The 57,671-nt window shown below is 39.8% G+C and carries 37 protein-coding genes and 1 pseudogene; 3 read left to right on the top strand and 35 right to left on the bottom strand.

Annotated features, from left to right (window positions below; genetic code table 11):
- Positions 1-261: 261 nt before the first annotated feature.
- From J7E67_RS08060 to J7E67_RS08030, 7 genes are all read right to left on the bottom strand, one after another.
- Complete coding sequence (locus J7E67_RS08060; RefSeq protein WP_214715170.1) at positions 262-1,932, bottom strand: glycoside hydrolase family 13 protein; 1,671 nt, start codon at positions 1,930-1,932, stop codon at positions 262-264.
- 33 nt (positions 1,933-1,965) lie between these two features.
- A complete protein-coding gene (locus tag J7E67_RS08055) occupies positions 1,966-2,934 on the bottom strand; it encodes a sugar phosphate isomerase/epimerase family protein (protein ID WP_214715169.1) in 969 nt (322 codons plus the stop codon).
- Between the two features lie 124 nt (positions 2,935-3,058).
- Positions 3,059-4,096, bottom strand: a complete 1,038-nt coding sequence (locus J7E67_RS08050; RefSeq protein ID WP_214715168.1) for a Gfo/Idh/MocA family protein — start codon at positions 4,094-4,096, stop codon at positions 3,059-3,061.
- Positions 4,096-4,824, bottom strand: coding sequence for a ThuA domain-containing protein (locus J7E67_RS08045; RefSeq protein ID WP_214715167.1), 729 nt, complete (start codon positions 4,822-4,824; stop codon positions 4,096-4,098). Before J7E67_RS08045 ends, J7E67_RS08050 begins: the two co-directional genes overlap by 1 nt.
- Before the next feature lie 225 nt (positions 4,825-5,049).
- Positions 5,050-5,247 carry a hypothetical protein gene (locus J7E67_RS08040; RefSeq protein ID WP_214715166.1) on the bottom strand — a complete coding sequence of 66 codons (198 nt, stop codon included), beginning with the start codon at positions 5,245-5,247 and terminating at the stop codon, positions 5,050-5,052.
- Positions 5,248-5,286: 39 nt separating this feature from the next.
- Positions 5,287-6,270, bottom strand: a complete 984-nt coding sequence (locus J7E67_RS08035; protein WP_214715165.1) for an ROK family glucokinase — start codon at positions 6,268-6,270, stop codon at positions 5,287-5,289.
- A 161-nt stretch (positions 6,271-6,431) separates the two neighbouring features.
- Positions 6,432-7,193 carry a sugar phosphate isomerase/epimerase family protein gene (locus tag J7E67_RS08030; RefSeq protein WP_214715163.1) on the bottom strand — a complete coding sequence of 254 codons (762 nt, stop codon included), beginning with the start codon at positions 7,191-7,193 and terminating at the stop codon, positions 6,432-6,434.
- Positions 7,194-7,329: 136 nt separating this feature from the next.
- On the opposite strand from J7E67_RS08030, the gene J7E67_RS08025 reads away from it, so the two are divergent.
- Positions 7,330-8,106, top strand: a complete 777-nt coding sequence (locus J7E67_RS08025; protein WP_214715162.1) for an AraC family transcriptional regulator — start codon at positions 7,330-7,332, stop codon at positions 8,104-8,106.
- 150 nt (positions 8,107-8,256) lie between these two features.
- Here the strand turns inward: J7E67_RS08025 and J7E67_RS08020 are convergent, their stop codons facing one another.
- The gene (locus tag J7E67_RS08020; RefSeq protein ID WP_214715161.1) at positions 8,257-9,333 is read right to left on the bottom strand and encodes a Gfo/Idh/MocA family protein; all 1,077 of its coding nucleotides are present in this window, start codon (positions 9,331-9,333) and stop codon (positions 8,257-8,259) included.
- Positions 9,334-9,816: 483 nt separating this feature from the next.
- Entirely contained in the window at positions 9,817-10,884 is a 1,068-nt protein-coding gene (locus J7E67_RS08015; RefSeq protein ID WP_214715160.1) for a LacI family DNA-binding transcriptional regulator, read from the bottom strand.
- Between the two features lie 391 nt (positions 10,885-11,275).
- Here J7E67_RS08015 and J7E67_RS08010 point away from each other — a divergent pair, with 391 nt between their 5' ends.
- Positions 11,276-15,706: a pullulanase X25 domain-containing protein gene (locus J7E67_RS08010; protein ID WP_214731331.1), complete on the top strand. Its 4,431-nt coding sequence runs from the start codon at positions 11,276-11,278 to the stop codon at positions 15,704-15,706.
- An 85-nt stretch (positions 15,707-15,791) separates the two neighbouring features.
- Here the strand turns inward: J7E67_RS08010 and J7E67_RS08005 are convergent, their stop codons facing one another.
- The 24 genes and pseudogenes from J7E67_RS08005 to J7E67_RS07890 form a co-directional block, all read right to left on the bottom strand.
- The gene (locus tag J7E67_RS08005; RefSeq protein ID WP_214715158.1) at positions 15,792-16,646 is read right to left on the bottom strand and encodes a PRD domain-containing protein; all 855 of its coding nucleotides are present in this window, start codon (positions 16,644-16,646) and stop codon (positions 15,792-15,794) included.
- Between the two features lie 59 nt (positions 16,647-16,705).
- The gene (locus J7E67_RS08000) at positions 16,706-18,103 is read right to left on the bottom strand and encodes a sucrose-specific PTS transporter subunit IIBC (protein ID WP_285291919.1); all 1,398 of its coding nucleotides are present in this window, start codon (positions 18,101-18,103) and stop codon (positions 16,706-16,708) included.
- 127 nt (positions 18,104-18,230) lie between these two features.
- Positions 18,231-19,577, bottom strand: coding sequence for a glycoside hydrolase family 68 protein (locus J7E67_RS07995; RefSeq protein ID WP_214715156.1), 1,347 nt, complete (start codon positions 19,575-19,577; stop codon positions 18,231-18,233).
- Positions 19,578-19,592: 15 nt separating this feature from the next.
- Entirely contained in the window at positions 19,593-20,960 is a 1,368-nt protein-coding gene (locus tag J7E67_RS07990; RefSeq protein WP_251026627.1) for a glycoside hydrolase family 68 protein, read from the bottom strand.
- Positions 20,960-22,285 (bottom strand): glycoside hydrolase family 68 protein, encoded by a 1,326-nt coding sequence (locus tag J7E67_RS07985; protein ID WP_214731329.1) that lies wholly within the window; start codon positions 22,283-22,285, stop codon positions 20,960-20,962. Before J7E67_RS07985 ends, J7E67_RS07990 begins: the two co-directional genes overlap by 1 nt.
- Before the next feature lie 340 nt (positions 22,286-22,625).
- The gene (locus tag J7E67_RS07980) at positions 22,626-25,022 is read right to left on the bottom strand and encodes a glycoside hydrolase family 32 protein (protein WP_214715150.1); all 2,397 of its coding nucleotides are present in this window, start codon (positions 25,020-25,022) and stop codon (positions 22,626-22,628) included.
- A 197-nt stretch (positions 25,023-25,219) separates the two neighbouring features.
- Positions 25,220-30,586 carry a GH32 C-terminal domain-containing protein gene (locus tag J7E67_RS07975; protein ID WP_214731327.1) on the bottom strand — a complete coding sequence of 1,789 codons (5,367 nt, stop codon included), beginning with the start codon at positions 30,584-30,586 and terminating at the stop codon, positions 25,220-25,222.
- A 126-nt stretch (positions 30,587-30,712) separates the two neighbouring features.
- On the bottom strand, positions 30,713-31,321 hold the full coding sequence (locus J7E67_RS07970; protein ID WP_214715147.1) for a YesL family protein: 609 nt from the start codon (positions 31,319-31,321) through the stop codon (positions 30,713-30,715).
- 33 nt (positions 31,322-31,354) lie between these two features.
- A complete protein-coding gene (locus J7E67_RS07965) occupies positions 31,355-32,851 on the bottom strand; it encodes a glycoside hydrolase family 32 protein (RefSeq protein ID WP_214731325.1) in 1,497 nt (498 codons plus the stop codon).
- A gap of 77 nt (positions 32,852-32,928) precedes the next feature.
- Positions 32,929-33,171 carry an aspartyl-phosphate phosphatase Spo0E family protein gene (locus tag J7E67_RS07960; RefSeq protein WP_214715145.1) on the bottom strand — a complete coding sequence of 81 codons (243 nt, stop codon included), beginning with the start codon at positions 33,169-33,171 and terminating at the stop codon, positions 32,929-32,931.
- A gap of 105 nt (positions 33,172-33,276) precedes the next feature.
- Positions 33,277-34,248, bottom strand: a complete 972-nt coding sequence (locus J7E67_RS07955) for a PfkB family carbohydrate kinase (RefSeq protein ID WP_214715144.1) — start codon at positions 34,246-34,248, stop codon at positions 33,277-33,279.
- A gap of 72 nt (positions 34,249-34,320) precedes the next feature.
- Positions 34,321-35,961 carry an ABC transporter substrate-binding protein gene (locus J7E67_RS07950; RefSeq protein ID WP_251026626.1) on the bottom strand — a complete coding sequence of 547 codons (1,641 nt, stop codon included), beginning with the start codon at positions 35,959-35,961 and terminating at the stop codon, positions 34,321-34,323.
- 85 nt (positions 35,962-36,046) lie between these two features.
- Positions 36,047-36,961 carry a carbohydrate ABC transporter permease gene (locus tag J7E67_RS07945; protein ID WP_251026625.1) on the bottom strand — a complete coding sequence of 305 codons (915 nt, stop codon included), beginning with the start codon at positions 36,959-36,961 and terminating at the stop codon, positions 36,047-36,049.
- A 17-nt stretch (positions 36,962-36,978) separates the two neighbouring features.
- Positions 36,979-37,935, bottom strand: a complete 957-nt coding sequence (locus tag J7E67_RS07940; protein ID WP_214715143.1) for an ABC transporter permease — start codon at positions 37,933-37,935, stop codon at positions 36,979-36,981.
- 299 nt (positions 37,936-38,234) lie between these two features.
- Positions 38,235-39,209 carry a LacI family DNA-binding transcriptional regulator gene (locus tag J7E67_RS07935; RefSeq protein WP_214715142.1) on the bottom strand — a complete coding sequence of 325 codons (975 nt, stop codon included), beginning with the start codon at positions 39,207-39,209 and terminating at the stop codon, positions 38,235-38,237.
- 144 nt (positions 39,210-39,353) lie between these two features.
- Positions 39,354-40,166: a Cof-type HAD-IIB family hydrolase gene (locus J7E67_RS07930; RefSeq protein WP_214715140.1), complete on the bottom strand. Its 813-nt coding sequence runs from the start codon at positions 40,164-40,166 to the stop codon at positions 39,354-39,356.
- Positions 40,167-40,334: 168 nt separating this feature from the next.
- The gene (locus tag J7E67_RS07925; RefSeq protein WP_214715138.1) at positions 40,335-42,122 is read right to left on the bottom strand and encodes an ABC transporter ATP-binding protein; all 1,788 of its coding nucleotides are present in this window, start codon (positions 42,120-42,122) and stop codon (positions 40,335-40,337) included.
- Entirely contained in the window at positions 42,109-43,878 is a 1,770-nt protein-coding gene (locus tag J7E67_RS07920) for an ABC transporter ATP-binding protein (RefSeq protein WP_214715136.1), read from the bottom strand. Before J7E67_RS07920 ends, J7E67_RS07925 begins: the two co-directional genes overlap by 14 nt.
- A gap of 109 nt (positions 43,879-43,987) precedes the next feature.
- Positions 43,988-44,989: a carbohydrate kinase family protein gene (locus tag J7E67_RS07915; protein WP_214715134.1), complete on the bottom strand. Its 1,002-nt coding sequence runs from the start codon at positions 44,987-44,989 to the stop codon at positions 43,988-43,990.
- A gap of 150 nt (positions 44,990-45,139) precedes the next feature.
- Positions 45,140-48,872: pseudogene (locus tag J7E67_RS07910) on the bottom strand (GH32 C-terminal domain-containing protein).
- A gap of 134 nt (positions 48,873-49,006) precedes the next feature.
- Positions 49,007-50,473 (bottom strand): glycoside hydrolase family 32 protein, encoded by a 1,467-nt coding sequence (locus J7E67_RS07905; RefSeq protein WP_214715132.1) that lies wholly within the window; start codon positions 50,471-50,473, stop codon positions 49,007-49,009.
- 390 nt (positions 50,474-50,863) lie between these two features.
- Entirely contained in the window at positions 50,864-52,480 is a 1,617-nt protein-coding gene (locus J7E67_RS07900) for an ABC transporter substrate-binding protein (protein WP_214715130.1), read from the bottom strand.
- Between the two features lie 61 nt (positions 52,481-52,541).
- Complete coding sequence (locus J7E67_RS07895; protein ID WP_214715128.1) at positions 52,542-53,423, bottom strand: carbohydrate ABC transporter permease; 882 nt, start codon at positions 53,421-53,423, stop codon at positions 52,542-52,544.
- An 18-nt stretch (positions 53,424-53,441) separates the two neighbouring features.
- Positions 53,442-54,377: an ABC transporter permease gene (locus J7E67_RS07890; RefSeq protein ID WP_246869768.1), complete on the bottom strand. Its 936-nt coding sequence runs from the start codon at positions 54,375-54,377 to the stop codon at positions 53,442-53,444.
- Between the two features lie 268 nt (positions 54,378-54,645).
- Here J7E67_RS07890 and J7E67_RS07885 point away from each other — a divergent pair, with 268 nt between their 5' ends.
- Complete coding sequence (locus J7E67_RS07885) at positions 54,646-55,551, top strand: nuclease-related domain-containing protein (protein ID WP_214731323.1); 906 nt, start codon at positions 54,646-54,648, stop codon at positions 55,549-55,551.
- Between the two features lie 381 nt (positions 55,552-55,932).
- Here the strand turns inward: J7E67_RS07885 and J7E67_RS07880 are convergent, their stop codons facing one another.
- Positions 55,933-56,319, bottom strand: a complete 387-nt coding sequence (locus J7E67_RS07880) for a glyoxalase superfamily protein (RefSeq protein ID WP_214731321.1) — start codon at positions 56,317-56,319, stop codon at positions 55,933-55,935.
- An 18-nt stretch (positions 56,320-56,337) separates the two neighbouring features.
- Positions 56,338-57,663, bottom strand: coding sequence for an ABC transporter substrate-binding protein (locus J7E67_RS07875; RefSeq protein ID WP_214715121.1), 1,326 nt, complete (start codon positions 57,661-57,663; stop codon positions 56,338-56,340).
- Positions 57,664-57,671 lie beyond the last annotated feature (8 nt).

Here is a 57,671-nt window from a genome sequence, read left to right as displayed (position 1 = left end):
CTTTCTTTCCATTGATTGAGGACAGTTGCCTCCGTTTCATGAGGCGTATTGTCCTCAAGAGCCGTGATTGTGGACAGTTCCCACCGACTCTCGGGAGTTTTGTCCTCAAGATCCGTAATTGTGGACAGTCCCTCCGTCGCCATGAACATTCAAAGGCAGCCTTAATCACTTTCCATCGCCAATTGGAATATATAAAATCAACAAAAGGTTACTAATAGAGCTAAAAAAAAAAATAAAAAAGGGGCAAATGCCCCTTTTTAATTACTTCAATAAATATACCCTTGTTTCATAAGGCTTTAGCGTGGAATCTTTCCGTAGTTTCTTATCCGCAACATCATAATTGTGAAGGACAAGCTTAGAATTAGAATAGGATAAGCCGCCTGGAACACGAAACCTTGTTGATTTTTCACTAAAATTGTTAATCACAACCGCCTTATGCTTACCTAATCGGCGAGTGTAAACAAATAGCTTCGGATGATTGGCTAATAACAATTCGTAAGTGCCGTAAACAAATAGTGGATTGTCTTTTCTTAGGCGAATCAATTTTTTATAAAAAGATAAAATAGAGTCAGGGTCATTTACCTGTGCTTCTATGTTAATCTCTGTGTAATTAGGATTTACACCGAGCCAGGTTTGGTCCGCCGTTGTAAACCCACCCTTGTTTGTTGCATCCCATTGCATCGGAGTCCGGGCATTGTCACGGCATTGCTTCCAAATGATGTCCATAATTTCATCGTGAGAACGGCCTTTGGCTGTTTCAATCTTGTAGTAATTAACCATTCCAACATCATTGTAATCTTCAATAGAAGGGAATTGGACGTTGGTCATCCCAATTTCCTGGCCTTGGTAAATAAACGGAGTACCCTTCATGAGGAAGTACATGGCGCCAAGCATTTTCGCACTTTCTTTCCAATATTCCTGTTCATTTCCCCAGCTTGAAACTCGGCGCGGCTGGTCATGGTTTTCGATAAACAAGGCATTCCAACCCTTACCCTCAAGACCCATTTGCCATTTGGTTAAATTCTTTTTCAACGCACGTACGTTGACACGGCCCTCTGAATCTTTATCCCACAGGCCTAAAAACTCAAATTGAAAAATCATATTGAAATAACCGTTTTCTTCGCCAACCCAGCGATCGGCGTCATCAAGCCCGACACCGTTTGCTTCTCCGACCGTCATCACATCATAGTTTTTGATCGTTTTTTGCGAGAGCTCCGTTAACCAGTCATCAATACCTTCCACATTCATCATATATGGAAAGCAGGATACATAATCTTGATTTTCTGGATTTGGCATATCTGGGAATCCCGATTCCTTTTTGATATGAGAAATCGCATCGACCCGGAAGCCGTCGATTCCTTTATCCAGCCACCAATTGACCATATCGTGCAAGGCATTTCTTACCTCAGGGTTTTCCCAATTCAAATCAGGCTGGCGGGCGGAGAAGATGTGCATGAAATATTGCGCTGTTTCTTCATCATATTTCCATGCAGAACCACTGAAGATAGATTCCCAGTTGTTCGGTTCCTTGCCATCCTTACCTTCTCTCCAAATGTACCAATCACGCTTCGGGTTGTCTTTAGAGGAGCGGGACTCAATAAACCAAGGGTGTTCGTCGCTCGTATGATTGATGACCAAATCAAGGATCAATTTCATGCCGCGCTTATGCACTTCTTCAAGCAGCTCATCAAAATCAGCCATCGTTCCGAATTCATCCATAATATCTTGATAATCGGAAATATCATACCCATTATCGTCGTTCGGTGATTTGTACATCGGAGAAAGCCAAATAACATCGATGCCTAACTCTTTTAGGTAGTCTAATTTTGACGTAACTCCTTTTAAATCCCCAATTCCGTCCCCATTGCTATCCATGAAGCTTCGGGGATAGACTTGATAAGCGACACTTTCTTTCCACCATTTTTTATTCATTCTCGCACCTCTATTTTTAAAAAGTAAGACCCCTTACACCCACCACATTTGTGAAACGGGCTCTTCAATTAAGACAGACTTCAAATTAACGACTGCACGTTTGAATCCTTCTTCAATCGACATAATCGGATCCTCGTGTTCAATGCTGACAACATAATCATAACCATAAGTACGGAGCGCACTCATCATGTCAGACCATTCTTTTAAACTATGTCCGCAGCCAACCGAACGGAAGGACCAAGCACGTGTACGTACTTCCCCATACGGTTGCATATCAGTTAATCCATACATATTCACATTTTCCTGATCAATGTATGTGTCTTTTGCATGGAAATGGTGAATGGCATTTTCTTTGGCTAAAATTTTAATAGCAGCAACTGGATCAATTCCCTGCCACCATAGGTGACTTGGGTCTAAGTTAGCGCCAATGGCATCACAGGTTTCCTCACGCAGCTTCAAGAGTGTATATGGTGTGTGGACTAAAAAACCTCCGTGTAGTTCAAGGCCTATTTTCACGTTGTGCTCCTTAGCAAATTGGCCAACTTCCTTCCAATAAGGAATCAGTTTTTCTTCCCATTGCCACTTTAACACGTCGCCATATTCATTAGGCCAAGGTGTTACAGGCCAATTTGGATATTTCGCCCCTTCATGATCTCCTGCTGTTCCTGAAAAACAGTTAACAACCGGCACTTCGAGAAGCGAAGCAAGTTTAATCGTTTTTAAGAGTGTTTCATGCGAGTTGTTAGCAAATTCTTTTTCAGGAGAAATCGGGTTTCCATGACAGCTGAATGCACTGATTACCAGTCCGCGTTCCTCTACCTTTTGGATATACTCACGTCTATCCTCTTCACTTTCCAATAACCCATCTAAATCACAGTGGTTGTTTCCAGGATAGCATCCCGTTCCTATTTCAACTGCATGTAGTCCGGCTTCTTTAACTGTATCAAGCATTTCCTCGAATGATTTTTCAGCAAATAATACGGTAAAAACTCCAAGTCTCATAATGAATTCCCCTCTCTATAACTGCTCGCTCTTTATACGATTGATCCGTGATAGGTAACTTGTAGACATCAATAGAGAGATGGCGGCCCAGTATGGTCCACCACCCTTCTTATCTAACGCAAAATTATGATAGCTCGCTCACTTTAACAATTTGTTTTGTTTCACTTGATTGAAGGGCTGCTAAAATCACCTCTAGTGATTTTTTTCCTTCCTCACCAGGAACAGGTGGCTCTTGGTTATGAATAACAGCATCTACAAAATGGTTGATTACATGTGTCGTACGTTGGCCGCCCGCAGCATTCGACTGAATTTTTCCAAGCTGATAATTTACGACTTCACCGTTGACATATTGAACGACAAGTGAATTAGTTGGATCATCCTCTAACCGTAGAATGGCTTTTTCACCATAAATAATCGTTGAATTATCTTCCTTACTGACATAAGCCCAACTTGCCGCAAGTGTTCCGATAATCCCGCTTTCTGTTTTTAATACACAAACCGCATTGTCATCAACATCAGCAAATTCTTTGGCACTTGTTTCAACGAAAGAACCCACCTCGGTAATTTCTTCACCTAGTACATACCTCAGTAAATCGGTCTTATGGACACCTAAATCGCCCATTGCACCAACGAAGGCTTTTTCTTTTTCAAAAAACCAGCTTTCTTTCCCATCTACACTCCATCCCTCTGGACCGCCATGCCCGAATGCTGTGCGGAAACTATAAATTTTGCCGATTTCCCCGCTTGCAATCAGCTGACGTGCTCTTTGATGGGAAGGGACAAAACGCTGATTATGAGCAATCATTAACTTCTTGCCACTTTCTTTGGCCGCGGCAATCATTGCTTCGGCTTCTTGTTTAGAAGTTGCCATTGGTTTTTCACAAAGAACATGAAGGCCGGCATTTAAGGCAGCAATCGAAATTGGGGCATGAAGATAGTTTGGTGTACAAACGCTGACTGCATCAACCGTTCCGCTGCTTAATAACTCTTCATAGTTTGTGTAAGCAGTGACTTCATATTTCTCTGCTATTTCCTTAACCCGGCTTTCATTGATATCACAAACAGCCACTAGCTCTACATTTTGGTTCGCTTTATATTCAGGTAAATGACGATGCTGGGCAATACTGCCACATCCGATTACTCCAACTTTTAACTTTTTCATTATTTTTGTCCCCCTTTGATTGGTTCTAATGGTTTCGCATTTCCGTAGACAGGACGTTCCCTTTTGACAGGCGCGGCCCATTTTACTGCATTGATAATCACGCGTTGAATTTGCTCGTTATGGTAGGTTGGATAGGTTTCGTGGCCCGGTCTGAAATAAAATACTTTCCCATTTCCACGTTTGTATGTACAGCCACTGCGGAATACTTCGCCGCCTTCAAACCAGCTTGTAAAAATAAGCTCATCCGGCTGTGGGATATCAAAATGCTCCCCATACATTTCTTCTTTTTCTAATTCAATATATTCATTGATTTCTTCTGTTATCGGATGGCTTGGACTCACCACCCAAAGTCGTTCTTTTTCATCAGCTTCCCGCCACTTTAAATCACAGCTGGTCCCCATTAATGTTTTAAAGATTTTTGAAAAATGGCCAGAATGGAGAACAATCAGTCCCATTCCATCTAGAACACGCTGTTGTACTTTCTGTACTACTTCATCTTTCACTTCTCCATGTGCTAGATGTCCCCACCAAACTAATACATCGGTAGCAGCTAGTACATCATCGGTTAAGCCATGTTCCGGCTCATCAAGAGTAGCCGTTCTTGTTACAATTCCTTCAGACTGAAGGAATTGGGCAATCGTACCATGGATCCCGGTTGGATAAATATCTCTTACGACTGGATTTTTTTGCTCATGACGATTTTCATTCCATACAGTTACCTTTACCATAATCTACCTACTCCTTCTTTATCGTTCACTTTAACTATTATTTTAGAGAAAGAAAAAATTTATGAAACGGCTTACATTGACACGAAGGGTGGAAAATATTGAACCTAATAATCCTTTGACGTTAAATTAAAAACAATTTAGGTGAGAAAAACCCAGAATAATTAATAGTCCATTTATAATTGGTTTGTAATAGATTCCAAAAGAGCTCAAACTCTATCACAAATATTAACAACTATCTCGCTTATATATCTTTATATCAGCCTTTGCAACAACATCAGGCCAACTTAGTTTCAATCGTCGGCAAATTGTCGTACTTAAAACTTGCCCCTTTCTCTTAAACAAATCATATTCTGTTTGTTTCGTTGATCCGATTCGAAGCAATTCTTTTTTTAAATCCTCAAGGGTTTCTTCGTTTGATTTCAATAAAACTACCCCCATTTATTGCAGCCGAAACCTGGCATATCATTTAACTTTGGATTTATTTATTAGTCTCTCTTTTGCCAGCCATGCTCCTCCAATTACGCCTGCATTATTACCTAATGTAGCAATAACAATCTCTGCACCTTGTGCCACTCTTGGAAAAGTATATAAAACAAATTCCTCTTTCAAAGGTCCTAACAAAGTGTCGCCCGCTTTTGAAACGCCGCCTCCAATGACAATTTTTTCGGGATTTAATCCATTAGCTAAATTCGCCAGAGCCAATCCTAAATGGTATACAACCTGTTGAATGACTCGCTTGGCGAGTTCATCCCCTTCGTTTGCAGCATCAAAAACCAGCTTGGCCGATATAGTTTGATGTTTCTCGTAATAGTCTCTTAATTTACTAATATCATTGGTAGAAGCTAATTTCTCTAGTACTAATCGGGTAATTCCTGTTGCGGATGCTACAGTTTCTAAACATCCTGATTTCCCACAATTACAAGGTGAGCCGTTTCTAGGAACAGATGTAATATGACCAATTTCACCACCAGCTCCATTTACACCATGCACAATCTCACCATTGACGATAATCCCGCCTCCGACACCAGTTCCTAATGTTACACAGATTAAGTTTTTAGCTCCTTTGCCAGCACCCTTCCACATTTCACCGATTGCCGCAATATTAGCATCATTTTCTACAGCAACCGGCAAGGAAGTTTCCCGCTCGAGAATAGCTTGTAAAGGGAATTTCCTCCATCCCAAGTTAACAGCCACCTCAATGGAACCATCCACATTAACAGGACCCGGCGCTCCGATTCCGATACCGATTAGCCTATTTTTTGTTTGATTTAATTCGTTTAACTTTTGGTCAATCGTGCTTGCAATCGTTGTAGGAATATATCGGCCGCTTTCCCTTTTGTCAGTATCTATTTCCCAGCTATAAATGATATCGCCATTCAGACTGATAAATGCCAGTTTAATCGTGGTGCCGCCTAAATCCACACCAACTAACCATTTCGCATCCATATCCATTCACTCTTTTTCATCTTTAAATTTGTGATTTTTTCACATAATTAGCATTTGACTTGAATCTTCTATCATAAATAAAAAAAATTCCAAATTGTTTCCTGCAGCGTCCCCAAAAAATACACTAACTCCACTAAGGGTTTTCCATATTCCTATTATTTCTACAGATTTCGGTGTTTTTCTTTCAAATAATTTATGCTGATTTCAATGCTTTCAAATGGTGTACGGCGGCTTAAATCCTGCTCGACGACCCACCACTGAACACCGGCTTCTTCTCCCATATGCAAAATTGCATCAAGGTCAACGCCGCCTGTACCAAGCTCCGCAAAAAATTGTTCTCCATCTGTCGTCATGTCTTTTAAATGAATGAGCGGGGTTCTCTTTTGATAACGATTGATCCACTCCACCGGCTTTTCGCCTGCTTTTGTCAGCCAATACACATCCAGCTCTGTATACACATTGTCTGCCTTAGTATCATCAAAAATAGCTTCGAGCGCCGTTCTGCCATCAGACATACGATTAAGTTCAAAATCGTGATTGTGATAACAAAGGGTGATGCCCTCCTGACGGCATGTTTCACCAACTTTATCTAATAAAGAGATAAGGGCTTTGTAATCATCCTCGCTGCGACGATCTGGCATTATGTAAGGGCAGACAACATACTTACTTCCTAGTATTTTCTGATCTTCTATAACCCCGGCTAAATTATTTTCCAATAGTTCAAGTGGCACATGGCTCGCTGCTGCCTGAAGGCCAAGCTCATCCAATAACACTTTTACTTCTTTTGCAGGCAATCCACCATACCCGGCAAATTCAACACCATCGAAGCCAAGCTCTGCCACCTTTTTTAAAGTGCCAGCAAAATCTTGCGCGCTTTCTTCCCGCAATGTATACATTTGTACAGCTACTGGAATTTTGATCATCCTTATCCCCCACTTTCTTGGAACATTACTTATTTGATTACATCTTATATTGTATATCTAAAAATAAACATAGATGATATAATTAAAACATCTACTATTTTGCTATTTTTCTATTTTGTTAGAATAGAGGGAGCTTATGACGACAAACATATTTTTTTGCGGCTATTCCTTTCACACAAATGGATATCATTCTCAACATAAATCCGGATACCCTTCGTATCTTTTCAGACTGCAAACAGAAGGTCTCTGCGAAGTAGTCGTGAAGGGGAGAAAAATGGAACTCGCGAAAGGAGACCTACTGCTCATTAAACCTGGGGATCACTACGAACTGCTTGTCAAAGAGGGGCAAAACAGCGGGGATTATCACTTAGTTTGTGAAGGCGCGTGGATGGACGAATGGTGGAGCCGTTCTGAAAAGCCGGATGTTTCCCGAATCGATTTGGATGAAAAGCTGTTGACCTTATGGCGCCAGATCATGATTGAAAAACGCCGTCCATCATCCAGCCAAAACGAAGAGCTCTCCGGCTATTTGCTGCGAGCGCTCTGTTTATCTCTGGAACGGGCTATCAGCGAAACCGGCCGATCCTTCAGTCACCCGTATACGGTGACACGGATGATGCGTTACATTGAGGAGCATGCCACGATCGCCTTTAAAGTGGAGGATGTGGCGCAGCATGCTGGGCTCAGCGTCTCAAGGTCCGTTCATCTATTCAAAAGCAGCGTTGGGAAAACGATGATGGAATACGCGCAGGCAATCCGCTTATCCTCGGCCATTGAGCGGATGAAATACACTACACTGACACTTGAACAGATTGCTGAAGACTGCGGCTTCGGAACCTATCCTTACTTTCATAAGGTATTTAAAAAGAAATACGGCGTTGCTCCTGGTGCATACAGGCGGATAGAATACTAGATTACATGTTTGCCTTATACATGTAATGTTTTAATAAAATTAGAAAAGCTAGAAATCACTGAGTTTCCCACTTCACATCAGTATTTCTAGCTTTTCTATTAATTTTATAAAATCCACATTTATATATCTAAAATAGGATTTTCCCGTCCATTAGGTATGACTTCTTACCCTATCAAAGTCTTTGATGACTTCGTTTGTCTCTGCTGATTTAAAAATCGTTTCCATCAATTGTAAGACACGCAAAACTTCCTCATTTTTGATGATTGGTTCTGCTTTTCCTTCAACTACAGAAATCACATTGTCATAAAAGCTTTCCATCGTCTTATCTACTTTCGGTAAATCCGATGTACTGACAGCTTTTTCAGACGGAGGTGCCATCGTTTTCGTCAACCCTTGCCCGGCTTTAATCGGTTTCGGAGCTTCTACCTCCACTCCCCGATTTTGCGTCACGATTTTACCGTTAATATCCCAATCATGGATGACTGCCGTTCCTGTTGTTCCTTTTGCGTACCACCGCGGCAGTTGAATGAAGTTTGTTGTTCCCACTTCCACTAAAGAGGTGATGCCGTTTTCAAACGTGATAAACACTTGAAAACCATCGTCTACTTCGTTCCCTAAAATATAACTTAAATTGGCATAGACACTCGTAATCTTACTGTCGATCATAAATAGCAGTTGATCTAGTAAATGGACACCCCAGTCCAGCAGCATCCCCCCGCCATATGCCTTCTGATGGCGCCAGTCTCCCGGAATGCCGTTTGCTCCTTGTACCCGTGATTCAATATGAAAGACATCTCCGATAATCAGTTCATCGTATACTTTTTTTATCGTTAGAAAGTCTTCATCCCATCTGCGGTTTTGGTGCACAATAAACGCTCTGTCATTCATTTTTGCAGCCTGCATAATTTCGATTAACTCTTCACTGTAAATAGTGACCGGCTTTTCACAAATTACATGCTTTTTGGCGTTTAAGGCTGCGACAGCGATTTCTTTATGCACATCGTTAGGAGTGGCGATAAGAACAAAATCAACAGAATCGTCGGCTAAAACAGCAGCTAAACTTTCATATACCTTGTATCCATCAGCCAAGGAAGCGGCTCTTCTTTCCCCCAGAATATCATAGGTTCCAACGACATTTATGTTTTGGTTTTCTTTGAGCAGCTTTCCATGATAGCTTCCCATACCACCGTAACCAACTATAACTAAATGATAGTTTCTATTCGTCATTTTTATATCTCCTTTTTTTGCCATCATTTTCTCGATAGGTTTTCTTTAATTCTCACTTCTGCTTTTTCAAAACATTACTTATTTGATTACATCTTATATCTTGGATATGCAAATAAACATAGATAATATAATTGAAATATCTATTATTTTGCTATTTTTCATTCTTCCTTCAAAGTTCAATTAACGTGTTAAATGACCTTTCGCCCATTTTTCGCAAGAATAAAGAAAAGCACTCGGTGCAAATCACATCGAATGCTTCGAATCATCTACTCCCTGCTTATAGTTTGGAAATTTATAAGCACCTAAATGACAGCCATAATGGCATGTTTATTCATTAAAATAAATCGCTTCTCCCGTTTGAGCTGACTTATAGATTACTTCTAGAATTTCAGTAACGTGTGGATTATCGAAAAATAACCAATGTAAAATCGAAGGAAGATATATAACTTAATAGATGAAAAGCAGACGGTATAGCGGGAATCTTTATAGATTCTCGTTACCATCTGCCTTTTGTTCATCTATGGTTAAAGGAATTTGGTGACTGCATGATTGACGTTCAACCAATTTATGAGGAATGATAATGCGCTTGGTTGGTTCTGTTCTGTTTTCTATTTTTTGAATTAAACTCCAGGATGCCTGGTATCCAAGATCAAAAATATTAATATCCATTGAAGTTAAGGGTGGTTTGGACATTTCTGCTAAGAGGACGTTATTAAAACTAACGACTGAGATTTCTTCCGGAACCCTGATTCCCAGCTCATCTAATGTACTAAGTACACCTAGTGCCATTAAGTCATCAACCACTACGAGTGAAGTTGGGCGTTGCTCAAGTGCCATTAACTCACTCACCGCCTCTTGACCGCCTTCCCTTAGGAATTCCTCATGAAGGATATATTCATTTTTTATAGGAATGTTTGCCTTTTTTAAAGCCTGCCTATACCCATTCAACCGGTCAACCGTAACCATTAGTTCTGGGTTCCCTCCAATAAAAGCAATTTTCCGATGGCCATGGTCTATTAAGTATTCAGTAGCTTCTCTCATGGCACGAACATTATCATTATCAACATGTGTGATTTCTTCTGCATCTTTAGAAGGTTTTCCAATAACAACAAAAGGAAAATCCCTTTCTCTTAAGTACGAAATGACTTTATCCTCCACCTTGGAGTTAAGAAGAATCATGCCATCTACTCTTTTCCCTTGTACCATATTAATAACTGCTTCAAGTGTTTCCTTTTCTAATTTCCCTGTTGTCATTTGCAAAGCATATTTTTTTTCACGGGCCCCCTCACTTATTCCCTGTAAAATAGAAGGGAAAAACGGATTCTGAAAAACGACATCTCCAGAACTCGGCATGACAAGCCCTATTGTTTGGGTTGATTGACTGGCAAGACTTCTGGCATTTTGGTTAGGATGATACCCTAGCTGTTCCATTGCTTTTTTAACTTTTCGTTTCGTTGCTTCACTAATTCGTGAATTATTGGCAATTACTCTTGAAACAGTTGATGGTGCGACATCTGCAAGCTTTGCCACATCCTTGATGGTAACAGCCATTTCTTCTCCCCTCTCATTCGAAGTTAATTGATTCTACTACTAATTTTAATATAATAGAAACGGTCATTTTTGCATATTCCATCGTCTTTACAGCACTTACATTTACGAAATCGGTTGCACAATCCACCCTTTATTATAAAGTGTTTACAACCAGTTATACAGCTAAAAAATAATGACTTCCCGATTTTGGTAATGATGTATCAGAAAATTTAGATTTTTTTCTGGTTTTCTATTGAATTGTGCTGAGAAAAAGATATAATAAATTTTGAAAGTGATTGCGCAAACGTTTGCACACTAACCCAGTCCTCTAAGGATCTTACATACGGCTTTTTTGTGCAACTACATGCAAACGCTTTCCTATATTAATAGAGTTAGGGAAAGGAGATTTTTCATGAAGAGAAATCAGAGAACACTACTGTCGCTTGTTACCGTAGTTGGACTAATTCTTCAGTTATTTTCTGGACTTGTGACAAGTCAAACAGCCAAAGCGGCAGAAACAACACCAAAGCAGGTTGTACTTGTTGGCAGTCTGCAGGCAGTTTTAGGAAATTCAGGAGATTGGGATCCATCTTCTGTTAAAACGCAAATGGATTACCAAGGAAATGGTTTGTATAGCCTTACTGGCACACTGCCGTCAGGGACATATGAATACAAAATCGCCATTGGAGGAGGCTGGTCCGAAAATTACGGAGACGGCGGCGCGCCTGGTGGAAACAACATTAAACTAACTCTGACCGAACAAAAAAAAGTCACCTTCTACTACAATGACAATACCCATGCCATTGCTGATAGTACCCGTTACACACTTTTAAATGAGGACAAAAAGCCCCGCTTAGTAGGAACCATTCAACCTGCCATTCACGCAGGGACTGCATGGAGTCCGGCAGACTCAACAGCATTAATGGAGGACACCCATTTTGATAACGTCTATTCCTTTACTGCAAAGGTACCTAGAGGCAGCTACGAATACAAGATTGTATTGGGCAAGGACTGGACGGAATCCTATCCTGGTTCAAATGAGAAGCTGAATGTACTCTCTGATACGACAATCACATTTTTCTATAACAACCAAACAAAAGAAGTTTATTCAGATTATAAACCTATTGGATCTGATGGCATGATAGATAAGGATGCTCTTTATCATGATTCATGGGACCAAGTATACCGGACGCCGTTTGGGGCAGTTCCAGCAGGCAAACCTGTCACCTTCCGAGTATCGGCTAAAAAGGGTGACCTGACCAGAGCCAGCCTGTATGTGAAAAACTATAATACAGGCACAACAAAGGTTCTTTCAATGAAGAATACAGGCTGGTCAGACACAAAAGACAAAGGTGCCATTGAGTTCTGGGAAGCCACCTTTACACCGTCTGACAAAGGAGTTCACGGCTATAAATTCATTGCCGGGGATCAGGATACAACAGTGGAATACGGAGAAGACACACAGGAAGGTCATACCGGTAAAGCGGAGGATAAAAATGCAGGACTCTTCCAATTGACCGTTTTCGACCCGGGCTATCAAACACCGGATTGGATGAAGGAAGCTGTTGTTTATCAAATATATCCGGACCGTTTTTATAACGGCAACAAAGCAAATGACCATGTAAAGGATCAGATTGGAGCCCGAGGCAGCCAGCCAATAGAACATCCCGACTCCTGGTCATCCTTGCCGGATAATCCATATGAACAAGGCACTGGCTCCTACACAGGGGACGGAGAATTTACAAACGACTTCTTTGGCGGTGACATTGCTGGTATTAAGGCGAAGCTTGATTACCTTCAATCACTTGGCGTCAATACCCTATATTTAAACCCAATTGCACTTGCACCGTCCAACCATAAATATGATGCAACAGACTATAAACAGGTGGATCCGATGTTTGGCTCGGAAAAAGAATTCGAGGATTTCGCCAAGGAATTGTCTAAACGGAACATGCACCTGATTTTGGACGGGGTATTTAATCATGTGGCTGATGATTCCATCTATTTTGACCGCTACCACAAATATAAAACAGTGGGTGCCTATGAATACTGGTCTCGTATTTACGATTTAATGAATAACGAAAAATTGTCTGAAACTGCAGCTAAGGATAAGGCCAAACAGCAACTCCTGGCTGAAGGACAAACCTTTAGCCCATACGGCTTTGAAAACTGGTTCCATATTGAAAATGTTAAAGTTCCAAATGAAAAAGTCAACGGTGTTTCGACGGGTGAGCATTATAAGTATGAAGGCTGGTGGGGATACGACAGTCTTCCTGTATTCGAATCCGTTAACGGCACAAAGGTTGACCATCCAAGTGAACTTAACAACACAGCATTGGCAAATTATATTTTTTATGACAAGGACTCAGTAGGAAAAACATGGATTGATCGAGGTTCATCTGGCTGGCGCCTGGATGTAGCTAATGAAGTGGACAGTTCCTTCTGGCAGGAATTCCGCAAGCAAATGAAGTCCAAGACTATGATAGGAGCCGGAAAAACACTTCAAAAAGAAGAAGAGCCACTTATTCTAGGTGAAATATGGGATGATGCATCCAAGTACTTCTTAGGGGATCAATATGACTCAGTCATGAACTATCGTTTCCGCGGAGCCATTTTGGATTACTTAAAGAACGGTAATGCCGCTAATGCACAAAACACCCTTCTCGCTATACAGGAGGACTATCCAAAGGAAGCTTTTTATGCCCTCATGAACCTGATGGGGTCCCATGATACGGCACGGGCAGTATTCCTGCTGGGCAACGGCACTGATACGTATAACAGAGCAGAACAAGATCCGTACTACAATTTCAATGAAGGTGTGAAGCGATTGAAGCTGGCTTCTATCCTGCAAATGGGTTACCCTGGAGCACCAACCATTTATTACGGTGATGAAGCGGGTCAAACAGGATCCAAAGACCCTGATGACCGACGCACATATCCGTGGGGGAACGAAAACAAAGACCTGATTGCACACTATCAAAAGATTGGTCAAATTCGCAAGGAAAATGCTGACCTATTCGCTCATGGCGATCTGCACCACTTATACGCAAAGGGTGATGTGTTAGCCTATGTCCGGACAAAAGAAACAAAATCTGGCCTTGTCATTATTAACAGAGGGAAAACCACACAAACGGTTGATATCGATACAAAAGTGCTGCTCGCGAATGGTCTTCGTTTTGTGGATCAATTGGACCCTAAATATCTGACTACAACGAAGGATGGCAAGCTGTCATTAACAGTTCCAGCAGAGTCCGGAAGAATGTTAATAACGGTTAATGATGTTAAACAACCACAGCCTGTTAAAGAAGTTACCGGCACAGCTGGTTCTAAGGAGGTTACTTTAAGCTGGACAGGAACAGGAACAGGTACAAAATACAATGTCTATCAATCTACAGTTTCAGGTGGATTATGGACAAAAGTGAAGGAAACTACAGGTACATCTGTGAACATTTCCGATTTAAATAATGGTCGTACCTACTATTTTACTGTGACGGCCTTGAATGAAAGTGGTAATGAATCTGTACCTGCTGCCTCATCCGGCCTTGTGCCTCATTACGATGCTGCAAAGGCTAGTATTAAGGACCTGACTACTTTAGACAACGGAGAACTGAATCTGGCACAGTCCTCCAATGTTAAAGCAGCTTTTTACCTGCCAGGTGCGTCAGAAACTGGTGCAGCAGAAGGAATCACGGCCGATCTCCAAGTAAGAATGAAAGGCCAAACCGCTTGGACATCTTACCAAGCCTTGTATAATGGCCAGACTCAGGGAGACCAGGCAAATGAGTTTCAGGGAAGCTTTACAGCGTATGAGGCGGGCACATATGAATACCGAATGGCCTTTACGCCGGATTTAGGGAATACATGGGTTTACTCAATTACTGGTGAAGTGACCTTTTCACACAGCACGTCTGATACTACCCCGCCTGCTAATGATGTTACTTTGGACACTCCGATCAAGGAATCCGGTCAGGTCAACTTGAACTGGAAACTCACGCAGCCGGATCAGCCATTTAAAACAGTCATATACCGTGACGGCCAAATTCTTTCAACATTGGACGGCAGCGCCGCCACCTTCCGTGATTATCAGGTGGCAAATGGAACTGCCTACCAATATCAAGTGCGTGTCTATGACCAGGCTGGAAACCATGTAGAATCCAACAAGGTAAGTGTAACCCCTGAAATTGTTATGGTACAAGTAACCTTAAAGGTTCATGCACCGGATTATACACCTTTAGCAGCGCAGGTCAATATACCAGGCAGCTTGAATGGTTGGAATACTAGTGCCTGGACTATGAGCCGTAATGGCGCTGTCACGCCTGATTGGGAATACACAGTGGAGCTTGAAGAAGGAACTGAGCTTACGTATAAATATACGAGGGATAATACTTGGGATCATGAAGGGTTAGCAGATCATACGCCATCCGATCATTCGGATGACGATATTAGTAACTACGGCTATGGTGCCGCAGGAACCGATATGAAAATTGTGGTCACCAACCAAGGGAACAACAAAATGGTTGTACAGGATACCATTCTGCGCTGGATTGATATGCCGCTGGCAGTCAGCCAAATCGATGTCAATGGATCAACTATGACTATAAAGGGGAATGCAATTAAGGGAGCTGACCTCACTATCAATGGGGAAAAAGTGACAGTCGGAAATGATATGAATTTCACTCAATCCTTTACCGTTCAAGCAGGTCAGACACAAGTACCTGTTCACATTGCACCAAATGATACAACCAAGTCCACCATCTTTAAAGGGGACGGCGGTTCCATCAACAAGAATACAAAGAATTATGTAATCGATGTCATTACAAAAACGATTAGCGAGACCAAATAAGTGGTCATCGAAAAGGTCTGCCGGAATCATGGCAGACCTTTTTTGCCGAAAGTTAAGAAAAGCGACTTGGTATTGACATCAGCTTTCACATCTGTTGTTTCCGCATAACAGCTCGATTATAGAATCTTTGAATATGCATGGAAATATACATTAACTCTGCATCAGGATATTTTACACGGTATTTCCCTTCAACAAATTGGCCAACTTCTTTTGCACAGGAAAATGCTTCTTTAAAATTTTCCTTGATCATCGAAGCCATTTTTTGGTCATAATCATGGTTCGTCTCATTTGATAATAAACTTTTGAGCGAAAATCGCAAATGGGTAATTAATCGTTCATATGACATCGTATCTTCCACAATATTTATATTTAAACAACTTTCAATTATTCTTGTAATTTCTTGAATAGTCGTAGTGGTATCAATCGTTTCCTGCATATCTCCTGCATTCATCCTAGCAGTATGGATATGCAATGCAATATTACCTACTTCGTCTTCAGGAATTTCTACTCCTAACTTTTCTTTGATTAACGCCTTTGCCCAAAGTCCTATTTGAAACTCCTTTACATAAAGAATTTTAATTTGATCAAGTAGCGCATTTTTAATGGAAATGCCATTTGTTAATCGTTCAATGGCAAATGATAAGTGATCACAAAAAGCGACATGGATATGCTCGTTTATCATGACACCCAATTCCTTTTCTGCATAAGTGATGATTTCTTCTGCGATTTTTATATGCTCTTCCGGTAATAATTGTAATATTTCTTCGAATTTTTTATGCTCATTTGAATCCTTTATGACAAAAACTTTATCAATTTTAGCTTGATTCACCAGATCATTCTTTCTTTTCTGGAATCCTATTCCTTCTCCCATCACGATCTTTTCTCCGTCTATGTCTTTCACTACAACCGCACTATTATTTAAGATTTTATTAATTCTCATATCTTTCACCTTCCTCTTTTGCTCTTGCATTACCTGTGATTTTAATCTTGACTACAATATTAGGTTTCTTCCTTCTCCCAAAGAATCAAAGTAGCTATGAATGCGGTAATTACAGAGATACCAAGACCAATAAGGTAATGCATTAAATTTGAAATCCCTAATGGAGCTACAATAGCAATCATTGGAATTCCTGTTAAGCCATAAGAGTTTGCAACTACATGAGTAAGAACCACGTACGCTCCTCCAAAAGCACCTCCTATTGCTGCGCCTATAAATGGTTTGAAAAGTTTTATATTAATCCCAAAAATAACCGGTTCAATAATACCTAAAAATGCTGAAAAAGCTGAAGGGATTGCAATTTTTTTCAGTCTCTCATTCTTGGTTTTAAAAAATACGGCTAACCCCGCTCCTCCTTGAGCCATATTGGCCATAGACCAAATTGGCAATAAAAAGTTAACACCTATCTTTGGATTTGCAAGCAATTCCATTTCAACTGCATGTAAAGTATGATGCAGCCCCGTTACCACAATGAGAGAATATAAGCCGCCAAATAAAAATCCGGCTATTGCACCTCCAGATTGATAGATAAGCTGAAACGTATTTGTCATCATGTCACCGATGAATAATGAGATCGGGCCTATTACTAAAAGTGAGATAGAACCAATACATATGATGACTAAAAATGGGATAAAAAATAGATCTAATGCACTTGGTACAATTTTTCTCAAGCGCAATTCGAGCTTACTCATAAAAAAGACAGAAATTAATATCGGTATTACGGTTCCCTGATACCCTATTAAAGGGATATCAACCCCTAGAAACTCCATATATTCCGGTACTTTATATCCAAGCTTGGAAGGATTTAATAGGGAAGGGTGAGTTAAAATCCCACCTATCACTGCACACAGGATTGGATTGCCTCCAAATTCCTTAGCAGCACAAAAGCCAATTAATATTGGCAAAATTATAAATGCCGCACTTGAAAAGATATCCAACATTTTCATTAATGAACTGTCAGGCGGTGCCCACTGAAACACCTTGATCATTCCTATAAGTCCCATTAGTAAACCACTTGCAACAATAGCTGGAATAATAGGAACAAAAATATTCGACAATGTCCTGGCAAATTGAATAAATGGATTCATTCTCACCTTTGGCGGCTCTGTATTGGAGATGACAGAAACTGGAGTTGGCTTTGTTTCAAGAATTGCCCTGTATACCTTATTGACAATACCGGGACCTAATATAATTTGGAAAAGTCCCATTCGGGAAAAAGTCCCATGTACACCAATCATTTCATCTATTGCAACTTTATTAATCTTACTTTCATCTTGAAGCTCAAAACGTAATCGAGTCGTGCAATGGGTCATATTAATAATATTTTCTTTGCCGCCTAATAACGGTATTAAACTTTGAGCCATAGCTATAGGTTCTTTCCGTTCGTCTTGTATGTTCATCTTCCACCTTGAATTCATGAATTGTCTGTTTCACATCATGTTGTATATTGATTTTAGGTAAATAATGACAAATGCTTTAATAATGCACAGTGGCGCTCAGTAGAAAACTGAACGCCACAACTGTGTCTTATTTAAAAACCCCTTGCTGCTTTTCATGAAGAATCTTTGTTTCATCCCGTGTGATAGATATTTTTAAGGAAGGCGCCAGCATTCCACCGAAATGCTCCATTTGATACTCCGGTGATTGCTCGCCAACTTCATACATATCTTTACCGTCTACATTAACATAATTCACAAAACTCGTGACAGTGCCATTCGTCATAACCATCCAGGAATATGCTTGATACGGATTATCCGTAGGATTTGCAATGACAAGCCCACTATCATTTAACGGTTGATAGCCTCCAAAAAGAGAGTCTGAAGTAAATCCATATAATCCTTCCGGTGCGTCAAGACCGGATGCGAATTTCTCCGTGTGTGTTTTTGCAAAAAGATAGTAGCTGTTTCCTTTTACGATGACACTAGGCCGCTCCAGTTCGTCATTCACATAATTTGCTTCTAATAGAGGCGGCAGCAATTCAAATTTGGATAAATCTTTATTGGTTGCTTTGGCAATACCAATGCTGCCATTAAAAGCTTTTGAACTTTCAGGGGTTACATGGTTCAGGCGAAATTCTTCCGAACCAATATATCCATTTTTATAGGGACGGTCTTCAAGCTTTCCTGCAGTGTTTGCTTCAAATAAAAGATATTCTTCGCCAGTTTTTGGATCCTGGAAAAAATACGGATCGCGGAACGCATAAGAAGATTCTTCCTGCCCTATTTGTTCCTTTGATTGATAGTATTTACCATCTGCCTCAAGAATTATTTCATGTTTGGACCAATTCTTAAAGGTCACACTAGTGTTTGTTGTACGAACATCAGCCGTTGCAGTTGCCAGCCGCTGATCATAGCTTAGTTGAGCTTCATTTTTTTGCCCCGTTGCTGTGTAAAAGATTTGCAATTTCCCATCCTTATTCACAATGGAACAGCCGGCCCATTGTCTGGACCCCAATGCTTCTCCATCTTTAAAAACCGGCCCCCCTGACTCCCAGCTCTTTCCATCCTTGGAATAAAAATAATGAATTTCAGCTGTATCATGGCGTTTTCCAGGAAGTACATCCTTCGGAACCGATAAAGCGAAAATGATTTTAAAGCCGTTAACCACTGCGGGGTGACCATTCATATCCTGCAGGGGCCATGCATCCCAAATATAAGAATCTGACGAAATTTCAACAAGCTCATCTTTATTAAACTTTGGTGCTGTATTTTGATCATTTATTGTTAGGTTACTGACATTTTCTCTGGTCCAGTTGAATGTATCTGCATTTTCTTGGGCAGAAACGCTTGGGCTGACAATTGGTGTGAATATAGTAAACAAACCGATAATCACTGCTATAATAGATTGGCTTTTTTTAACTTTATTCCATTTCATTCTTAAATCATTTCCTTATTGTTTAATCCAGCCAGGGCTTAATTCTTTTGCTATTTTTGTCGTGTCGCCTTTGATTGATAGCTGTATCGTAGGAGCCAACGTGCCTCCAAAATGGCTAAATTGGAATTCTGGTGATTGGTTTCCAACATCACCAATTGACATGTCGCCTAAATCGCCAAAATGAGCAAACCCGACGACGTTCAAATTAGGAAGGACAAGCCATGAATACGCTTGGTATGGGTTTCCTGGAGGATTGGCTAAAACCAAACCACTCTTATTCAGCGGCTGATAACCACCAATCAAGGTATCGGAAACAAATCCATACATCCCTTCAGGTCCTTGCAGCCCTTCAGCATATTTATTGATATGGCTGTCAGTAAAGAGATAATATTTTTTATCTTTTACTACAATATGCGGGCGTTCCAATTCTTCGTTGACATAATTTGCTTCCAAAAGAGGAGGCAGCATTTTTAGATTGGAAGGATCACCATCCACTACCTCTGCGATACCAATATTCGCATTGGCATGAACAGCTCCAGCAGGTACCGGGTTATTGCTGGTATACTCGGAACTTCCGGCATATTCTTGTTTAAATGTGCGCTCCCCTACAGTACCGCCTGAATTTCCTTCAAATAAAATATATTCCTTATCCGTTTTTGGGTCTTTAAACCACATCGGATCACGGAAAGCATATCCGCCGCCTTCGCCTTGCTGAGCTTGTTCCTTCGTCTGATAATATTTACCGTCCGGCTCTAAAATGATCTTGTGTTTGCCCCAATTTTCAAAATGAACTCCATTACTATCAGCAATAATATCACCGGATGCCTCAGCAATACGCTGCTCAAATGTCAATCGCTCTTCCCCTCTATGGCCAGTTGCCGTATAGAAGGCATGAATTTCCCCATTATCGACCATGGCAGATCCAGCCCATTCACGGGAACCTAATGAAGCTCCTTCTGGGAAAAGTGTCCCGCCAAGAGTCCAATCCTTACCATTTTTCGAGTAAAAATAGCGGATTGTTGCAATGTCATGTACTTTTCCAGGCAGCACATCATTTGGAGCAGATAAGGCAAACATCACTTTCCAGCCTTTTACGGAAGCGATATTTCCATCACGATCCAACAGGGGCCATGTGTCCCAAATATGGTAATCAGGTGATAATTTCTCTAGCTTACTTATATTTGTATAAGGTAAGGTATTATCTTGATTAAGTTCGATTTTCGACACCTGTTCCCGTGTCCAATTTGTCGTTAGCCCTGTTTCTTCTGCTTTTACAGAAAGTCCTGAAAAAGTTGAGACAACAACACTTGCCGCTAAAACGATCGCAGAAACTGCTTTCCTATTCATAACGGTCATCCTTCTTTCTCCTTTTCGAGTTATCATTATCGATTTGCCCCGAATGGTTTAATTTCGCCCGCTTTACCTTCTTTTACAACTTCAGATGTTTCTCCATTCAGCTTCACTTTTAGAGTTGGGGCGAATGTACCACCAAATTTCACATTGCTGTTCTCATCTTTCGGCTCGTTAATAAAGCTGATTACCTGCTGGTCTGGAAGAACCATCCAAGAATAGGCTTGATAAGGGTTTTCCTTCGGATTCGCAATAACAAGACCACTTTCGTTCATTGGTTTATAGCCGCCGAACAGCCCTTTGCCAACAAAACCATAAACACCATCAGGACCAGTCAGGCCAGGAGCATAAGTAAAGGTATGGCTAATGGTAAATAGATAATAATCATCTCCATTTACTACCACGTGCGGACGTTCCATCTGGTGATTGGTTCCAACCGACTCAAGCAATGGCGGAAGAAGCTTCAATTTGGTTACGTCCTTATCAAGTACTTCGGCAATCCCGATATTACCGTTATACAATTCGGCTCCGCCAGGAACGGAATGGGTTTTGCGGTATTCTTCATCACCGATATTTTCCGGTTTGATAAAGTCTCTATCGCTTCCAGCTTGTCCTTCGAAGATAATATAGTCTTTGCCTGTATTCGGATCCTGGAAGAAGAATGGATCACGGAATGCCGTAATGATGGGACTATTCGCTTGTGCAAGTGTCTCATAATATTTTCCATCTGCTTCAAGAATGACTTGGTGTTTCCCTTCATTCGTCAGATGAACTCCGTCTTTATCCGATTGAATATCAAAGGTTGTTTTGGCAATACGCTGTACGGCTCTTTTATCCCATCCATTGTTATCCCAATTTGTTTTTTCACCGGTTGCCGTATAGAATAAATGCACTTTTCCATTGTCATCCAGCATTGCTGTACCGGCCCATTGCATATGACCCAGGGCTTTATTATAGTCATAAGGGATTCCTGCGTACGTCCAATCTTTGCCATTTTTGGAGTAGAACATGCCAATTCTTGCTTCTGTATGGCGCTCACCCCATCCTAAAGAGCGCGGTGCTACCAATGCAAAAGCCACTCGGTAGCCATTGACAATCGCCATTGAACCATCTCTATTTTGTAATGGCCATGTATCCCATACCCATTGATCAGGTGCTACAAGATCAAAATTAAGATCAATTTTCGGTGCTGTTGTTTTGTCTGTTGGCATTACTTTTTCTGCTTGCTGACGTGACCAGATGGATGTGTAATCTGTACTAATTTCCGCTGCGAATGCAGTTGATACTGACAGGCAATTGGCAGCAACAACGGCAGTCAAAACCAGCTTTTTCAATTTCGATTTGTTACGAGTTTTCATTTCCATTTCCCCTAAATCCTCCATTTTTCGCGGGAACATTGTGTCTGTTAAGAATTTTTAGTCTATTCAAACTAGTTAAAATCCTTTTTTAGAGAACAAAAAAAGACCTAAAATGTACAAGGGTACGTCTACCAAAAAGGTACACTTCGCCCTTCATACACTTTAGGTCTTGCCTGCTTTACCAGTCACAATCCCGCATAATTTTGTTTACAGGGAACATTATATTCTGTTCGACAATTTCCTACAATAGGATAATATACTCTTAATTCTATTAGGATTTACTAGTTATATTTTCATATAACCAATACAAAACTCATTAGATAGAGTTAAACCCGTAAGGCTAATCTTTCTCTCCTTCAATGGCTGTAGCCATACTCCATACCCTCATCAAACGTATAAATGGTTCTCCATCCACTCCAAATACTTCGAGGCCTTTCGATTGATCCAATATTGGAAATACACGGGACGAAATACTTATTTCATTATTGACGTATGCTTCCACTATTGATTTATCAACAAATAGGCGTACCCTTAAAATATGGTCTTCAAGGTTTAGCTCACCACCTTGAATTCCCTTTTCAATTTCAGGATTTATACTTGAATGCCGGCGATCAATATGAATGCTTTTCCTTTCATTATCATAAAAAATAATCGTTTCTTCCTGTCCATTTGGGGATTTTAATAGTTTTAATCCTGTAGCTTTTACATTTGAAACATCGAATTCCAACTCGATTTCGAATTGATCGCTTTTGATTTTTTGAAGCTGTTTATTTACTTCATCCATTGTAACATTTTGGGCGGATGCCAGTTCTTCTCTTCGAAGTGACTGCACCTCTTCAATCGGACGAATTCCAAGAGTTTGCTTATCATTTAAATAGATTTCGAGCGGCAGCCCAGCCCCGTGTGCCCATCCTGATTGATATTTTTCCCTTTCCGAACGCCTGTCTTGCAAAATACTTGTCACGATGGTACGGCCTTTCCCATCTGTAAAACCTTGTGCTCCTGTAAAATGTTCACCATAATCAAACAGTTTAGGCTCCTCATGTTCAGGGATAAACTCCAACCGATCTGGGTCCCAAGTCCCGATCCAATAAAATGTAAAACGAGCTGCATCCGGACTAGGGGACATAAAATAAGGACTGATCATGAATACATATTTTTGTTCACCAGTCTCCTTGTTTTTAATCGGAACTAAAAATGGCAGTTCCCATACATCTCCTGTACGCGGATATTTCACTTTATCACCTATCATCAATGGTTTTTCATACTTCCAGTGTTCAAGATCTTCTGAAGTATAAAGTAAAGCTGTTCCACCTGCCTCTTTTATACCTGATCCAACAAGCTGGTACCATTTGTCTTCATCTTTCCATACGTATGGATCACGAAATTGTCCAAACAATACCTTTCCTTTTGGTGTTTCCATATTTTCCTCTTGTACTGTTACAGGATCAGGATTCATGATCCAATGTTTTAAGTTTACATCATTTTCCTCCTCTGGCCGTGCCATACCAGTCATTTGGTTCGGATTCATTTCATCGTGTCCTGCTGTGTAAAATAGAACGGGTGCCCCCTTATCGTCATATGTTGCACTTCCGGACCAAACTCCATCCCTGGCTGCTGTTCCCTCTGTCGGGCTTAAAGCAACGGGACTATCTTCCCAATGAATCATGTCTTTACTTGTAGCATGTCCCCAATGAATCTGATGCCAAAAAGGACCAGCTGGATTAAACTGATAAAATAAATGGTATTTTCCGTCATAGTAAATGGGTGCATGTGGTTCATTCATCCAATGCTGTGGTGCAGTAAAATGATAATTAGGACGATAGCGGTCTCCTTTATAAACCGTTCGATCAAATAAAGTATCTGGTATAGGCAGTTTATTGTTCCAGCTGTTAATGGCTTCTTCATAGTGATGTTTAATATATTCATTACTAAATGCCTTACTATATAGGGAAACATTGTCCATTAATCCATTAAACATATTTACCTGGAACACATCAGACACAGCGACTGCCTGATTATGTTTTCCAACAAGTAACGGAATATGAGTTGCTGGTGTTAACTCACTATTAGGAGGCACTGCTTTTTCTTGAACGAGTACTCCGTTTAAATAGAGTGAGATTTTATTTGTTTCTTTATCAAATTGTGCAACAACGTAAGACCATTGATCCTTCGGCAAAATTTTACCCTCTGGCGACCAAATTTCCTGCCATTCACCGTTTAAGGCCAGCTGAAACGTGATATAACCATGCCGTCCCATTCCGAGCATAAACCCTTGTTTATTTCCTTTATCATGTTGATTGATAATAACAGAGGGCTGTCCATTGTCTCCCCATTCATAGGCTCTTGGGGCAACCCATGCTTCAATCGAAAAAGATCCAGCTGGGTTATGAACCTTTTCCGAAGCAATGTCCAGCAAATTGGAATATCCATCAAATAATAATGCTTTACCACTAATGCCGTTTTTCCATTCCGGATCTGATTTTAATGCATAATGAATAACAGACGACAAGGATTGAGCATGATCACGAGTGACGTTTCCAGCCCCTTCATCAAATCCCCACTGATGAAGGGCATCGTTGCTAAGCACCAGGTCTAATGGCGGATCCTTCTCTTGATTGATATTGGTTAGGTCTAATCTGTTTTTCATCTGTTTTTTGATCAAAACTCCTGTAATCGTCAGGAAGCATAATGCCAAAACAAGCAGCCTTATCCATATAATCCTCTTCTTTTTCATCTTAAAAACTCCTTATCTAGTACAGTGAATTCAACCTTAATAACAAAAAAAACCTAAAATGGGTAAGGACATATACACAAGGTATATTCTGTCCTTCACTCATTTTAGGTCTTGCCTGCTAACCAGTCGCAATCCTGCAATATTGAATTTCACATGATTATTCTAGGTTATTTGATCCTATCTATCAAGGTACGATTTTACCTTTTTATGGCCACAGGTACATTTACATCATCAATATTAATATGTCCCCATCCGCCAGTTTCATAGTCTACAACTTTGATGTATAACTCTTCTCCTATATAATCCGAAGCATCCCAGTTAACTCTTCGATAGGCTTCCCAGTTACCACCCGTTTCCTTCATTAACTCTTTGCCGTCTGAAGCTCGTACCAGTGCTAGATAAAGTCTGTCGATATTAGCTCCTCCGCCAATAAGGAAATCGATTTTTCCGTTTCCGCCCAACACAAAGTTCTCAGTCTTTAAGACTCCTGTCAATGAATCCCCGCCTTTTTCTCCATTATAACCCCATAAATGGTATTGTTCCGGGTCGATTCGGTCTGAGGCTTGGTTAAACGGTCCGCCCCATCCCCAATCGTTTGCCTTGGAAACGTGTTCATTACTAAAAGCTTTCCCTTCTACAACAGTCCATCCGGTTAAATCGCCGGTTTGGAAATCATGGTTTGGCAATTCTGTACTTTCTGGAATAGGATCTCCACCGCCATTCGATTCAGGCCAATAGGCAGGAACCGTTTCCCCGTATGCGGAACCCATTTCCCATACCTTCATCGATATCACTTTCGCATTTCCGCCACTACTCCATAACTCCAGGCCCAGAGCATCGGAAAGGGTTGGATATACACGTGATGTGATGCTTTTTTCACCATTTGCATAAGCCTCAATCATGGACCGGTCCAGATAAATATGAAGCTTGAGATTTTCTTTACCAATCTTAAGCTTTCCTCCCTGTATCCCTTTTTGGATATCCGGATCGAGACTGGATTTGTTTCGATCAATGTTTAGTGATTGTTTTTCAACATCAAAGAATAGTAATGTTTCTTCCTCGCCATTTGCTGACTTTCTAGCTTTTAGACCTACTTGTTTTGCTGAGGTTGGATTAATCTCGAGTTGAATTTCCAACAGATCACCCTTAACAGTTTTTAATAATTCATTGGCTTTATCTGTTTTCATATTCTTAATCGAAACAAGTTCCTTCTTCCTTAAGGAATCTAATTCGGAAATTGGTTTAATCCCTAATCCACCTTCTGAAGTTAATGAAAGCTCAAGCGGCAGCCCTGCATTATGAGCCCAGCCAGCATCGTAATGCTGCTTCTCCGTCCGGCGGTCCTGTGTAATACTAAAGAGAATCGAACGTCCCTTTCCATCAACCATTCCGCTTGGTCCTGTAAAGTGTTCACCATAATCAAATTGTTTCGGTTCCTCGTGGTCAGGAACAAACTCTAATTTTTCTTTATCCCATGTTCCAATCCAATACCAAACATATTTGACATTGTGTGGACTGTACCCATCAAACCAAGGGTTGAAAAAGAAGACATATTTTTCAACACCTTTTGCATCTTTACCTAATGGCAAGAACACTGGCAACTCCCAAACTTGGCCAGTTTTCGGGTTTTGCTTATAATTGCCGACAATCAGTGGCTTTTTGTATTCCCAATCTTTCAGGTTCTTGGAGGTATAAAGAAGTGCCGTTCCCCCTGCACCTTTAATACCTGAACCAACGAGCTGGTACCATGTATCTCCATCTTTCCAAACATATGGATCACGGAATTGCCCGTACCATACCTCCCCTTCTTTTGCCGGGAGGTTGGGCTCTTGAATCGTAACTGGTTTCTCATACATGGACCATTCTTTCAAATCGGGGTCTTCAGGATCTTTACTAGTTGCAAGACCTGTCATTTGATTTGGAACCTTTTTATCATCACCTGCTGTAAAAAATAACACCGGATTACCATTACCATCAACAGTTGATCCGCCTGACCAAACACCATCCGGCGCAACGGAGTTCCCATCAGGTGCAAGTGCTATCGGTTCATCCTTCCAATGAACCATATCCTCACTTACAGAATGCCCCCAATGAATTTGATGCCAATATGGGCCCTGGGGATTATTTTGATAGAATAAATGATATTTCCCATTATAGAAGAACGGCGCATGAGGCTCGTTCATCCAATGCTCTGGTGCGATAAAATGATATTGCGGGCGGTACCGATCGCCATCATACCGGCTGCGGTCAGGTGCTAAATCAGGTATTGGAAGTTTATGACTCTCAAAACTATTTAAATAGGACTCATAATTCTCTTTAATTTTTTCTCCTGACAGAGATAGGTTATGCATTTTTAATTCGTCAATCATTCCATTAAACATATTGGCAGTGAAAGCTCCGTTAACCAGAGCAGCGCTATTATGTTTTCCGATTAATAAATCATTTGAAGATGGTGTGATGGTTCCTTTCGGTGTGACCGTCTCCCCGACCAATTCACCATTTAAATAAAGCTTCATTTTTTGTTCAGCCTTATCAAAGGTGGCAACAATATACGACCATTTATTTTTTTCAAGAGGCTTGTTTTCGGCAGCCCAAACATCCTTCCACTCACCGTTAATACTTGCCTGAAACGACCATTTCCCGTGCCGTCCCAAGCCAAGGATATAACCTTCGCTTGCCGTTTTATTGTGTTGATTGACGATCGCTGATAATTGGCCGAGATCGCCCCATTCGTAAGATCTTGGAGCAACCCATGCTTCAATTGTAAGAGCATCTGTTGGCTTAATAGTTTGATTAGATGGCCTAGTAATCGTTGTAGAATATCCATCGAACAGTAAAGCTTTGTTACGAATCCCATCTCTCCATAAAGGATCGGTCGATGGCTTGTATAAAGCTTTCGTAAACACATAGGAAATAGGGTCTGCCATTCCTCTAACAAAGTCTTTTGTTTTGGTTCCACTGCCTTCATCCAATGGCCAGTTTGCTATGATGCCGGTATTTTTCACATGAAAGTCATCTACGTTAATATGGCCCCATCCACCTGTCGCATGGTCCACCACTTTGATGTAGACTTTTTCCCCCAGGTAATTGGCTGCGTCCCACTTGACCCGAGTATAAGCTTCGCTGTCCTTCCAATTGGTATTCGTCGCTTTGAGAAGTTCTTTATCATCGGAGGCTCTAACTAAGGCCACATATAATTTGTCTATGTCATTACCGCCGCCGATTAGGAAATTAATTTCACCAGTACCTGCCAGCGTAAAGTTTGATGATTTTAAAATTCCAGTTTGTCCGTCTTCACCATCTTTAGCTCCCCATAGATGGTATTGGTTATGGTGATTAAACGGTCCGCCCCAACCCCAATCCTTATCAGCTGTAACATCCTGATTGCTGAAGGCATCGCCTTCCACAATTGTCCATCCTGTTAAATCACCAGTCTCAAAATCTGGATTTTGGATAACATCGGTATTCACCGGGTCATTATTAAAAACATGAAAATCATCGACATTGATGTGCCCGAATCCGCCAGAATGATAGTCAACTACTTTGATATACATTGCTTCCCCGATATATTCCGATGCATCCCAACTGACTCTTCGGTAGGCTTCTGTGTTGGATCCCGTTGCTTTAAAAAGCTCTTTTCCATCCGAAGCACGAACCAAGGCAACATATAGTTTCGTAATATCCTGGCCCCCGCCAACAAGGAAATCAATCTTTCCATTCCCGCCCAGTTTGAATGCAGTTGATTTCATTACACCCGTACGGAAATCAGAGTTTGCATCATTCGCTGCGCCGGCAAATCCCCAAACATGGTAGGTTCCTTGCTGCTGAAAAGGACCACCCCAAAAACTAGTAACATTCGATACTGTACGATCAAATGCTGAGCCTGCCTCTGTCCATCCTGATAGATTGCCAGTCTCAAAATCTGGATTTTCAATCTCATTTGGCAGACTGACTCCATCAACGGCCACTTGATCTATTTTTGAAACAAAGGTTGCGCTGTCCAAATCATATACCTTTAATGATTTTAGGGATACTTCTCCACCGGTTGTGTAAAGTGCAAGAGATTGATTTTTAGGATTAGGGAAGAATTGATCCGTCATCACAACACGGCCGTCTTGACCAAATACTTCAACAGATGCCTTGTCAACAATCAGATGGAGTTTAACGGTTTGATTACTGGCATTTAACGGTGCTTCATGTTTTGCAGCAAAATTGCCATTGAAACTTGATTCACCAGCATTGGAACGGTCAACAAACAATTTTTTATTGCCAATATCGTAACCAATCTTTGTTTCCCCGCTATCGCCCTTTCGAACTTTAAAACCAAACTCCGTTGCCGTCGCCGAATTCAAATCAAATTCAGCCATAATCTCAAAGGTATCTCCTGATACGTTCGAAAGCAGATTTTCTGCTGGAGTTAGCACTTTACTTTCAAAAACTTGCGGATTGCCCCTAAGGCTTTCGAACTCACCTGCAGGTTTTTGGATAAGACGAATCCCTTCCCCATCAACCGTTGATAAGGCAAGTTCACGCGGAATAGACATCGTTCCACTGAATGAGGATGTTGGAATGTCCTGTCCATATTTCCAATTATTCATCCACCCCAGCCATAAGCGGCGTCCATCAGGCACATTACTCCATGTAACAGCTGCATAGAAATCAGCCCCATAATCGGCCCAGAGAACTTTACTCGGATCATTGGCATTGGTAAAATTTTTCCCATCAAAATCACCGATAAAATATTGCATCCCCGAACCGCCGGCAGGGGCACCTTCACTGATACTGACAGCTAATACCCACTTTTTCTTAGTTGGATCCCCATCAACCGGAAGGGCAAATAAATCCGGGCATTCCCATGTTCCCGCATGGGAGCCGTCATTGTTGCCAAATTCACTTACTTTCGTCCAACTTTTTAAATCTGGCGAGTTATAAAAATAAACGCGATCACCAGCTGAAATGACCATAATCCACTTGTTTGTTTCCTCATGCCAGAATACCTTTGGGTCCCGGAATACGTCAATCCCCTCTGGCATTGGAATAATCGGATTGCCTTCATACTTCGTCCAATTCCGGCCCTTATCGTTACTGTAAGCCAAACTTTGAACTTGGTGACCGCCTTTTTCTTGAGTAAATACAGCCACCATCGGCGGTTTAGAATCGCTTCCAAATCCAGTCGTATTGTTCCAATCCACAACTGCACTCCCTGACCAGATAAAACCTGTTTCATCTGGATAAAGACTGATCGGCAGGTATTCCCAATTGACCAAGTCTTTACTTACCGCATGTCCCCAATACATCGGTCCCCACTTAGGATCAGCAGGATTATGCTGATAAAACAGATGATACTCCCCATCGTAATAAACCATGCCGTTGGGATCATTCATCCAGTTTTTTTCCGGAGAAAAATGAAATTTGGACCGATATGGTTCATTTTCGCCATCAACAGACGAAATCGATGTTTCACGTGTTTCGGCTTTACTAGAAACAGTGGGCATAAACATTGAAATGATTAAAGAAAAAATGACCACTACCGATATTCCTTGATTTTTTAATCTTTGCTTCAACCCTGTTCCCCTCCAACATTTATTTATCACTACTATCCAAGCAAATAGAAGGCGCTTACAAATCAACTTATAAGAATGGGTGCTAATATGTATTGTTTAAGTGCACCCTAGAATAATTTTTAATCTTCAGTTTGTTCCCTTCATGTTTAGCAACTGGTTAAACCATAATTGACATAAGTAATAAACTGCATATGCTGCGAGACTGCCAATGATGAAAATCGTAGCTGGATAAAAATAGAAAATAGCAGTACCCGCCCCAACAATTATCAATAAAAGAATCGTTAAGACCGGGTTCATAAGGGAAAAGAGAAAAGCATTTCGAATCACGTGCTTCCAGCTTAGTTCGAAATGTACCATAATCGGAAAAAGATAAATGGAGATTGAACTAAATAACAAAATGCCAATAATTAAGACGATATAAAGAAGAAGCTGAACAACAGAATCTCCTGGCTGGATAAGCCGATAATCCAAAAATAAAAAGAGGGCAAGCACACTCCAAAATATCGATAGGATAAAGCTTTGTTTAAAATTCTCCTTGAAAATTTTAAAAAAGCTCTTCACGATACCCTCCGTTTCCTTTTGCAATATTCGTTTACGGACAACACCAAACATGGCAACTGTTGCCGGAAAAAAGGTAATGAGGGGGAGCATCGTCATGACCCATAGTAAATTTAATAGAAATAAATCTACGATTGTATTCAATGTCGTATATAATCTGTTGTTTAAAGCGTTCATCCTGTCATTCCCCCTATTACCCTTTTCACTGCATTATCGCCAGACAGATTTTAACGTAAAGAGCTCAAGCGACTGCAACTTAACTTCTCCGTTTTTTACATAGAGCTCAATTTGCTTACTTTCTTCATTTGGGAAGATTAAGTCCGTTATCACCGACTTTCCGCCGTTTCCAAACACCTCTACCGATGACTGATCAACAAAAACATGCAAGATGATCATATTATTTTCTAGCAGTAGATGGCTCTCATGTTTTCCGGCGAAGTCCTCATGGAAAGCAGCCTCTCCCGAATTGGTTCGATCAACAAATAATGTTTGTTTTTTTACGTCATAACCAATTATCGTTTCTTCATTGGCTCCCTTACAAACCTTGAATCCAAATTCCGCTGCTGAACCAATTTCAAACTCGGCAACGATTTCGAATGTGTTACTCTTTACATTATCTAAAAGATTTTTTCCAGGTACAACTCGTTCGTTTTCTAATACTATCTTTTCATGACGAAGACTTTGTAATTCATGAATCGGGTTTTGTACGAGACGAATTCCTTCTTCAGTTTTCTTTAATCCAAGTACTCTCGGAATCGTCGTTGCACTTCGCCATTCTTTTGTAGGCGTAATATTGGCATAACTCCAGTTACTCATCCAGCCAATATAGATCCTTCTTCCGTCTGCGGCCGGAACATCAGACCAGCTGACTCCTGCATAATTATCGCGGCCATGGTCAATCCAAAGAGTCGTTTCTGGTTCGTGATGATTGAAAAATGTTTTACCATCAAAATCTCCAATAAAATATTGTGTTCTCGATCCTTCTTTATATTTTGGGTCGTTGCCAATGCTGACAAATAGCACCCATTTTTTCTGATTGGAATCACCATCAACAGGTAATTCAAACAGGTCAGGACATTCCCAAACACCCTGATGGGAGCCATGACCTTCTCCAAACTCACTGGCAAACTCCCAAGCTATTAAATTTTTGGAAGTATAGATTCTAATCGTTTGGCCTGCGGCTAAAACCATGACCCATTGATTGGTTTCACGATGCCAGAACACTTTTGGATCACGAAAATCTGTGATACTTTCTTCTTGGAGAACAGGGTTCTCCTCATATTTTACCCATGTCCGCCCATTATCCTTGCTATGGGCAAGACTCTGCCTTTGTCGTGGACGGTCCGAATCAGGGTATGTATCAGCATGAGTAAAAATCGCCACTAACCCTGATTCCCCTCCAAAGAAACCGCTTGTGTCATTCCAATCCACGACTGCACTCCCCGAAAAAATCGTTCCATGCTCATCGGGAGCCAAACCAATTGGGAGGTGTTCCCAGTGAACAAGATCTTTACTTACCGCATGCCCCCAATGCATCGGACCCCATGTCGTTCCATTGGGATGATATTGATAAAATAAATGATATTCTCCGTTATAATACACCATCCCATTCGGGTCATTCATCCATTGGCGCTCCGGTGAGAAGTGATACTGCGGACGGTATTTTTCGGTATAATACTGTTTTTTTTCCAGGACGTTATTATTCATTTCTTACACTTTCCCTTTCTCAGGAACTCTTTTTTTTAAGGCTTTGTTAAGGTTTGCTGTTGATTATTTCAGTTAAACTATTTACTATGAGTAATATTTACAGGCTCAATCTTGTTTTCATCATAATAAAGACTCTTTGCTGTTGATAAAGATTGAGAATGGTATATGTTTGTTTGCAACATGATGATTTTTCCATCTAATTGCTGACTAATTTTTATTACACATGGATCAGAAATGCCCTTCTTCTTTGCTAATTCGTACATACTCTGGCGAAATTCATCTATAGTCTCCCGTAAAGCTGCTACAGTCCCCAAAACCATTGATTTTATTTCCTTTCCACAGTTTATCGAATATTGTTAATATTTAAAAACTAATCTATCTATATAAAACCAGCACAGACTTTTACCCTCCACCCAAAATCAACACTAGCCTTTAACAAAGCCTTTTTTTAAAAACCTTTCAACCTGATCGATGGTTGGAATACTGGGAATTCCACCTTTTCCTTCTGTCGTTAGGGCACCAACTGCATTAGCAAAAGTAACCATTTCTTCAAATTCTGATGCAGTTAAATGAGCTACCGGTTTTTTCCTTTCAAGGATTTGATATAATACACCGCCAACAAAGGCATCTCCCGCTCCCGTTGTATCGACAACGTTTACTTGATACCCTTTTTTACTGGCATATCCTTGTATGCTTCGGTAAAAACAGCCTTCTGGCCCTAACGTGACAAATATTACAGCTGTACCAAATTGTTCCTGTAAAACTTCCGTGCCCTTTATGACATCACGATAGCTGGTTAAAAATTCCAGTTCCTCCTCTGAAATTTTAACGATGTCAGCATATTCAAATCCCTTTAAAATCTGCCGCTTTGCTTCATCAAGTGACCTCCACAAAGGAGTTCGCAAATTCGGATCATAGGAAATCGTTACATTATGCTTTTTTGCATATTCCAATGCGGTAAAAGTGGCAGTGGCTGCAGGTTCATTTGTTAACGATAAAGAACCGAAATGAAAGATACGGGACTGTTTGATTGTATCTTCATCAATATCATTTTTCTCCAGCATGATATCGGCTCCTGGATTTCGATAAAAACTAAAGGAACGATCCCCTTTTTCATCTAAATGAACAAAAGCTAGTGTTGTATTGACTGTTTCCGAGAATAAAAGATTGCTTGTATCAATCTTTTGGCCTTCTAAGACACCCTTGAGAATATGACCAAATTGATCGTGCCCCACTTTTCCAATAAACGCCGTTTTCTTATTTAATCTGGAGAGTGCCACTAGGACATTGGCCGGTGCCCCGCCAGGGTTTGTTTCAAATAATACATGGCCCTTTTCCGAATGACCGGAGGGTGTGAAATCAATTAAAACTTCTCCTAAAGCCGTGACATCAAACATGTACATCATCCTATTTCTTATTTTTTGAAAAGAAAAGCCAGACGAGAAAGGATATCTGGCTTTATATTGGGATTATTGTTTGTTATAGCGGTCTAATCCTTTTTGGTAAACTTTCATTAATTTATCAAGACCCATATCATTTAATTGATTCACATACGCATCCCATTCCTTCTCAATTCCTCCCTCGATCAACCATTGAGCTTCTTTTTGCTTCACAAAGGCTTTAATTTCCGGCTCAATCGTATTAATCACTTCAAGCTCTTCAGGGCTAAAGAAGATGGCAGGATAGCTTTCTTGTACCATATGTGGTTTATAATACTGGTCAAGAATTTGTAATCTTTCCTTTGCTCTTGGCTCCATGTCTACAACTTTGCCAAAGTGCTCCTTTAAGACTACAAACGGACCGCCCGGAGCAACCTTTTGACGTAATTCACCCATTGCTACGCCTGCTGGAAGCTCTTTATTCACTAACATGCCATTCGCATCTTCCTCGTAAATTTCACCAATTGGGCCCCAGTTAATTTGTGCTGACATTTTTGGCTCATATAATTGGTCAACCCAGCGCATCGTAATCTCAGGGTTCTTGTTTGCTGAGGTAATCACAAAGGCATCTCTTCCATACTCAGAATAGTTTGAACGCCCAATGACAACTTTGCCATCTTTCCCTTTTAATGGAGGTAATACCACGTAATCTTTCACTCGATCTGGTCCAACCACTTCCGTATTTTCCCACCAAATGAAAGAGCCAAGTGTTGGATTCTGCGTTTTCCCTTTTGCAAAAAGCTGCTCTGTCTTTTGGGTGACAACCTCAGGGTCAATTAAACCTTCTTTTACCCAGCCGTTATAATACTTAATAGCTTCCTTAAATTCCGGCTGAACCGCTGCATAAATAACTTTTCCATCTCTGACGATGCGGTGATCGGCTTCAAATGGAGCATCCGGCAGCCCGAATAATCCAATTAAATCTCCTTCATTCCCGCACCAGCCGTTATACCAGAAAGTCAGCCCAATTTCATCTTTCTTACCGTTTCCGTTCGCATCCTTTTCGACAAATGCCTTTAACACATCATGATATTCTTCTAATGTCGTTGGCATTTGCAGACCCAGTTTATCTAACCATGTTTTATTAATGAACATAATGTTAGGCATTCCGATTAAATCCATTTCTTCTGCACGCGGCAGGGAATAAATATGTCCATCCGGTGCTGTTACAACTTTTTTCAAGTCTGGTCTTTGTTCAAATAACTTTTCTAAATTCGGGGCATATTCGTCAATTAAATCCTCTAATGGGATAATGGTACCATTCTGACCATTTTGCACAAGATCATTATCGGAAAAGCCTGACGCATAGAACGCATCTGGCAGGTCACCACTTGCCAGCATTAAGTTTTTCTTTTCTTGATATCCATCACCAGGGATATTATTCCATTTAATTTGAACGTTTGTTGCTTTTTGAAGTCGGTCAAAAATCACCATTTTGGAATAGTCGGGTGCGAGAGCTGCCTTTGGTGAAACAATGTTTAGCGTTACTTGTTTGTCGACAATCGGTAAACCTGTTTTATGAAAGGCAGCATCTGCTTTTTTATCGGAACTAGCTGAATCGTTGTTTGAGCAGCCAGTTAATGCTAATGAAGCACTTAATCCTAAAACCAACGCCATTGCCATGCTCTTTTTCTTGTTTTTCTGGACATTTTTCTTGATTGATTTCAACATTTGATTTTCCCCCTATTAGATCGATTAAATGGATGGCAAACTATCAATAACGTCGACCACCACCCCTTATTGCAAATCATTTCGATTAACCTTTAATTCCACCGATCATAACACCCTTGACAAAGTATTTTTGAACAAATGGATAGACGATTAAAAGCGGGATGGAAGCGACAATAATCACACCGTATTTAATTAGCTCAGACACTCTTTGTTTTGCGGCCAAGGAGTCCAAATCACTGATCATCATTGTGGATGACTGATTTTGAATTAAAATGTTTCGTAAAATTAATTGCAATGGATATAAGTTTTCATTATTCAAATAGATTAAAGCATCAAAATAAGAGTTCCAGTGCCCCACTGCATAAAATAGGACCATAACAGCCACAATCGGTTTTGATAAAGGAAGGACAATCTTCCAGAAAAATTTCACATCCGAGCATCCATCTATTCGTGCCGCTTCTAATAACTCATTAGGAATAGAGGACTCAAAAAACGTTTTGGCCACAATGACGTTCCATACCGCAACAGCTTTTGGAAGGATTAGCGCCCACATAGTGTTAAGCAAACCAAGATTCTTAACAACCAGGTATGTAGGAATTAATCCGCCTGAGAAAAACATTGTCATGAGGAATAAAAACATAATCACATTTCTTCCATATAAATCTTTTCTTGATAATGCATAGGCAGCCATTAAGGTAAAAGAAACGTTTACAATCGTACCAACCACCGTATAGATGATGGAGTTCTTATAGCCCAGCCAAATCTTGCTGTCTCCAAAGATTCGCTGATACCCTTCAAGGGTCAGCTCTTTCGGCAATAGCCATACCTTTCCTTCGTAAATCATGTTTGGGTCACTGATAGAGGCAATTACAATAAAGTACAATGGATAGACTACCAATAGTAAGATGATCGCGACCAGAAAAAAGTTAATAATATCAAAGACCTTATCTTCCTTCGATTTTCTTGTCATTCTCTTATTCTTTAAAGCTAATATACTCATTTATGCTGCACCTCCTGTTACCATAATCCTGTTCCGGATAATTTTTTCGCAAACTTATTTACTAAGACTAATAAAACTAAGTTAATCACTGAATTAAACAATCCTACTGCGGCAGCAAAACTATATTGCGCCTGCAGTAACCCCATCTTATAAACATAGGTTGGGATAATCTCTGCTGCCGGCTGGTTCATTGGTGTTTGTAACAGGTAAGCCTTTTCAAAACCAATATTCATAATGTTACCAACGTTTAGAATTAATAGAATAACAGCCGTTGGCATAATCGCCGGAATATCCACATGAAAAATCCGCTGCCACTTATTTGCTCCATCCATTACCGCAGCCTCATGCAGTTCAGGGCTGACTCCTGCAAGCGCTGCTAGATATATAATCGCAGCCCATCCGGTTTCTTGCCAAACGCCTGAGGCAATATATAATGGTTTAAACCAATCAGGTTTTGCCATAAACGAAATCGGATCGCCGCCAAAAATCAGGATTAAGTTATTAATAAGCCCATTGTTTGAAAAGAAGACATAAATCATACCCGCTAAGACAACTACTGATATAAAATGCGGCGCATAAACAACTGTTTGAACAAAACGTTTGTACTTATCACTTCTAATTTGGTTCATCATGAGAGCTAGAAAAATTGGAAGCGGAAAACCAACGATTAGTTGTATAACGCTAAGACCAAGAGTATTTTTAATCAGGCTCCAAAATTGATAGGAATCGAAAAATCGCTCAAAATGTTTAAATCCAACCCATGGACTTCCCATAATTCCTTTTGTTGCAACAAAATCTTTAAAAGCAATTAATATTCCATACATCGGAACATAATGGAAAACAATAAAATAAACTAAAGCGGGTAAAAGAAATAAATAGAGCTGATAACTACTCAAGATTTTTTTTAGTTTTGATGCTTTTTTTACTTGGATGGGTAAATCGATTACCGAATTTGCTTTCCTAACCACTTCCATATCCTTGCCTCACTTTCAACAATGTTTTTTTGTTTTGTCTAACATTTCAATTGAAACGTTTCCAACAATAGCTAAAAAAATTTGTATTATCTAAACCGTTTCTTCCTTTCTTTACATCATAGGTATTCGATAAATCTCTTACTTGAACGTTTCATTGAAACGTTTCCAAAGAGAGTTAAAAAAATTATATATCTAAGGTTCCTCCCTCTCTGTAACGAGAGGCATTCGATAAATCCTTATCCTCCAGCGTTTCAATTGAAACGTTTCCAACGAAGAGTTAAAAAAATTGCAAATAATACCTAAGTTGTTTCGCCCTCTCTGTACATGACAGGGATTCGATAAATCTCTTGCTCCAGTGCTCCACCTTCAATCTTTCTTAAGAGAAGCTTTACAGACATTCTTGCCATTTCTTCAACCGGCTGCCGGATCGTTGATAGAATTGGATGAAACAGCTTATTATCCTGAATTCCATCATAACCAATTACTTTTACATCCTCTGGAGTTCGTATTCCATGTTGTTTGGCTTTATCAATATATTTGGCGGCTAGCAGGTCAGTATTAGCAAATATGCCGGAAACATTATGATGTTCTTTTATTTTAAAGAAATTTTCGAAATATTCATCATCATTATAAACAGCATCATGCTCCTCATAAATGATATATTCAATCCCTTGATCCTTTGATTCATCTATAAATCCTTTCTTCCGAAGTTCGACCTCACTGTAGGCAGAACTAGTGATTCCAAGATACGCCGCTTTTTGTGCTCCCGCCTTTACAAGTTCTTTTAGCGCAATGCGGCCGCCAGTATAGTTATCTGAAGTTACACATGTGATTTTTTTTCCAAAATGGCGGTCAATGCTGATAATAGGAATATCGGTGTTCACTCTATCCTCGATGTCGTTGTAAGTAATCCCGATAATACCTGCTACTTTATTCTGATTGAGCCTATCTAAATAATAAAGCTCTTTGTCAGGTCTGCCTCCACTATTGCAGAGCATCAATTTAAAACCTTCTCGGTCAAGCTCATCTTCGATATAATAGGCTAGCTCCGAAAAAAATGGATGCCATATACTAGGGAGCAATAGCGCAACCATTTTTGATTTTTGCATTTTAAAGTTTCTTGCCACTTCATTAGGTATGTAATTTAATTGTTTGATCGCAGCATTCACTTTCTCCCGTGTTTCGTTCCTTACATTCGGATGATTGTTAATGACTCTTGAAACAGTGCCAACTCCGACTCCTGCTAGGTCTGCAACATCTTTTAAACTTGGCACTACTACTACCTCCCATATTAAAGCGATTTTCATAAACTTATGATACCACTACTTGGAAACGTTTCCATGTACCTATGATATCATCATCTTGGAAACGTTTCAACGTTTTTTTAAAAAAATAAATTAATTTTTCTGATTACTTTTTCAAGATAGAATGTATTTTTTTAATGCCTCTGCTACACCGTCCTCATCATTGGAAAGTGTGATATCATTAGCAATTTGTTTCACTTGTTCCGGTGCATTTCCCATGGCAATTCCAAGTCCCGCAAATTCGATCATATTCATATCGTTATAGTTGTCGCCTATTGCGATAATCTCGTTTTTTAGGATATCAAACTCTTTGCATAAAAATTCAATGGCAGAAGTTTTGGTTGTATGTTTGGGCATTATTTCTAAGTAGGTAGGTTTTGAAGGGTATATATTTAAATAGCTAGAGAGATAATCATTTATTTTTACATCCAATTGATGTATCTTATGGGATTCGGCCATACATAAAATTTTATTAGGTCCAGTATTTCCTTGCTCCCACATCATAAATAAGGTACTAAAATCTAAAATTGAAGGAGTAATATTCGTAATTTCACTCTCTTGTTTCGCCCAATCATCCATTTCTTCTATATACCATTCATCATCCTTATATAAACTGATATGTATGCCGATACTTTTGACAATGTTATACACCTGCTTAACATCTGAAACTGGTATCGTAATGTTTAATAGCGTATCACGATTATTCCAAATGAACGCACCGCTGTAACAAATAATAGGCTGTACGATATTTAATGCTTGCTGCAAGAACTTTATCCCTTTAGGCATTCTTGCAGAAACTAGGATGACTGGAATTTGTTTTTCAATAGCAACTTTCTGGATTACTTGTTTCGTTTTTTCCGTAATCTCATGCCTGGAATTCAGTAATGTCCCATCAATATCCAAACATACCATTTTGAAATTACCCATATGAATCCCCCTAGTCCTTAATAAAATATTTTTAGTCGGAATTTATAACAAGTGTCTAAATTTTTAGTAAGCTAATATATAAATATATCGTCGATTTAAAGATCATGAATATATTGTCAATAATAATTGGTTTTCTTCTTTAAGGTAACTAATTTTGTCCTTTTACCTTTATGAACTGACACAAATCTCATTACCGCGCTGTGAATGGTATAGCTTCCAGTAATACCCCTTACGCCTAATTAATTCGTAATGGGATCCCTCCTCTATGATTCTACCTTTTTCAATGAAAAGAATACGGGTTGCGTTTTGAATCGTCGAAAGCCGGTGGGCGATAATAAAGGATGTTCTGCCTTTCAGTACCGTCTCCAGTCCTTTTTGCAAGGCCAGCTCCGTTTCCGTATCGATCGATGAAGTCGCTTCATCGAGGATTAATATTTTCGGATCGGCCAATAGTGCCCTGGCAAAAGAGATCAGCTGCCTCTGTCCAGTAGAAAGACTTGTGCCTCTCTCATTTACTTCGGTTTGATATCTATCCTTCAAACGGCTGATAAACTGATGAGCCTGCACCGCTTTTGCAGCCTCTAACACTTCTTCATCTGTCGCATCCAGCCGGCCATAGCGGATATTATCCATAATCGTTCCCGAAAAAACAAACGGATCTTGGAGCATGATTCCCATTTGCTTCCTAAGCGATGGGATCGTTACCGTCTTAATATCAATCCCGTCAATTTCAATTTTCCCACTATTAATATCATAAAAACGACTAATCAAGCTTATGATCGTGGTTTTCCCTGATCCTGTTGCACCGACAAGAGCGATCCTTTCACCTGGATTTACCTTGAAATTAATATTGTTGAGGGTTTTCCCCTCTTTCTCATACCCAAAAACAACATTCTTATATTCAACCATCCCTTGAATTTCGGGAAGCTGAGCAGCATTTGGAGCATTGTTTACCGTTGGCTTTTCATCCATCATTTCAAAAATTCGTTCCAAATAGGCCATCGCATTAATGATGGCATTATAAAAATTCCCGATGTTCGCTAAAGGCATCCAGAACATCCATATATAGCCTATAAAAGCAACCAGTGAACCAACCGTGACCCCGTGACCGATCATCGCTATGCCGAGAATGTAGATAAACGAAACCGTTAGGACTGAAATAATCTCAATGGAAGGCCATAGCAGAAATTGTATTTTCACTGCCTTCATCCATGAGCCTCGATAGCTCTCAGCCACTTCACCAAAAATACGTTTATTTTCTGACTCTCTGGAAAAGGCTTGAGTAACCTTAATTCCATTAATACTTTCATGAATATATGCATTCATATTGGATTGCTTGTTACTTAAAGTTTGCCAGGCTTTCCGCTGGGCATTTTTTATAAAAAATATCACCGCGGCCAGTACTGGAAAACCAGCCATGGCATACAGCGTAAGTTTTACATCAATCGATAACATAAAACCGAGAATAACAAACAGGCTGAAAAGATCGGTGATCAAATTAATGATTCCATTTGAAAGCAAATCACTTAAAGAATTAACATAGTTTACAACTCTCACTAAAATTTTTCCATGCGGCCTGCTATCGTAAAAAGAGAATGATAGTTTTTGCAAATGAGTAAATAAATCTTTCCTAATATTTTGGATGATACTCTGTCCAGTCTCAGTCATGATTCGAATCCGATATTTCATACAGATCCCGCTAATCAACAGGGCGATTACGTAAATACCCGCAAGAATGAATAAGCCCCCAACGTCTTTGTTTGGGATTTTCACGTCAATGGCTTGTTTAATCATATACGGCCCGATTAAATTCGCACCGCTGGCGATCAGCATCATGAAAACGGTAAAAAGGATCTTTTTTTGGTGAGGCTTTATATAAATTAACAACCGTTTAAATTGAATAAGACTAAATGGTGACTCTAACTCCTCATCGACATCAAATTTATTTCGTACCATTGATATAGATCACTTCCTTTCCATGGTGCTGTTCTTCAAAATTTCCATATTGATTTTTAAATACGTTAGCGTAGTAGCCCTTTTTCTTAAGCAGTTCTTCATGCTTCCCTCTTTCAATAATCCTTCCATTTTCCATAACAAGAATCAAATCCGCCTCTTTAACAGATGTAATCCGATGGGCAATAATGAAACAGGTTTTATCCTGATGGATAGACTTCAACGTTTTTTGAATACGAAGTTCGGTTTCCATATCGACACTTGAGGTTGTATCATCAAGGATGAGAATCGATGGATCTTTCAGAATCGCCCGTGCCAAAGCAATCCGCTGCCTTTGCCCCCCGGAAAGCCCTACCCCTCGTTCACCAATGATCGTTTCGTAACTATCAGGCAGCTCAATAATAAAGTTGTGTGCCTCTGCCATTTTCGCAGCCGTTTGAACGGATTCTATCGACGCTTCAGGATTTCCATAAGCGATATTTCCTTCAATCGTATCTGAAAAAAGGAAAATATCCTGCATCACCATGGCCATGCTTTCCCGTAATTTGTGGATATCCCATTCCATCACATTGATTCCGTCCACGCTTACTTCTCCACTATCCGTATCATAGAATCTGCTTAGAAGATTCACTAATGTTGATTTCCCGGCACCAGTCGGCCCAATAATTCCAATCGTTTGACCCGGCATGCCTTTAAAGGTAATATCCTTCAACACCGACTCTTCACCATAACTAAAGGAGACTTGTTTGAAATCAACGATCCCTTTGAAATTTTCCACGTTCTTTTTATTGACAGCATTGGTGATTTTCGGTTCTTCATTTAATAATTCTTCCACTTTTTCAGCAGAAGCAATAAACCGCTGGACATCATTTATCAACCAGCCAGCCATCCGCATCGGATTATTTAGCGCCCATATCAAGGAATTGAACGTAACTAATTCTCCAAGAGAAATAGAATTATTAATTACCATAATCCCACCAACTACGATCATGACAACTGTTAACATCCCTGCAAGTGAATCAAGTACGGGCAAGTACTTTTCCCATACTCTTGCCGAGTTAAGATTCTTTTCCTTGAAACCTGTATTTTCTAATGAAAATTTTTCTATTTCATAATCTTCCTTCGCAAAGGCTTTTACCACTCGATTGCCGCTGATATTCTCCTGCACCACTGAATTCAACCTGGCAAACTGTTCCCGAATCGCAGAAAAAGTGGGTTTTACAGTATAGGTTAAACGAAAAGCAAAGAAACCAATAATCGGTGTTACGGCGAGCATGACCAAAGCTAACGGCGGATGTAGAGCAAACATGAATCCAATAGCAAACAGCAAAATGGTAACATTTTCAAAAATAATATAAATAGCCCATGCAGTAAAATGCCTGACTGCTTCTAAATCCCCAGTCATGCGCGCCATGACATCTCCCGTTTTTGTTCGATCATAAAAACTAAAATCCAATTGGTTAAGCCGAGTATACAACTCTTCCCTTATCGTAAAAATTACATTTTGCGAAATCCGCTCAAACATTAATTGATAACTATAACGAATCACTGTCTTGGTTATGGTTACACCAATCATTAATCCCAACAGGGGCCATAATAAATCATTCTGATGTCCATAAATAACCTTATCGATGATTTTACCGGCAATATAGGGATTAAACATATTTAGAACTGAAACAGCTAGCGCAAGTGAAAGTCCAATGAATAATCTAACCCGGTAATTCCGTATATATCCCCATATCCATCGCATGCTTTGCAAAGATCGTTTCCTCCTTCCAATTCTGTTTAAACATAAATACATCATATTATTGTTGCGGTCTTCGTATGAATGAGAAAAAATTTATTTAGGTATTCGAAACAGCCCTCCTTTAAAAAGAAAGGCTGTTTAATATTTCCCGCTGCGTCTCTTGAAAATGGATGACTTCCTCTTGAGTTGGTAAGGAAGAAATGGCGCCTACTTTCGTACAAACCATTGCTCCCACTTTATTACTAAAGTACATGATTTGTTTCAGTTGTTCGAAGTCTTTTAAAACTCTCTTTGGTTCTGTTGCTCTAGCCAACTGGTAAAGTGTTGCGCCTACGAATGCATCACCCGCACCGGTAGAATCGATAGAATCTACTTTTATACTTGGAACCATCTCCATATTTTGCCCATTAGAAATCATCGTTCCTTCTTTTCCTAAAGTAACCGCAACGACTAATGCTCCCAGTTGATGTAGAACTTCGATTCCATCACTTAAATCGTTCATGCCAGAGATAATTTTTAATTCCTCATCGCTTACTTTTACAAAATCAGCGATAGCGATTCCCTTTTGCGCTAACTCTACAAATTGGTCTCTTCTCCCTTTCCAAAGGTCAATTCGATAGTTAGGGTCAAATGAGATAAATTTACCTTCGTCCTTTGCTTCCTGCATGACATGTAAATAAGTCGATTGAAAGGGATCATTTAATAAAGCGGTCGCTGAACCAAAGTGTAGAATACTCGATTCTATTATTTTTTCTTTATCAAGCTCGTCTTCAGTTAAAAAAGCATCTGCCCCGCGATTAAATACGAAGTCTCTTTCTCCATTTGCTTTCAATGAAACAAAAGCTAGAGTTGTAGGATGCTCATTATCTAGTACAAGCATAGAGGTATCGACATTCACTTCTTCTAATATATTTTTTAAAAAATGACCAAACGGATCATTTCCAACTTTTCCACTGAATAGAGCACTGCCCCCTAATTTCACAATCGCAGCACAAACATTAGCAGGAGCTCCCCCTGCCTCTTTTTCAAAATTTTGACCTTGGACTAAGTCCATGTCCACATCTGTACAGAAAAAATCGATTAATAATTCTCCAATACAAATGACTGATGAATTGTTTTTCATTTTAGCTCAACCGTCCTTTCAAATTGTTCTATATAGTAACTTTTTCATGGCCTTGCAAAAACAAAGCTCTAACCTTTGATTAGAGCTCTGCCGAAAAATAAAATTACTTATCACTGGAAGTTAACGATAATTTGCGTTTTTTTTACTTCTTTATTTTATATCAGACGAAAGTGTCCACTGCTGACGCTCTAGATTCAGATTCAAATCATTAAGTGTCAAAATTCCCTCTCCCGATATTTCGAGTGCCTTGCCATTATGAACAGAAGTGATTCTTACAGTTCCATTATCATTTTTGGTAATTATCCAGCGCTGATTATTATAGCCAAGATAGTTGTACAGCTGAATTTTATTTTGCCCTGTATCCAGATCTATAGCTTTGCCGGCCTCTGTACGTATGGAATAAGAACCATAATCATCACCTGTCGGAATCAAAGTCCAGTTTATAGCTTTGTCTGCATCAGCTACGGTCACAGGCTCACCGTTTTGAGAATTAGCAGTATAAATCGCTTTGCCTGTTGCTATATTCGTAAAGCTTGTTACGGTTAAGTTTGCTTCTGACATATTGCTGACATTGACATTCTGATAGTAAGCTTGACCTCCAAAGACATTTAAACCAAAATGGCCTTCAGCAAAGGTTCCATCCTGTAAATCCATGATTTTTTGACCATCCACATAAATCTGAATGTGAGGACCCTTTGCTTCGATTTTCACTTTATATGTCTTTCCTGGTTGAATAAAGGCAGGCACTTTCGCAATGACCATACGGTCCACGAAGAGACCGTCAATCTTGTAAAAAAGGCGAAAAGCCTTCATGTTCGGATCAAGATTGAAGAATAACCGCTTCTACCGTCTTCACTTGCCCGGAACAGAATGGAACCTGCTCCTCCCGATTGTCCCAGTATCATATCTGCTTCATAAGTAAAGTCTCATGCCGTTTCCTTGGCCATATAGTTTGCATCACTTGTATACGTACCACGGATTCCATTTTCTGTGATGGTCCATTGGGAGGCAGAAAGATCTGCTTTCCATCCAGTGAGATTAGTATAGAATTCACCATCATACACTCTAACAACTACACTTGCTGAAGCCTTTCCATTTGCTGCAGAAGCTGTAATAATTGCTTCCCCTTTGCTTCCTGCTTTAAGTACTGCATTGGAGTTAGTGAAGGAGTCAACCCTCACTACATTCGAATCACTAGATGTCCATTTAATTGGCTGAGTTCCCTTTCCCTTTCGGTTCTCCGCGGAAGCAAACAACGTTAGAGCATCGCCAATATTCATCTCTCTTTGATTTGTATCCATTACAATTCTTGTATCCTCATCCGCATTTTGATTCCAGGTATTTGCTAGCGAATGTACCTTTAATGATACAATATTTACATCTCCCCCCTTGGTGTAGAAGTTCATACTGCGACTTGAAGGATCCGGGAAAATAACATCAGAAAAAACAACTTTCCCATCATTAGCAAATACTTCAATGGACGAATCGTCTACAAATATATTCATTTTGATACGTTTATTATCCGGTTTTAAAGAAGCTTCATGTAAAGTGGAAAAAAGGCTGGAGAAATCCTTCTCTCCTGACTCCGCACGATCTACAAATATTTGATTATCTGCTGTTTTGTAGCCCACGACTGTTTTTTGGTCGGCCCCTTCACGAACATGAAAACCAAATTCGGTTAATTTGCTGGTAGAAGGAATTTCAATCTCCGCTTCTATTTCAAATGCTCCTGAAGAGATTCCCTTCAACAAGTTGGAAGCATTAGTCGGATTGACTACCTTGTTCTGTGTCTGGAAAATGGTACTGCGAATCGACTGTATTTCCTTAATAGGAGCTTGTGCAAGTCTTATCCCTTCATCTGTTTTCACCAATCTTAATTCTCTCGGAATAGTCAGTTCTCCTTTCCAGTCCATAGTTGGAAAAGCGAATGGATAATCCCAGTTGGTCATCCATGCCATTATCACACGGCGGTTATCCGGCATATTGGCGAAGGACATAGATGCGTAGAACTCCTTCCCGTAATCCGTTTTCAGTACTTTACCTGCTGTATTGTCATTGACGAATTTACCATCAGCTGTCAAATGCCCTACAAAATACTCCGCATCGGATCCCTGCGTCTTTGGATTTGCACCTGTACTAATCATCAAAACCCATTTTTTCTCTTCCGTACCGTCTACCTGAAGTTCGAAGAGATCAGGGCATTCCCATACACCGCCATGAACATAATTTCCATAACCAAAATTATCAGTAAGCTTCCAATCAATTAGGTTAGTAGAAATAAAGAAGCGAATGTGATCTCCTCCAGATACAACCATGACCCATCGATTGTTTGCCTCATCTCGGACAACTTTAGGATCACGGAAGTCCCAGCCGCCTGGATCTTCTCCATTCCTGCCCGGATTCTCAATGACAATTGGGTGCTCCGTTGAATATTCCCAAGTACGTCCCTGATCAGTACTGTAGGCAAGACCAATCCGCTGATTACCATTTGTTCCATCCGGATTAAAGGAAGTGTAGTAGGCAATAAGCCCTTTACCACCAGAATTGCTGAATAAACCGGAAGCATTTTTTAGATCTGCTACAGCTGAACCAGACCAAACATGCCCGTAATCATTCCATGGCAAAGCAATAGGGAGACGGTTCCAATTCACCATATCCTTACTTACTGCATGAGCCCAAGTCCCCCCATCTTGGTGAAATAAATGATACTCGCCTTCAAAGTAGACGAGCCCATTCGGATCACTTACAGAGCCTCGAGCTGGAGTATAATGATAATCCGGTCGATATTTTTCTTTGTAATAGCTGGATGCTGGAACAAGATAAATATCCTGGAAGTAAGCAGAACCTGATGTTACAGAAAATCCGGCAAATCCAGTACTGTAACTCATATCCGCCACTTTTACAGCTGCCTCAGAATATCCATCAACATAAAGTTCGATTTGATTGCCGTTTGTTATAATTTCAAGATGGTGTTTAGCACCTTTTTCGGTTATATAGGTGCGGTCAGATGTTTTGAGCACAGTACCGTCCGCCTTCTCCAAATGTGCTTTGACAGTACTTCCTTCTTTCATAAGCACGGCCTGGTAACCAGTTGTTCCTTGTTCATTGGTACGAAATGAAAGTGCTGCTTCCGATGGATCTTGATCAAAAGAAATATTTCCTTCAAGCACAAAGTCGCTTGCACTCTTATTGTAGATTTGCTTGGCTTTCACACCATCAACAGCAATTCCCTTCAGACCTTTGATTGCTGGTTCCCAGCTTCCTTCCTTATATAGGGAAGGGCCTAGATTTGTAGAAAGTTCGCTAACTTTTACATTTTGAAACAACGCTGCTCCATCCCATACATTAAGGCCAAGAAAACCCTTATGATATGTAGCATTATGGACATCAATAATAGGAGCATACTGATTCCCCCAATAAACTTTGATATGATCTCCAACCACCTTCGATAGATTCCTCCCTCTTGCAGGTTAACTTGGAATTCCTCTTTTAATTTCTTCTCGTCACGAGCATCACGAAGACGAATGATTCCCGCATTTGGAACGATTTGCAGCATGTACGAGTCCCAGCCATCTTCATTAGAACGGAATACTAGGGTGGCGTCCGCATTCATGTCTATTATTTTTACATCCGATTCATAAATAAAATCTTCAGAATTAACACTTGATATAGCCATTACATTCTCTTTAGGTTCTGAAGTAAGCAAAAGTCCCTGTTCTGTGTCTTCTAACGTGCCTTTCCCTTTAATTTTCCAGTCTGTCAGATTAGTAATTGCTTTGGATACACTTTCAATAATTGTCGCACCCTCCCGCGTTTCTTTACTTCCAGTTTCATTCGATTCGGTTGCCCAGCCTGTTGTAGGATCAACAAGAATCGTGCCCATGGAGGCAGCGATAAGTACGATGGACAAAAATACAGAAGTCCATTTTATCAAAGTTGGTTTCATCCTTTGCCCTCTCTTCCAAAAACAAGGCTCTAACCCAATTAATTAGATTAGAGCTTTGCCTAAAAATAAAGTTACTTCCCCCAAATGGAATCTAGTTCTGTTAGTTTTAATGAAGACACTCGGATATTTCCTTCGTTTGAAAATATAACAATTTTCTCATATGGTTGGTTTGGAAAGATTAAGCTAGTAAAAGCTACCTTTCCATCATTTGCAAATACCTCTATTGATGAAGTATCAATAATAATTTGCAGATTTTCCAATTTTACATAAGCTTCTTGTACAGCCGGGAAAGATTCTGAAAAACTATTATCTCCAGCTTTCGTCCGGTCGACTAGTAGCATTTCCTTTTCTGCATCATAACGAACCACTGTTTTTACATCTTCAGAGTTTTGAAAAACAATACCAAAAGAATTTGAAGTTTGGTTTTCAAGTTGAATGCTCACTTCCATTAATGGACTGAACATGTTAAAGATTGCAGGTTGGTTTGCTTCAACCGTAAGGTCTTGATAAACCTCTGAACTTTTTCGAATTGTCTCGATTTCCGCTGCTACTTTTTGTATCAAGCGAACTCCAGCCTCGTTGGAAGCTAACGATAATACTCTTGGCAATGTCATCGCACTACGCCATTCCTCCGTTGGGACCTGGTTGGCATAACGCCAATTGCTCATCCAGCCAATATAAATTCTTCTTCCATCTTCAGCTGGGATATCAGACCAACTTACGCCTGCATAATTATCCCTGCCATGATCCATCCAAAGAATTGTTTCATCAGTATTTTCATTTACAAAGGTTGTTCCGTCAAAATCACCTATAAAATATTGTGTTCTTGAACCTTCTTTGAAATCATGATTATCACCAATGCTGACAAACAGGACCCATTTTTGGATGTTTTCATCACCATCTACTGGCAATTGAAACAGGTCAGGGCATTCCCAAACGCCGTCATGTGACCCAGCATTATTTCCAAATTCACTAGCAAACTCCCAATCTTTTAGGTTAGGAGAAGTATAAATGGTGGCGGATTGTCCAGTAGCTAATACCATTACCCATTTATTCGTTACTGCATGCCAAAAAACTTTAGGATCGCGATAATCAGTAATGTTTACATCAGAAAGTACTGGATTCCCTTCGTATTTGGTCCATGTTCTTCCATTGTCGGTACTATAAGCAAGACTTTGACGCTGACGCGGCCTGTCGGAGTTTGGATAGTTATCCGCGCTTGTATAAATGGCAACCAACCCAGGTCCATTCTGGAATAATCCTGATGTATTATTCCAATCCACCACCGCACTTCCAGAGAATATGGCTCCATGCTCATCCGGATATAACGCGATCGGCAGCTGTTCCCAATGAATTAGATCTTTACTAACCGCATGCCCCCAATGGATCGGGCCCCATGTGGTCCCAAATGGGTGGTATTGATAAAAAAGGTGATACTCATTATTAAAAAAGACCATTCCATTCGGGTCGTTCATCCATTTTTCTTCAGGTGAAAAATGAAACTGCTGACGATGCTTTTCTTTATATCGTTGTGTCATTATGTGTCACTCCTTTGTTTTCTCTTAATATCTTTTATTTCGATTATGATGGACAGATCTCACTAGCTTCCGTTGGATTTGTCTTTCATCGACCTTATGATGGACAGATCTCACTGGCTTTCTATTAGATTTGTCCTTCAGCCACCTTATGATGGACAGATCTCACTGGCTTTCAATCAGATTTGTCTTTCATCGACCTTATGATGGGATGATCTCACTGGCTTTCCGTTAGATTTGTCTTTCATCAACCTTATGAAGGACAGATCTTACTGGCTTTCAATCAGATTTGTTCTTCATCGCCATTTTTTATGAATTTCTATCATTCTAAATTGGATCAAGGCTGTACGTATGCTTGCACAGTACAACCTCACCCCTATTACTTAAAATCGTTTATTTTGTGTTCCTGTCGTATCCTGCTTGTTTAATCTTTAACCACTCTTGTAATCCTAAGCGGTCTAATTCTTTCAAATATCCATCCCATTCTTTTTCCACTTTGCCATTTTGAATCCATTCGGCCCGTTTTCTCATAACGAAAGCAAACATATCCGTTTCAATTGTTGTAAGTTTATCGCTATCTTCTAGTGAGAAGAAAACTCTAGGATAAATATTTTCTGCGGTCATATGAGGAGTCATAACATCCTTCATTAATCCTAATCTCCATGCAGCATCATCTGGTTTTGTTGTAACCTTTCCATAATACTCATCTAAAATCGCTAATGGTCCGCCGATATTTGTTTTTTGTCTTAATTCCACTGGCGCGGTTCCTTTTAAAGGTAAATGTTTTAGCATTCCTGCCGCTTCATTTAATTCAAAGATATTTTGTTGGGTTTTATCACCATACGTACCCCAGTTATCTTGAACTGATTGTTTTGGTTCATATAATTGATCAATCCATTTTGCAGTCAGTTCAATGTTCTTATCCGCACTTGTGATAACCATTCTGCCTCTATCAAATCCCATTCCATTGGTTCTGGCTACATTCACTTGGCCATCTGGACCAGCTAGCGGCTTCATTAGGTCATATTTGTCATTCATACCAGTAATATTTGCTTTATCCCAAGTGAAATATAAACCATAACGATTATCTTTGCCTTTTGCTAGATACGTGTTCCAATCTTGTTCAAACGCTTCAACATCGATTAGACCTTCTTTATATAACTCATTGAGAAATTTCATTCCCTCTTTGTACCCTTTATCTGATGCAGTAAACGTAACTTTTCCATCATTGCTTACAACCGTATGATCCCAGTTTTCACCAAGGCCAAACGAGCCAAATAAGAATGCTAGGTCTTCCCCGCCTGCTTGCTTTCCAATAAACGACATCGGGATTTCATCCGCTTTTCCGTTGCCATTTGGATCTTTTGTTTTAAAGGCAATCAATACTTGCTTTAATTCTTCTGTGTTTGTCGGCATTTTTAACCCTAATTTATTTAACCATTCCACATTGATCCATGGGAAATCATCAACCGAGTGAATACTTTCTTTTCCTGAACCTAACTCCTCAATCCATGGGAAAGAGTAAATATGTCCATCAGGAGCAGTCATCATTGATTTATATTCAGGTGCTGCCTCCAAAACCTTTTGTAGGTTAGGCATGTACTTCTCTATTAAATCTTCCACAGGAACAATCGCACCATCTTTTGCAAGTTTTAATAGATCATGGTCATTAAAACCTGCATCGAGGATGGCATCCGGCAGATCGCCGCTCGCCATTGCCAGGTTTCTTTTTTCAATAAAAGCATCGGAGGTATAGTTTTTCCACTTAATATGAACACCCGACTGATTTTCCAAACGCTTATAAATTATTTTTTTATTAGGATCAGCCGGCGCTAATGGTGAGCTTTGGGTCATAAAATTCAATGTCACTTTTTCTTTTAAAGGAAAGGAAACATCCTTTAGTTTGTACTCTTTTGATGATGCAGTTTCACTTTTGCTGCTGTTACTGCAGCCTGAAACTAGTAATATCGTAGCAAGTGATAAAGCCATAACTTTTTTTACATTTTTCATATCATTACCCTCCTAAATATTGTGTGTAAGCATTTACAATAAAATCTATTAAATTGGCTCATTATTTCAATGAACCCACCATGACACCTTTTTCAAAGTACTTTTGGAAGAATGGATACATGATAATAAGCGGCAGACTAGAAATAACAATCGATGAGTATTTGATCATTTCTGAAAGCTTTTTAAGTTCAGCCATAGCCTGCTGATCACTAATCATTCCTGGTCCAGTTTGATTTTGAATCAATATTGACCTCAAAACTAATTGTAATGGGTGCAATTTCGGATCCTCGAGATAAATCATCGCGTCAAAATAAGAGTTCCATTGACCAACAAACGCATACATCGCTAAAACAAAGATGATAGGTTTAGATAGCGGCAAAACAATTTTAAAGAAGATTAATAGATCGGATGCTCCATCCACCTTTGCTGCTTCATGTAATTCATAAGGAATACTTTTAAAATAAGTCCTTGCAAGGATAATATTCCAAACATTCACGGCGCCCGGTAGTAAAATCGCCCATGGGGTGTTTAACATTCCAAGGTCTTTTACAACCAGGTAGGTTGGGATAAGTCCACCGCCAAAGAAGATGGTGATAATAAATAGTGTCATAAAGAAATTTTTCCCGACAAAGCCATTTACCGATAATGGATAGGCAGCAAAAATACAAACCACAACGGTTATAACGGCAAATCCTACTGAATAAAGAATAGAATTGATAAAGCCATGGACCATCGCATCATTGGATAAAATCAACTGATATCCTTTAAAGCTCCAATCTGAAAAATTGAACGAAATCCCTTTATTTAATAACACCGTTGGATCCATGAATGACGCAAGAACGACATATACCAAGGGAACTAACACGATTAATACGGCTAAGCATAGAAAGATATTATTAAAGCCTAATATGATTCGGTCTATGCGGGTGTGCTTTATATTCATATCAAGACTCCTTTCTCGTTAATATAAACCTTCACCTTCGTTTAACTTCTTAACGATTTTATTAACTACGATTAACAAGATTACGTTAATGACTGAATTAAACAGGCCAACAGCTGTTGAATAAGCATAGTCGCCGGACTGCAAACCTACTTTATACACATAAGTTGGCAGAATTTCGGAAGAAGGCAAATTCATTGCGGTTTGCATTAAATATGCTTTTTCAAATCCAATCGACATAATCCCTCCAGCAGCCAGAATAAATGTTACTGCCATTAATGGTTTCAATGTCGGTAAATCGATGTGAATCATTCTTTGAAGAATATTTGCTCCATCAATCGTTGCTGCATTGTGTAATTCAGGGTCAACATTCGATAAAGCCGCCACGTAGATAATCGATGACCAGCCTGCCGCCTGCCAAATACCAGAGATAATATAGATTGATCGGAAATAATCTGGATTTGACATGAACATAAGCGGCTTTCCAGTTATGAAGCTAACCAGTTGATTGATAGGGCCTGTTGGTGATAAGAAAATAAACACCATACCAACAATTACAACCACAGAAATAAAATTTGGTGCATAGAGCACGAGTTGAATATTTTTTTTAATGGCCGCCCTTCGTAGTTGATTAAGCATCAATGAAAGGATAATAGGGACAGGGAACCCAACGATTAAGCCAAAAAAACTGAGTTTAAGCGTATTCATAAAAATGTCAGTAAAGTTAGGTGAAGATAAGAATTTGGTGAAATTATCAAATCCGACCCAATCACTTCCTAAAATCCCTTTGATCGTACTAAAATCTTTAAAGGCAATAATGGCTCCATACATCGGAATATATTTAAAAATGATTGTTAGAATAACAGCTGGAGCGATAAGCAAATAAAGATGATAGTTTTTCTTGATATATTCCAATTTGCCTGTCAGTTTCGAAGCTGCTTTCTTTTCCGCTTGGATCTGTACAACTGGTTCTTTTTGAACATTTACTAACTCTTGCAAGCTCTTAACCTCCTATCTAATAGCTTTTTTCTTTATCTGGTTTTAACTTTAGCAAATTTGGAAAAGGAGAGAGTTTAATATCTTCGGAAATGGACGTTTAAAATTTTCGGCAGTTGGAAACGGTTCCATTTACTTTTAGGAAAATTAACAAAGTATTCACGCATTTCTTTTGTTTTTTTATTTATGATTAAGGTGGATTGTTAAAACATATGAGAGGAAGTGGGAGATGCCTTTTAAAGCACGAACTGTCCCAGGTAAATTAATTATTCTAAGGATTTTAAACAAGAGAATGGATCAAACCGTTGACGAGAAAAAGTACTATTTGTACCAAGAAAAAGGCTTTGAGGGTGAAGTTCAGTTTGATTTATTAACAGAAAAGGTTAAGAGTGAGTGTTATATTTTAAATGATTTGCTGTTAAACGTTAACAACACAACCTTCCAACTTGATACCACTATCATTTTTCAAAAGAAAATTAGCTTTTTTGAAGTAAAAAATTATGAAGGCGATTATTGTTTTCGAAACGTCCGGTTCGAAACGCTGGCTGAAAAGGAAATTAAGAATCCACTGGATCAGTTGAGACGCAGCAAATCTTTGCTTCGCCAATTACTCCAAAAACACGGATATAATTTACCAATTGAGGGATATGTTGTTTTTATAAACCCACGGTTTACTTTATATCAAGCCCCCGTAAACGAACCCATAATTTATCCAACGCAGCTAGACGCACTTATGGAAAATTTAAATGCGCAACCGTCAAAACTAACAACCCAGCATAAAAAGATTGCTGAAAAACTAGTTTCGTTGCATCAGACGGAATCGCAATATTCCCAGGTACCCACTTTTAAGTATAGTCAGTTGAAAAAAGGGGTAACTTGTAAAGTATGCAGTTCGTTATCGATGTTTATCCAAGGAAAGAAAATAGTGTGTGGTGATTGTGGGTGCGAAGAGGTAGTTGAATCTGCTGTTTTGGGCATGGTGGATGAAATCAAGCTCCTATTTCCGGATCGAAAGATAACCACCAATCTTGTTCACGAATGGTGTGTGGTGGTTGAATCTAAGAAAAGAATAAGCAGGATTCTAGAGAGAAACTTTAAAAGAGTAGGTGTTCGTAACTGGACTTTTTATGAGTGATCTTTAGAATCTCTATAATAGACATTTTTCCTATTCCTTGTGGAGTTTTGTCCTTCAGAGCCCTTACGATAGACATTTTTCCTATTCCTTGTGGAGTTTTGTCCTTCAGAGCCCTTACGATAGACATTTTCCCTGTTTCCTTGTGGAGTTTTGTCCTTCGGAACCCTTACGATAGACATTTTTCCTATTCCTTGTGGAGTTTTGTCCTTCGGAACCCTTACGATAGACATTTTTCCTATTCCCTTGTGGAGTTTTGTCCTTCGGAACCTTTACGATAGACATTTTTCCTGTTCCCTTGTGGAGTTTTGTCCTTCGGAACCTTGATCATAAACAGCCCGGACCATTGGGAGGTTTTTCAGACAAAAAAACTCCCATAGTTCCTTAACTAGAGGAGATGCTCTCAAAGAATATTATTCTGTTGCCAAACGGGTCATGAATGCATAGTTCTTTGGTTTTCCATGGAGTTTCTTCGATGCCAGGACGGGCGTACTTATAATCCTTTGAAAGAAGCTGTGAATGAAATGACTCGATGTTCCCCACTTCAATCCTCACCGCTGCACCTGGACAGCAATCACCATGATGCTCAGAAAGATGAATGATACAATTTTTATAGGATATTTGCATATACAACGGCATATTTTCCTCAAATCGATGCTCCCAATCCAGCACAAATCCCAGAAAACTCAAGTAAAACTCTTTGGCTTTAGACTCATCAAATATACGAAGGATTGGTGTGAGACTTTTCATGGTTATTTCAGGTTTATTCATTTAATCCCTGCCCCCATTTTATTGAATTTCTTTTAGACCTATATTGATTTTTTCTACAGCTTCCCTCGCCGAAGTCTTAACATCTTTCCTGCCGATTCCAACATCCTCAAACAATGTTCTGATTGCTTCACTGACAACGGGGTAAGCAGGAGTAACAGGGCGGTTCTTTGAAAATTTTTGAGTTTGCTGTAAAAATATGTTTTTAGGATACTCATTTAGCTCCGGAAAAGCTTTTGCTACAGAGAATCTCGCAGGAATATCACCTGTTATAGTTACATACTTTTTCATTCCTTCATAACTTGTCACATATTTAATAAACTTCCATGCTTCCTGCGGGTGTTTTGATTTAGAGGTGATTCCGAGCGCCCATCCTCCATTTGGAACAAACTGACATTTATCCTTTGGCAGTGGCGTTATTCCAAAATCTTCTCCCAGCTTGAATTCAGGGTGATTTTTTTCCAAATCTGCAAGTGTCCAAGAACCAAGCACAGTCATCGCCAGCTTTCCTTCTTCAAATGCACCACCAGGTATTTCTAGCGAAGCAACTCCATATTTATGATACAAATCTTGATAAAATTGTAGGGCCTCCAATGACTCTTTTGAATCTAAATACCCACTTGCCGTAGTTCCATCGGGGCTTAAAATATTAGCACCAAACTGCCAAAGGAGCGGTGTTTTAAAATAAGCGGGGGACTCTCCATCATTAAAACTCTGAGCCGGGTCAATACCGATCACATATTTAGCAGGATTATTAACTTTTTTAGCAATCTCTAACACTTTATCCCATGTTAATGGTTTATTAGGATCTTCAGACGGAAAAGGGACGCCTGCCTCTTTAAATAAATGTTTATTGTAAAATAAAGCAATACTAGACTCCACAATCGGTGCAAGGTAAATTTGACCCTTATAACTTAATCCTCGCAAGGTAGAGGCAGGGATATCATCAATCTCCCCCTCTTTTCGCATAAATGGGTCGATTGATAATAACGATCCGGTATTTGCATATAAAGCCAGCGTTGGACTATCTATCGTCAAAATATCCGGAGGGTTCCCTGCTGCAAGTTCTGTTCGCAGTCTTATTTCATAATCACTATATGGAATCGACTTCATATTCACCGAGATATTGGGGTTTGCTTTTTCAAAAGCAGAAACTAATTCTTCAAATGCTTTATTTTCACCCGTATTTCCACTATTTCGCCAAAACGTCAACTCAGTTCGTTCGGAACCCTTTGGTTTTTCCGCTCTCTCTTTTTGGCTGCTACCAGAGAATGTATCAAAAAAGGACAACGCATACACTAAAATACCCAAAAGTATAATTGCAAAAATAGTGAACCATTTTTTCATCTACATTC

This window comes from Bacillus sp. ISL-46 (assembly GCF_018613205.1).
The sequence above is the reverse complement of the archived record's forward strand: the minus strand, read 5'-3'. Positions and strand labels throughout refer to the sequence as shown.

Excerpts from the sequence above, each read along its gene's own strand:
- J7E67_RS08060 (WP_214715170.1), bottom strand. The coding sequence starts at position 1,932 with ATGAATAAAAAATGGTGGAAAGAAAGTGTCGCTTATCAAGTCTATCCC.
- J7E67_RS08055 (WP_214715169.1), bottom strand. The coding sequence starts at position 2,934 with ATGAGACTTGGAGTTTTTACCGTATTATTTGCTGAAAAATCATTCGAG.
- J7E67_RS08050 (WP_214715168.1), bottom strand. The coding sequence starts at position 4,096 with ATGAAAAAGTTAAAAGTTGGAGTAATCGGATGTGGCAGTATTGCCCAG.
- J7E67_RS08045 (WP_214715167.1), bottom strand. The coding sequence starts at position 4,824 with ATGGTAAAGGTAACTGTATGGAATGAAAATCGTCATGAGCAAAAAAAT.
- J7E67_RS08035 (WP_214715165.1), bottom strand. The coding sequence starts at position 6,270 with ATGGATGCGAAATGGTTAGTTGGTGTGGATTTAGGCGGCACCACGATT.
- J7E67_RS08030 (WP_214715163.1), bottom strand. The coding sequence starts at position 7,193 with ATGATCAAAATTCCAGTAGCTGTACAAATGTATACATTGCGGGAAGAA.
- J7E67_RS08025 (WP_214715162.1), top strand. The coding sequence starts at position 7,330 with ATGACGACAAACATATTTTTTTGCGGCTATTCCTTTCACACAAATGGA.
- J7E67_RS08020 (WP_214715161.1), bottom strand. The coding sequence starts at position 9,333 with ATGACGAATAGAAACTATCATTTAGTTATAGTTGGTTACGGTGGTATG.
- J7E67_RS08015 (WP_214715160.1), bottom strand. The coding sequence starts at position 10,884 with ATGGCTGTTACCATCAAGGATGTGGCAAAGCTTGCAGATGTCGCACCA.
- J7E67_RS08010 (WP_214731331.1), top strand. The coding sequence starts at position 11,276 with ATGAAGAGAAATCAGAGAACACTACTGTCGCTTGTTACCGTAGTTGGA.
- J7E67_RS08005 (WP_214715158.1), bottom strand. The coding sequence starts at position 16,646 with ATGAGAATTAATAAAATCTTAAATAATAGTGCGGTTGTAGTGAAAGAC.
- J7E67_RS08000 (WP_285291919.1), bottom strand. The coding sequence starts at position 18,103 with ATGAACATACAAGACGAACGGAAAGAACCTATAGCTATGGCTCAAAGT.
- J7E67_RS07995 (WP_214715156.1), bottom strand. The coding sequence starts at position 19,577 with ATGAAATGGAATAAAGTTAAAAAAAGCCAATCTATTATAGCAGTGATT.
- J7E67_RS07990 (WP_251026627.1), bottom strand. The coding sequence starts at position 20,960 with ATGATAACTCGAAAAGGAGAAAGAAGGATGACCGTTATGAATAGGAAA.
- J7E67_RS07985 (WP_214731329.1), bottom strand. The coding sequence starts at position 22,285 with ATGAAAACTCGTAACAAATCGAAATTGAAAAAGCTGGTTTTGACTGCC.
- J7E67_RS07980 (WP_214715150.1), bottom strand. The coding sequence starts at position 25,022 with ATGAAAAAGAAGAGGATTATATGGATAAGGCTGCTTGTTTTGGCATTA.
- J7E67_RS07970 (WP_214715147.1), bottom strand. The coding sequence starts at position 31,321 with ATGAACGCTTTAAACAACAGATTATATACGACATTGAATACAATCGTA.
- J7E67_RS07965 (WP_214731325.1), bottom strand. The coding sequence starts at position 32,851 with ATGAATAATAACGTCCTGGAAAAAAAACAGTATTATACCGAAAAATAC.
- J7E67_RS07960 (WP_214715145.1), bottom strand. The coding sequence starts at position 33,171 with ATGGTTTTGGGGACTGTAGCAGCTTTACGGGAGACTATAGATGAATTT.
- J7E67_RS07955 (WP_214715144.1), bottom strand. The coding sequence starts at position 34,248 with ATGTTTGATGTCACGGCTTTAGGAGAAGTTTTAATTGATTTCACACCC.
- J7E67_RS07950 (WP_251026626.1), bottom strand. The coding sequence starts at position 35,961 with ATGTTGAAATCAATCAAGAAAAATGTCCAGAAAAACAAGAAAAAGAGC.
- J7E67_RS07945 (WP_251026625.1), bottom strand. The coding sequence starts at position 36,961 with ATGAGTATATTAGCTTTAAAGAATAAGAGAATGACAAGAAAATCGAAG.
- J7E67_RS07940 (WP_214715143.1), bottom strand. The coding sequence starts at position 37,935 with ATGGAAGTGGTTAGGAAAGCAAATTCGGTAATCGATTTACCCATCCAA.
- J7E67_RS07930 (WP_214715140.1), bottom strand. The coding sequence starts at position 40,166 with ATGGGTAATTTCAAAATGGTATGTTTGGATATTGATGGGACATTACTG.
- J7E67_RS07925 (WP_214715138.1), bottom strand. The coding sequence starts at position 42,122 with ATGGTACGAAATAAATTTGATGTCGATGAGGAGTTAGAGTCACCATTT.
- J7E67_RS07915 (WP_214715134.1), bottom strand. The coding sequence starts at position 44,989 with ATGAAAAACAATTCATCAGTCATTTGTATTGGAGAATTATTAATCGAT.
- J7E67_RS07905 (WP_214715132.1), bottom strand. The coding sequence starts at position 50,473 with ATGACACAACGATATAAAGAAAAGCATCGTCAGCAGTTTCATTTTTCA.
- J7E67_RS07900 (WP_214715130.1), bottom strand. The coding sequence starts at position 52,480 with ATGAAAAATGTAAAAAAAGTTATGGCTTTATCACTTGCTACGATATTA.
- J7E67_RS07895 (WP_214715128.1), bottom strand. The coding sequence starts at position 53,423 with ATGAATATAAAGCACACCCGCATAGACCGAATCATATTAGGCTTTAAT.
- J7E67_RS07885 (WP_214731323.1), top strand. The coding sequence starts at position 54,646 with ATGCCTTTTAAAGCACGAACTGTCCCAGGTAAATTAATTATTCTAAGG.
- J7E67_RS07880 (WP_214731321.1), bottom strand. The coding sequence starts at position 56,319 with ATGAATAAACCTGAAATAACCATGAAAAGTCTCACACCAATCCTTCGT.
- J7E67_RS07875 (WP_214715121.1), bottom strand. The coding sequence starts at position 57,663 with ATGAAAAAATGGTTCACTATTTTTGCAATTATACTTTTGGGTATTTTA.